Genomic DNA, 56,126 nt, shown 5'->3' with positions numbered 1-56,126 from the left:
TTCCGCTTCTTCTCCATTTAAAGCTGAGCTGACGGTGTACCCGGCATTTTCCAGATACATCGTGACCAAATCCACCATATCCTGCTCATCATCTACAACTAATAAATGCGTCATCTCATTCACCTTCTTCAACAAAAATCATAAATGGTCCTTTACCTATATTAATAGTCTTGCGTTTTTCAAGTGTTTTTTCCTCATACAAAGAAAGTGTACCGCTGTCATAGCCGGCTGAAAGAACGGTTTTTCCAAGCACGGCAATGGCGAATGGATTGGCCGGCGCGTCCGTTTGCGCCGCCAATTTTCTTTCTGGATCAAAAGCAAACAGCTTATTCGATCCATGGCTCGCGGCATACATAAACCCGCTTTTTGAAGCAAAAGCAATGGGCATGACCGGTGCATCCGCTGTTCCAGTCAATGAGCCGGTTTCAAGTGAATAGACATGAATGGTTTCACCGGCACGAGCCCCAACCCCATGGCCGCCAACCCACAGCTCGTTTTTTTCTTTATTTACAGCTAAGCCAGTCGAAGACGTTGGGATGGCGAATTCCCGGGTAATGCGGTGTGTGTGTACATCCAATTCTGATAGTACCGTATCCCGGTAATTAATAATATACAATTTCCCTTTATATTCAAGCATGGTCATCGGGTAATGCCCCGTTCGTGTTTTTTTTGTTTCCCGGCCTTCGCTATTTAAAAAATGGACCGCTCCGTCTTCTTTTACTGAAAGTGCCACTTCATTTGTTTCTTTTACATAAGCCGCACCTGTCACTCCTTTTGGCACTTCCCACTCCGCAAGCTCCTTGCCCGTCTCAACCGAGTAAAGCTTGGCATGGGTAAGTTCTGTGCCGTACAAAAGCATTTTATCGTCAAACAGAAGACTGCCTGTGTATGGTTCGTCAAACGCCCACTCAGCAAGTATGGTCCCATCGGGTGCGATAAAGGTTATGCCCGGCTCTTTAATGGTTAAAACAGCGGCAAACTTATCTGCATGAACCGGCTCAAACGCTGCGCGGCCGCAGCCGGCAAGCAGCAAAAGCATGACCAGTATAATACTTTTCACTTTTATGCGCCTCCCTGCTTTTCCTTTCATTATAGGGATTGGGTGTGAAATAAGTGTGAAGATTATTCGAAAAAGACGGATGAAGCCGTCTCATGCTGCTTCAAGCCGCCCATACTGCTTTTTGTACTGGCCGCGGAAATACAAAGCAGTTACCGTTATATTAAACAGGGCAAATCCAATTAAAACAGCGGCATTCTGCCACATAAATGTATAATCACCACTTGAAATAACAGCTCTAAACGCATTGATCGAATAAGCCATTGGCAAAAAGCTGGTCAAGTGCTGCAGTGCTTTCGGAATAAGCTCGAGCGGGAACGTTCCGCCGCTCGCTGTCAACTGGCTGATCAAAATAAGCACTGCTGCAAAACGGCCTGGATTGCCAAGGATCGTGGCCAGCATTTGAATGAGCGTCATAAAAGCAGCGCTCGCGATAAACGCCAATATAAAAAAGCGCGGTACGCTTTGCACATGCAAATGAAGTACGCCGAGCAAAAAGATTGATGCAGCTGCTGCCTGACACACACCGACAAGCAGAAAGATACCAAGCTTTCCACGAAACCAGGCAAGTCCGCTTTTCGGCTGCTCCGGCGCTTCTTTGAGCGGGAAAATAATCGTCAGCATAATCGCACCAACAAACAAGCCGAGTGACAGCATATAAGGCGCCATGCCTGTTCCGTAGTTTGGCACTTTGTGTAAGGATTCTTTTTCTACCTGCACTGGTTCTGCCATCATATTATACGTCTCATCATCAGCTTTCACATCTCCTGCTTCACCCGCTGCTTTTGACAATTCCGCCTTCAATTTTTTTGTTCCTTGTTCCAGATCAGCAGATCCTCTGGCGAGCTCCGCAGAACCGTCAGCCAGCTTCCCTACCCCGTCAGATAACTGATGGGACCCGCCGGCAAGCTCCGATAATCCGGTTGAGAGGTCACCCGCTCCTTTTGCCAGTGTATCGGCTCCTGATTTCGCTTCGGCTGTTTTTTCGGTCAGCGTATTTAATCCGGTTACGAGTGTCCCGCTGCCTGATTGAAGATTTTTCGTGCCTTCATTTAGTGCAGCGGCTCCCGACTGGAGATTCCCAAGACCCGCCTGTAGCTGCTGCTGGCCTTTTTGTATCTCTCCAAGTCCAGCCGATAATTCATCCAGCTTGCCAGGCATCGTCTGTGAAACTGATTTATTTAATTCCCGTGCTCCTGATCCAATCTGGCTGCTTCCACCTTGCAGCTCATCAACCCCCGCTGAAATGCCTTCATTCAACTTTTCCTGCTGCGCAGCCATTTTTGTTTGCATAGCAGCAATCTGTTCTTCCGTCATCACCTGTGATAACACCGGCAGCAGCTCATCCATTTGGGCTTTTTGCGCTGCACTGATTTGACTTTTCAACTTTGCTTCAAATTGATCCATGCCAGCGTTTAATTTATCTGCGCCTGAAGCAAGAGAAGCAGCTCCATCCGCCAGGACTGGAACCTGTTCGCGAAATTGGTCTACGCCGCTTTTTGCAGCAGCGGTTCCGTCTATCAGCTTCGGCATACTGTCATTTGCTGATACAAGCCCGTCTTTAAGAGAAGCCGACCCGGCAGCAAGCTGATCGATGCCCGCCTGCAGATTCTGTCCTCCGTCTGCAAGCTTTGCCTGTCCGTCTGCAAGCTGACTAAGGCCGCTGGAAAGAGAGGCCGCTCCGCTTGCGACCTGCTTCGACCCTTCCGTTGCTTTGTCTACTCCCGAAGCAAACGAAACCGAATTGTTCGCAAGGTCGGCCAGATTTTTTTTCAATTCACTCGTGCCTTTTGTTATGTTCAGCGCGCCTTCGTCAAGCTTTTCGGCCCCTTTTTCAGCTTCTGTGTAACCCTCTCCCATTTTCTTAACAGCGTCAAACATCGACTTTGCATACGTTTTTGTGACGTCCTTTTGAACAGAAGCCCGGATTTCTTTCATCGCAGACTGGCCAATTTGCGAAGAAACAAAATTGTAGCTTTCATTTGGCGTATAAATTAATTCAAGCTTTTCCGGTTTTGCATCCATTAATGTCGTAGCGTTTTGGGAGAAGTTTTCAGGTATTTCAATCATCATATAATATTTCTGCTGTTTTAAACCGTCGAGTGCTTCTTTTTTGGTGACGATGTGGAAATCAAAATCATTGCTTTTTTGGAGCTCTTTCTCGAGATCATCACCAATATGAAGGTTTTCTCCTTCGTAATCCGCTCCCTTATCGTTATTAACAACTGCAACCGGCAGCTGGTCCAAATGTCCGTATGGGTCCCAAAATGCCCATAAAAAAATACCGGAATACAAAAGCGGAATCAGCATAATGGCAATGATCGAAATGCGCAGCATTCGATTTTGGCCGATTTCTTTTATTTCTTTCCAAAACATATGATTACCTCCATGTTGACCAAATCGTTCATCCGGTCATTTTATTTCAAAAAGAAAGCCCCTTACCGGGACAGTCCTTTAAATATAAACAGCTCAAACAGTTTAGCAATTTCTTCTTTTGACAGCGTGCGGCCGCGCCGCTCCCAGTCCGCTACGAGCGTAACATAAAGCTTCAGCATCACAAAAGCTGCTATCTCCGGATCTGTCTGCTCAATTTCATTTTTCTCCATCGCTTCTTTCGCTTTAGCGGCAATATAAGCGACAATGGCATCTTCCATTTTTTTTAATGCCTCGGCTGCTGCGGGTGTACCCATTTCCTTTTCTTCCTGGAACAGCTTGATCGCAAGCTGATGCTTTGTGCGGAAAACAAGCATTTCAAACAGCGCCAGATGAACATTTTCCTGGAAGGAATGTGACGGGTCAATGACGGCTTCTGCCGCTTCTTTCATTTCTTCGATCAATGTCACCCAAATATCTTGAAATAATTCATCTTTATTTTTAAAAAAGGTATAAATAGTGCCTTTGCCGACATTGGCCAGTTTCGCCACCTGGTCCATTGTGGTGGCCTTGTAGCCAAACATTGTAAACGATTTTGTTGCGGCTTCAATAACATCTTTTTTCCGTTCCGACACCACTTCTTCACCTCTTTTTGACCAAAATAACAATTTGGTCATTTAATTCTGATGCTTATTTTATGCTCCCCTTCTTTGCTTGTCAATAAAAAATCCCGCCGAAAAACGGCGGGATAGATATTATAGTTTTCCTTCTTCTTTTAAGTGCTTCATGACTACAGCACCAAGCGCCTCAATAAATTCCGGACGGGCGTTTGGCATGGCTGGACGGTAGTATCCAGCACCGATTTCATCTGTAACAACCCGGCATTCATAATCATTATCGTACAGCACTTCAAGATGATCCGCCACAAATCCGGCCGGCACATACATAAACGCCTTATAGCCGTTTTGCTCATATAAATCACGCGTTAAATCCTGAACATCCGGGCCAATCCATGGCTCCGGCGTATTGCCGGCACTTTGCCAGCCAACAGCATACTGCTCAACGCCCGCTGCGCCGGCAATTAAGTCGGCTGTTTCTTTCAGCTGCTGTGGATACGGATCACCTGCTGCAATGATTTTTTCCGGCAGGCTGTGCGCGGATACAATCAGTACAAAGTTCTTTCTTTCTTCCTCGCTCATCGTTTGAAGCGTTGCTTCAATTTGATCTGCCCAGTATTGAATAAATTTAGGCTCCTGATACCAGCTTTCAATTGACGTAATGGAAGGTCCGTTAATATTCGCTGACGCTTCAGCCGCCCGCTCATTATATGACTTTACGCTAAACGTAGAGAAGTGCGGCGCCAATACGATTGAAACAGCTTCTTCAATGCCGTCCTGCTCCATTTGATGTACAGCATCTTCAATAAAAGGCTCGATGTGCTTTAAGCCAATATACAGCTTGAATTCGATTTCCTGCTGCATATTGTTTAAGAAATCTGTAAGCTTCTGCGCCTGCTCTTCGGTAATTTTAGCAAGCGGCGAAATACCGCCAATGGCTTCATAGCGGCCTCGCAAATCTGCCAGCGCTTCCTCTGACGGCTTGCGGCCGTGCCGGATATGCGTATAGTATCGTTCAATATCTTCTTCTTTATAAGGCGTTCCGTACGCCATCACAAGAAGGCCCATCTGTTTTTTAGTCATGCTGCTTCCACCTCGTTTGATTCATTGCTTCTTTTGCCTAGTATGACATGAGAAAAAGATTCGTTAAAACAAATGGCTTATCGTGCCGTATATTCATGAACAAATGCCGTCAGACGCTTTAACGTATCCGGATTTACTTCCGGGAATACACCGTGCCCAAGATTGAAAATATGGCCCGGTGACGCCAGCCCCTGATCTAAAATCGCCTTCGTACGCTCTTCAATGACTTCCCACGGAGCCAGTAAAATGGCAGGGTCCAGGTTCCCCTGCAATGTTTTGGTCAAGCCCATTTCTCTTGCTTCAGCGATTTGGGTGCGCCAGTCGAGTCCGACTACATCAAGCGGAAGGTCATGCCACTCTTTTGCTAAATGGCTCGCGCCTACTCCAAACATAATCAGCGGCACCCCTTCTGAACGAAGCCCGCTGAAAATCCGTTCCATCACCGGTTTAATAAACGTCCGGTAATCAGATACGTTTAGCGCACCTACCCACGAATCAAAAATCTGTATGGCTTTGGCGCCTGCTTTAACTTGGGAACGAACATATGTAATCGTCATGTCCGCGAGTTTATCCATAAGCGCGAACCATGCTTTTGGCTCCGCGTACATAAATGCTTTTGTTTTATTGTAGTTTTTGGATGGCCCGCCTTCGATCATATAACTGGCCAGCGTAAAAGGCGCACCGGCAAAACCAATTAATGGGACGTTCAACTGCTCTTCTGTCAGCAGCCGGATGGTCTCAAGCACATAAGGCACGTCGCTTTCCGGGTCGATCTCTCCAAGTTTTTCTACGTCCTGCAGCGAGCGGATCGGATTTGAAATCACCGGGCCGATCCCAGATTTTATATCTACATCCACTCCAATAGACGGAAGCGGGGACATAATATCTTTATAAAGAATCGCTGCATCAACATCGTACTGCTCAACCGGCAGGCGTGTAACATACGCACAAATTTCCGGATGGTGTGTAATTTCAAAAAGCGAATATTTTTCCTTCAGCTTCCGGTATTCCGGCTGTGAACGTCCTGCCTGGCGCATAAACCAGACGGGTGTATAGTCTGTTTTTTCTCCCCGTGCCGCTTTTAAAAATGTATCATTCAAATGCCTCATATAGATTGAGAGCCACCTTTCAACTATGACAGATTAGAATTACTATTATGTATTATAGCTTACAATATGGTACTTTTCACTAAAGAGGTGTACTGTTCGCAAATTTGCCAAAATAACGTGTGGAAATTGGAAAGAAGGGTACAAAAAAAGATATACTAGAACGTGAGGTGATTGGAGATGAATGTGTTTATTACAACCGGAACGTATGACTTTTTAAAAACCATCCAGAAAAAGCACAGTAAAGAAAATATTTTACTGATGGACGGTGCCCAGGGCGCGGCCCTTGTTCATGAAACAAGCGGCAAAACGGTTTTTTCAACCCCGCGCCGCTATGAAGTCGTGGATGCTTCTGGAGAACTGGTAAACCGCGGTTATGTTGTTTTAAACAATATCCCTGTAACGGACGAAGGCCGCCCTTTATTTGAACACCGCTTTAAAAACCGGGCAGGCGCGATTGAGAATCAGCCAGGATTTCTCTCAATTAGAGTTCTGCGCCCAATTAAATCAGATACGTACGTTATTTTTACACAATGGGAAGATCCGGCGTCGTTTGAAAATTGGAAATCCTCCCAGGCATTTAATGAAGCACACAAAAAGCGTGGTACCGAAGGCGGGCTTGATAAAAAGCCAAATATCTTTTCCGGTGAATCTTACGTAACAACCTTTACTATTCCAAACGAACAATAACAGCCAGGGGGTACCCCCTGGCTTCTTGCCGTTTTTATGCTTGAAGGCGGCGATTAAGCCGCTTGTTTAAGAAAAAAGCAATCAGCAGAAAAATCCCACCGCCCAGCAGCCAGCCAGCTGCTACATCCGTTGCATAGTGGGCATGACCCGCTACCCGGCTGGCGCCTGCTAAAAAGGCAAGCAGCAGTGCAGCCGCATAAAAAGAAATGGTTTTTTTCACATATAAGCAAAGAAAGTAGGCCACAAACAAATAAAAAATAAGCCCGATCATGGCATGGCCGCTGACAAAGCTGAACCCATCTTCTCCATGCGGAAAGGGCGGCCGCTCGCGGGCGACCCACTCTTTCAATGCTTTATTTAGTACATTTCCGAGTCCTACACCAATCAAAACGGCCGTCACACCTGCTATGTTTCGCTTCCAAAACAGGAATACAATAAGCAGAATAGCCCCTCCGCTTAAAACAGCTTGAGAGCCAAGCACGCTGAAAGGGGTAAAAAAAGAATCTCCCTCAAAAGCATCGAGCATAGCGCGGTCGATGCCTGATGCCCAGCCAGAATCAAATCCAAATAATAAAACCGCAAATAAAATTAAACAAACTAAACTAATCCGAAGCACCCTCTACACCCCTGTATGTTTTTCAACAGTGTAGCATGACCAATGAACTAGTACCATACAAAACCCTCTTTTAAAAACGATTCATTTTTTTCAACCGACCTGGTGTATATATCCAAACAAAGAAAAGCGTGAACGTAATAGACACAGACAAAACAATAGCGGCTTCCAGCCATCCGCCTGACAGGGCGGCGATGCCGAATACAACCGATTGAATCAGCAGTACACGCATCAGCAAAAGCTGAAGTGCCCTTTGCTTTCCATCTTCCCCTTCCGGATAAAGTTTCGGCCAGATCAGATAGCCGTGTTTGGCCCAAATAGGCAGTAATTGAAATCCGGTTAAGTACAAAAAGAGCAGCGCAGAAATGAGCTGAATCGGCAGCAGGCCGCTTAAGGTGATAATCAATGCAGCGATCACAGTCAGCCGGACAAACAATCCAATATATTCATTCATCCGCACAAAGGTCCGGAAAAGCAGATACGTGTACGTGCCCTTTTCTGGTCCCGGCAGCAGGCCATCCAGCCAGGCACGGCGCTTTACCGTTCCACGCAAATGCGGCACATCTGTAAACATATTCGCCAGCCGGTAAAAAGCCGCCATTCTTTTTCCTTCAAGCTCAGCCAGCAATTCCCATTTTAAAGGACGGTTTCCGAGCCGTCTTATATAAAACAGCCATAGCAGACCAAGCAGCACAGCGGCACCGGCCCATGCATATTCCGTTAAAAAAACAGCCGATAGAAAAGAGACGTTCAGCAGAAAACGAACTGCTATATCCATTGTTCGTGTTTGGCCTGTCAGTGTGTTTAACGCACGAAAACGACAAAATAAATTCCAAATCTTCGCGGCCAAAACAGCGCCTAAAAATACAAAAAAGTTTTCATATCCTGTTCCCGCGGCTTTTGCGTACATTGGCATAGCAAAAGCCAACAGCGCAATGAGCACATAGCTTTGTGCTGCAAAGCTCGTCCACACTGCTTTTTGAAAATAAGCTTTCAATTCACTTTCAAGCGGAAGCAGGTACACCGTATCAGGCGGCTTTATATAGGTGTAAACGGGGCTCCAGGCAAGCACGGCACCGAGCACAGCTGCCATAATAAAAGGGGCCGGAAATGATTCATCAATGGTGCGTATCCAGCCGCTGTAATAGTACAAAACCGCCCCAAGCGCAAAAACGAGCACAAAAGCCAGATGATCATTAAACATATAACGTGTATATTTGCGGATTTCCGCATAATATGCGGAAGCACGTTCTTTAAACAAATCGTTCGCTGAAAACTTCATAGTGCTGCTTCCTTCGTCAATTCTACATAAATATCGTCCAGTGCAGCATCCGGCATACTGAAATTACGGCGCAGCTCTTCCATTGTACCTTTCGCGCGCACGTGCCCTTCATGTAAAATCACAAACCTATCACAATACTTTTCCGCCGTCGCCAGGATGTGTGTGGACATTAAAATGCCCGCACCGCTTCTTTTCATGTTATCCATTAAATCGAGAAGCGAACGGATACCGAGCGGGTCAAGTCCTACAAATGGCTCGTCGATAATATAAAGTGCCGGTTCCGTTAAAAACGCGCCCATAATCATCACTTTCTGTTTCATTCCTTTTGAAAAGTGAGCCGGAAACCATTTCATCTTTGCATCGAGACGAAATTCTTTTAAAAGCGGACCAATGCGTTTTTCATACTCCGCTTCTGATAAGCCATAAGCAGCGGCTGTTAACCGCATATGTTCCTCAAGCGTCAGCTCATCGTAAAGCACCGGTGTTTCCGGTATAAATGAAAACTGGCGCCGGTACACGGATGGATTTTCTTCAAGAGTGCGCCCATTGATCGAAACGCTTCCTTTCGTCGGCTCCATTAAGCCAATAATATGCTTAATAGCTGTACTTTTACCGGCTCCGTTTAATCCGATCAGCCCGACAAGCTCGCCCTTGCCGACTTGAAATGAAACGTCGTGCAGTACTGGTTTCCGGGTATACCCTCCGGTAATATTTTCCACAGATAATAATGACATTCGACAACGTCCTTTCTCCTCAAATCGTTACCCGTATCATATCAAAATTATCCCTTTTGCACATAGTTCCCTGCACCTGGAATGTATGCTACACTTTTCTTAGCCAATACATAAAAGGAGTGCTGAATCATGGACAACTGCATATTTTGTAAAATTATAAAAGGAGACATTCCGTCAGCAAAAGTATACGAAGACGAAAATGTCTATGCTTTTCTCGATATCAGCCAGGTAACAAAAGGGCATACACTGGTGATCCCAAAAGCACATCACGAAAACCTTTTCGAGCTTCATCCAGAAACAGCCGGCCCTTTCTTCGAATCGGTACAGAAAGTAGCGAAGGCCATTCAAGCTGCCTTCTCTCCTAAAGGGTTAAATTTATTAAACAATAACGGTGAAACAGCCGGACAGACGGTTTTTCATTACCATATGCACTTAATTCCGCGTTACGGAACAGATGACGGCTTCCATCCTTCATTTAAAGAAAGTAATGGCCAGTACGATTTAGCACAAATTGCTTCTTTGATCCATTCTCGCCTTTAGGAAGAAGCCGCTGACCTATGTTTGTCCGATTCTTTTTTCGGGAACGATAATTCATATATGTATGAGTAGATACGAATAACATGACTAAAGAGGTGGAAAATATGAATAAGAAAGCCCTATTTGCAGGATTTGCAGCTGGACTTGCCGGCGGTGCGGCGGTAGCACTGTTGAATGCGCCGGCAAGCGGACAGGAAACACGTAAAAATTTAAAAAACAAGCAAGTGTCCGCCAAGCTGGCTTCGATGGAAATCAAGGATAATGCCGGCCAGGTAAAAGAGTCCGTTAAGCGTCTTGTTCAAACAGCGAAACAGGAAGTTCCTGAAAAAGTAAATAGTTTAAAAACAAATGCGGCTCTTTGGAAAGAAAGTATTGAGCCAAATGTTAAAACACTTCAAAAAGAAATTTCCAATATTCAACATACTGTTGAAGACCTGCAGGAAACTCTGCCGCAGCCGCCGGGCTCAGGCAAATAAAATAAACGAAAAGGGAATTCCCTTTTCGTTTATTTTATTTTTCAGCTTATTCAAAAATTTTCGTTAATTTCCTCTTTCTATTTTTTTATTTTATTGGCATAATATAAAGCAATGAAATAATAGATTTGAGGTGGACGACATTCATAAAGCAAACGATTCTGCATCGACCCATCATTATACAATGAAAGAAGCATTTATGTTCAGCCAGCGGATGGCCCAGCTTTCAAAAGCGCTATGGAAAGCAGTCGAAAAAGACTGGCAGCGCTGGATTAAACCTTATGATTTAAATATTAACGAACACCATATTTTATGGATTGCTCATCATTTACAAGGGGCTTCTATCTCCGATGTGGCTAATTTCGGTGTTATGCATGTATCTACGGCGTTTAACTTCTCTAAAAAACTAGAGGAACGCGGGCTTTTGACATTTTCTAAAAAAGAAGATGACAAACGAAATACATATATCGAAATTACGCCGGCCGGCCAAGAATTAATTTTTGATTTAATGGAGCAGTATGAGCCTGAATCCAACCTCGTCTTCTCTGGTACTGCGCCGCTGCGCGAATTATTTGGAAAGTTCCCCGATATGGTCGAACTAATGGCGATTATTAGAAATATTTACGGGGATGATTTTATGAATATTTTCGAGACCTCTATTCACAATATCGAACGGGACTTCGATGAAGAAAACGGAGAGTTAAAGCGGGCTAAACGTTCACAGGCGTCCGAGTAAGCAGACTGCTGGCCGGATGCTTTTTTATGCGGGAAAAGCGGTTCGTTCTTTTTCTCCAGAGCCGTTCAAATAAACGGTTCCCCGCTTTTCATCCTGATTGGGCCAGCCTGCCGCAGACGTCATGGCCGGCCAATCTTAACATCCTGTTCTTTTTCAAAGCTGTTTCGCTTAAAGGAATTGTTTTTGATATGACCGTGTAAAAACCGCTGCCCGCCTATGCCAGCAAGGTTCTGCTTGAATTTCTTTCTGAGAAGCTTCGTCTTCTTTCCCCTACCATGCAGTGATTAGGCATTAATGGAAGTACTGGTATCGAAATAAATGGATTCATAGAAGCATTATAAGCGGGTTCTATTTTCAATTTTTTCGACCTTTTGATATAGTTAAAGGTACAGAGCTTACAGAGGGGGCATCATATGGCGGCATTAATTATTACATTTATTCTTTTCTCCGTCTTTATTTTGTATCATATAAATCGAATGACAAACTTACTGTGTATTCAAAAGGAAATTCCGGAAGAGCGGCATGAAAAAATATTCCGGACCGTAAATATTTTGATGGTTATTTTACTTTGCTCTTCTTACATTGAAATATTATATGTATAGGCCTGTTCTTTTTCAGAAGACGGGTCTTTTCTTTTCCCAAGCCGGCAACTGTGTTATAGTTGTCTGTGGAATAGAGATTAAATGAACATTAGGGAGTTGTTTTTTGCATGAAGAAATGGGCATTGCCATTATCGCTTGCAGCAGGCGTGCTGGCGCTTTCCGGCTGTGGAAACAGTGAAGGAAACGTTATCGCTACATCAAAAGCAGGCGACGTAACGGACATGGAGCTTTACGCAGAAATGAAAGAAAAATACGGCCCGCAAATGGAACAGGCCTTGCAGGAACTAATGCAGAAAAAAGTTCTTTCCGACAAATATGAAGTGACGGATGAAGAGCTTGATAAAGAAGTGAAAACGGCAAAAGAACAGCTGGGCGACCAGTATGAAATGTTCTTGGCTCAATACGGACTTGATGAAGATGGCTTTAAAGAGTTCCTAAAGCTCGAGCTTCTTCGTGAAAAAGCAGCGCTTGCCGATATAAAAGTAACGGATAAAGAAGTCAAAGAATATTACGATTCATGGCAGCCGGAAATTCAAGTCAGCCATATTCTTGTAGAAGATGAAGCCAAAGCAAAAGAAGTAAAGCAGAAATTGGCTGATGGCGGCGACTTTGCGGAACTTGCGAAAGAATACTCAACGGATACCGGATCTGCCGAAAATGGCGGCAGCCTTGGCTGGATCGACAATGCCGGCCGCGCGCAATTTGTACCTGAATTTACAAAAGCACTGAGCACTTTGAAAGTAAATCAAGTAAGTGAGCCGGTTAAATCAGATTATGGATACCATATCATTAAAATTACGGATCAAAAAGAAAAAGCTTCATTTGAAAAAATGAAGAGCCAAATGACAGAAGAACTGAAAAAGTCTAAAGTAGACTCTGCAGCGCTTCAAGAAAAGCTGGATAAAGTGATGAAAGACGCTGATGTAGAAGTGAAAGACGAAGACTTTAAAGGCGCTTTTGACACGGAAGACGCTACAACGACAGAGGAAACTGCTCCAACTGAAGAAGGAACCACAACAGAAGACAATGCCGCTACAACGGAAGATACAACAAACAGCGATGCTGCTCAGACAGAAGAAGCAAAATAACAAAAAAGCACCCGTACGGGTGCTTTTTTCTTAATTCGAAAAGCGCGGCTTGTAAAAAGTTCGGTTATCCAGCGGAAAAATCCGTTCAGTAAACTCGCCCGGCTTCGCCCGTTCAAGTGCACGGTCGAGCATATTCATTTTAGCGTCAAGATTGTCAATATAGTGAAGCATTTCCGCTTCTTTGATCATCGGAGGCTTCGGACTCCCCCATTCCGCTTTTCCGTGATGAGACAGCACAATATGCTGAAGCACCATCACTTCTTCTCCTTCAATACCAAGCTCTTTCGCCATTTGGCCGATTTCATTAACCATAATGGAAATATGGCCGATTAAGTTCCCTTCTGCTGTGTACGTTGTTGCTACCGGCCCTGAAAGTTCAATGACCTTGCCAAGGTCATGTAAAATCACACCTGCATACAGCAAGTCGCGGTCGAGCGATGGATAAAGATCGGCAATGGATTTTGCCAGCTGCAGCATTGATACAACATGGTATGCAAGCCCTGAAACAAATTCGTGATGGTTTTTTGTTGCAGCCGGATACTCTAAAAACGGCTGATGGTATTTTTTCAACAGCGCGCGTGTAATACGCTGAATATGAGGATTTTTCATTTCAAAAATAAACTGGGTAATCGTTTCCGTCATCTCTTCCTGGCTGAGCGGTGCTGTTTCAACGAAGTCACCCGCATCCATTCCGTCCTGTGGAGAAGCTGGACGAATCTGCCGAAGCTTCAGCTGCATACGGCCCCGGTAATTTTGAATATCTCCCGCCACTTTTACGATCGTCTGCGGCGTATACATTTTGATTGTTTCTTCTTTTGCATCCCATAGCTTTGCTTCAATTTCTCCGCTTGTATCTTGAAGCATAAGCGTTAAATACGGATTTCCATTAACCGCTGTGCTTTTTACCGCTGAGCGGATCATCAGAAAGCAGTCAACACTTTCTCCTGCTTCATACTGTGTAATGCCTTTTCCCATTGCACCGTCCTCCTTATTCCCTGCATCGTTTCTTTCTATTATACCATAGATCATATGTTCTTTCTTGTTCCTGCCCCTTTTTTGTTTCATCCTTATTTTATACAATGATTGAAACAACATAAAGGAGGATTGAAGCTGAACATGTATAGGCTGACTGTCTTCGAAAAAAACGGAAAAAAGCTGTTCGATCAGTCCTTTGAAGCGGATTCAGACGAAGCAGCAAAAATACACAGCTTTGAGCTGATTCAAAAGCTCGCCGGTGAGGATAAAACATATCGTTGTACGTCTTTGGACGGGAGGTTGCTGCTTTTTCATACTGAGTAATTAGAAAGCGCATTCAATTAATGAATGCGCCCTTTGTCCGCCGGTTAAATACCGGCTTTCTTTTTTCTAAAAATGCCGCTATTCCTTCCTGATGGTCGGTGCTTCTCCGCATTTTTAACTGGCCCTGCTTTTCAAGCTCTAACGTTTTTAACAGCTGCAGCCTGTTCATATCTGCTATAATTTTCTTTGTTTTGATCATGGCTTGAATAGGCTTTTGCTGTAATTCTTTAATTAAATATTCCACTTCTTTCCCAACAGTGCCAGGCGTGACAGAACGATCTGCCAGTCCGATCTCCGCTGCTTCCGCTCCGCTGATTACTTTGCCATCCCAAATGATTTTCTTGGCTTTTGCAGCACCGAGCCGGTTCTCAAGCATAAAATGTCCGCCTCCGTCTGGTATAAGACCCATTTCAATAAAATTCACAGCAAGTCTGGAATCCGTTTCGCATAAAACAAAATCTGCTGCCAAAGCAATGCTTAATGCAAGCCCAGCAGCTGCTCCATGAATCGCTGCGATCGTCAGCTTCGGCATGGTGTAAAAATAAAGGGCGATGTCTGAGATAAGTTCCATAACGGGCTCAAATGGCATTTCATTCGCTGCTGATAGCATTTCTTTTATGTCTCCGCCTGCTGAAAATACAGGGCCTGTCCCTGATAAAATGACTATATCCACTTCATCATTCCGGCTGATTTCTTTTAAACAGCTGCGTAGCTCTTTCAGCATCTCCACGTTGAGGGCATTCAGCACATTTGGACGATTCAAACCAATATAAGCTGTTTCGTGTTCAATGGAACAAAGTATATGTCTCATTTTGCCGCCTCCCCTTTTTCACCTTTATCATACCGAAAAGGAGCCAAAATTTGAAGTATTTTGAATAAACAGACGCTCCCTTTATAAAGGGAGCACTGACATAATCAAAGCCTGCAAAATGCCGATTAAGCCGCCGAGCAGAGCTCCGAGCCATGTAATCATTTTTAATTCGCGATGAGCAATTTCAAGAACAATTCTTTCGAGCCGTTCGGTTGAAAATGCTTCAATCTGGCTGCGGACAATGCCGTCAATTTCCAGCTTTTGCATAACAGAAGGAACGCGTTTTGCTGCTCTTGCCAATCCCTCCTCCGCAAGCTTTGGGACAAAGTCGTGTATAAGCTTTTCTTCGTATGGCGCCAAATAAAGAGATACTGGCCGGTCCAATAATTCTGCTATATTAAGCTGATTTAGGATAAACACTTTCGTTTTTTGAAGCGCTTTTTCATCTGAAAAATGTTCAAGTACATGTGACCAGTTCCAGTCAATCATTCGTTCCCATTCGTTTTTCAGCATCGTATTGACCAGATCTTTTGCTCCCGGACTTATAAAGAACTTTACAATCTCGAGACGAATTTTTTCCTCAAGGGATGTATTGCCTACCACCATCCGAATCATGCTGCCGATTCGTCCCCATTCTGATAAAAGATCGTTTGTCATCCGTTTTACCCGGTGCCGGCCTTCATCACTGGAAAAATAACCAGCTCCTTTTGTTAAAAGGTATGATGAAATGTCGGGTATTCTTGCTTCTGCCCGGTCCAGCCACTCAGCCGGCAGTGATTCTTTAACAGGCTGATCTGTGTAAAAATCTTTTATGTTTGCGTACTTTTCATCCATCCATTTTTGAAGATGCGCTTCTATTTTTTTCTCTGGCCGTGAAATGTGTGCTTTTTGAAAGATCTCAGCAATCGTTATCTCCGACCGAAGCCACTTTTTCGCCTCTGTCTGTACAACCGCTCTTATTTCTTCCCGAAATTCAGGTTCTGTCATCTTTTGTTCAATACTGCTTGGAGTAAGCAGATGTTCATCCACCACTTTTCCAATCTGCCTGGCAAGCTCCGCTTTTCTTTTTGGAATCAACCCTGGTGTAAAGGGAACGCGCCATTTGCTAATGTAGTATTCCTTATATGGCCGAAACAACATACGGATCGCTATAGCATTTGTTATACCGCCGATCAGCGCTCCAATCACCCCCATAAACAATACCAGCCACAATATGCCCAACGTTTTCCCGCCTTTCTTTATAAAAAACGATGCCGTTCCAATGGGAGCCGGCATCGTTTTTTCATCTGCTTTTTACAATCATATTCACTGCTGCTTGAATGGCATCATCGGCTTTTTCGCCGTTTTCATGGGCACTACGAATACATGCTTCCAGGTTTTGCGCGACAATTAAGCCGATTGAACGGTCGACTGCGGAACGAATGGCGGAAAGCTGCGTGACAACTTCACGGCAGTCTTTGTCTTCCTCCACCATTTTCATAACTCCGCGCACTTGGCCTTCAATACGGCTCAGCCGATTTTTCACATCACGATTGTATGTTTTCATCGTCCATCTCCCCGTTCTGCTCTCCCTTTTTACTTTATAAGCCAGTTTTTTTGTATCCATAGTATAGCACAGCCCTTTCCAAAACGCTTGCCACAGGCATTTTCCTTTAGTGGAAACAACTACCTACAAATATTGCGGATAAAGAAAAGAGTTCAATCCATACTAGGATTACAATCAACAACGGGTCTTATCCGGCAGTCCGGACGATTTATCGTAGCGGTGCAACTCCGTTAGTACCCGGCCAATTAAAAAAAGGGAGATGAACAGTTATGGCAAACAACAACAGTTCTAACCAATTACTTGCACCAGGAGCACAACAAGCTATCGACCAAATGAAGTACGAAATCGCTTCTGAATTTGGTGTACAGCTAGGTGCTGACGCTACATCACGCGCTAACGGTTCAGTTGGTGGCGAAATCACAAAACGTTTGGTGCGCATGGCTGAACAGCAACTAAACGGCTTCCAAAAGTAATAGGGTAATGACCCAGCAATCCGCCTCAAATATTGAGGCGGATTGTTTTTTATTTCTTTTTCGGCAGATTTACCATTTTCGCCGGGTCAATCCACTGCTCATATTGCTCCTCGGTTACATAACCGGATGCAAGAGCGGCTTCTTTTAAAGTGGTTCCCTTTTGGTGAGCGGATTTCGCAATACTTGCCGCTTTTTCATAACCGATGTGCGGGTTTAAAGCCGTTACAAGCATCAGTGACTGCTCCATTAAAGATTGGATACGTCCCATATTCGCTTCAATACCGACTGCACATCGTTCATCAAATGAGACAATACCGTCAGCTAAAAGACGAATCGACTGCAGCGTATTATACACAATAACTGGCTTAAACACATTTAATTCAAAGTTTCCTTGGCTCGCTGCAAATCCAACCGCAGCATCATTGCCAAATACCTGAACAGCAGCCATCGTCAGCGCTTCACTTTGGGTCGGGTTTACCTTTCCAGGCATAATCGAGCTTCCCGGCTCATTCGCCGGAATCGTCAGCTCTCCAATACCGCTTCTCGGCCCGCTGGCAAGCCATCTTACATCATTAGCAATTTTCATTGCATCTGCTGCCAGCGCTTTTAATGCACCGTGAAAAAAAACAATTTCATCGTGGCTTGTCAGTGCATGAAATTTATTAGGAGATGAAATAAACGGATAGCCCGTTTGTTTTTCCAGCTGTTCGGCTGTTTTTTCACCAAATGATGGATGGGCATTAATACCGGTACCAACCGCTGTACCGCCAATTGCCAGGTGAAGCAGCTCCCGCTGGGCCAGTTTAATCATATCGATACTGCGGACGATCATGTGCCGCCAGCCGGATATTTCCTGCCCAAGGGATAAAGGTGTTGCATCCTGCAAATGGGTACGGCCGATTTTGATTATATCCATAAATGCTTTTTCTTTTTTCTTTAATGTTTTTTTAAATTGCTTTAAGGCCGGTTTTAAACGTTTTTCTGTTTCATCATACAAAGCAATATGCATGGCGGTCGGAAACGTGTCATTCGAACTCTGTGACATATTTACATCATCATTTGGGTGAATGGATCCTTCTTTCCCCGCGATTTCAGAGGCGCGCCGTGCTACAACCTCATTTACGTTCATATTCGATTGCGTGCCGCTGCCGGTCTGCCAGACGACCAGCGGGAAATGCTCGGGACCAATATCACCATTCAGAATATCGTCACAAGCTGCCGAAATTGCACTCATTTTTTCTTCGGACAGCTTTCCAAGACTTTCGTTTACGATGGCAGCCGCTTTTTTTAAGTGAGCAAAGGCGTAAATCATTTCTATTGGCATTTTTTCCGTGCCAATCGGAAAATTCTCTAAGCTCCGCTGTGTTTGTGCACCCCAGTATTTATCCGCGGGTACCTGAATTTCCCCAATCGTATCCCTTTCGATTCGAGTGTTCATTATGTATCCTCCTTTAAGTAGTATCTCGTTACACTTTTCCCGCTTTTTCCTCCATCATTCCCAAAATATTAAAAAAGCAGTTTATTTTCCCAAACCAATATACGAACGAATGCTTCTTATTCTTGAACATTTTGCTTCTCTGCGTTTAAGCTGTCACTCCTTAGGGAATCTTATGTATAACAAAATAAAGCGTGGGGTGAACGGAATGTTAAGAACAATTTTAATGATCATTGGGGCTATTGTTGTCATATCATGGATTGTATCTATGCTCTAATAAACCAAAAAAGACCTTTCTGGTAGAAAGGTCTTTTTTTATTTAGCTGTATTGTTTACCGTATACTCTTTCTTCAAACTGGCGAATGCGGTCTTCAGCTGTTAACGTAACCGAGATCTCATCCCAGCCATTCAACAACATTTTCTTCCAGTACGGATCAATGTCAAAGTGAGCTTTAAAGCCGCTGTCATCACTCACTGATTGCTCTTCAAGGTTAATATGAAGCTTAAAGCCTGGTGTAGAAGATTTTTGAAGCAGTGTTTCTACTTCCTCATCCGTCAGCTTTACCGCAAGAATTCCATTTTTAACACTATTGTTGTAGAAGATGTCCGCGTAGCTCGGTGCAATAATGACGCGGAAGCCATAATCAAGCAAAGCCCACGGAGCATGCTCACGTGAAGAGCCGCATCCAAAGTTTTCACCGGCCACTAGAATTTCAGAATCCGCAAATTGCGGGTCATTTAAAATAAAATCTCCACGTTTATTGCCCTCATCATCAAAACGCCAGTTGTAAAAAACAAATTGGCCAAAACCTTGACGCTCGATGCGCTTTAAAAACTGTTTCGGAATAATTTGATCCGTATCGATATTTGCCCGGTTAATTGGGCATACTGTTCCTGTAAATTGATTGATCGGTTCCATAACGGCTCCTCCTTCTTATTGGTTTACGCCTGCTAGTTCACGTACATCTGTAAAGCGACCCGTTACCGCCGCCGCTGCCGCCATTGAAGGGCTGACAAGATGGGTGCGGGCGCCGCTGCCTTGACGGCCTTCAAAATTACGGTTAGATGTAGAAGCACAGCGTTTGCCCGGAGGCACAATATCATCATTCATAGCAAGGCACATTGAGCAGCCTGACTCACGCCACTCAAATCCGGCATTGATAAAAATTTGATCCAGTCCTTCCGCTTCCGCCTGCTGTTTAACCGTCTGAGAACCAGGAACAACAATAGCTGTTACATGATCCTGTACCTTGCGGCCTTTTGCCACTTCTGCAGCAGCACGCAAATCGCTTAAACGAGAGTTTGTGCAGGAACCAATAAATACATAATCAACCGGAATTTCAGTTAATTTCGTACCCGATTCAAGTCCCATATACTCAAGCGCATGGCGTACAGATTCTTTGTCCGCTTCTCGTTCAAAGTTATCCGGTGACGGAACAACACCTGAAATACCGCTGCCCATTGACGGGTTCGTTCCCCATGTCATTTGCGGCTCAATTTCTGCAGTGTCGATTTCCAGCGTTTTGTCATATTCTGCACCTTCATCAGATGCAAGAGCAAGCCAAATTTTCGCTGCTTCTTCAAACTCTTCACCCTGCGGTGCATAACGGCGGCCGCGTAAATATTCAACAGTCGTCATATCCGGGCTGACAAGACCTGCACGTGCTCCAGCTTCGATGGACATATTGCAGATTGTCATGCGCTCTTCCATAGAAAGAGAGCGAATAGCTTCACCTGTGAATTCCATTACATAGCCCGTCCCGGCATTCACACCAAACTTTGCAATAATCGCTAATATAATATCTTTCGCTTGAACACCAAAACCAAGCTTGCCATTTACTTTAATTTGCAATGTTTTCGGCTTCTTTTGCCAAATCGTCTGGGTAGCAAGTACGTGTTCTACTTCACTTGTTCCGATACCGAAAGCAAGTGCACCAAACGCACCATGCGTGGATGTGTGGCTGTCGCCGCAGACGATTGTTTTGCCCGGCTGTGTAAGACCAAGCTGCGGCCCGATAACGTGCACAATCCCTTGGTCTGGGTGATCAATATCGGCTAATTCAATGCCGAACTCACGGCAGTTTTGTTTTAATGTTTCCATCTGTGTTTTGGAAATTGGGTCATTGACAATGTGGCGATTGATTGTTGGAACGTTGTGATCCATAGTGGCGTATGTTAAATCGGGCCGTCTGACACGGCGTCCGTTCATACGTAATCCTTCAAATGCCTGTGGTGATGTCACTTCGTGGACAAGATGCAAATCGATGTAGAGCAGATCCGGCTTCCCTTCTTCTCTGCTTACAACGTGATTTTCCCAAATTTTTTCGATAACCGTTTTTTTCGTCATTGTACAGCCCCCCTCTTATGTGCATTTTGATAAAAAACGAGGACCCCGCCTTCTTCTGCAAATGTTACAGAAGAAGGTTGAATCCACGTGGCGTTTCCTTTACATGTATACAACTTCGCCGGCCGATGCTGTCGTTTCTTCAGCGATGCGGCTTGTAACAAGCTCAATCATTTTATCTGTTCCTACCACTGTGCTGCCTTCCATTTGCAAGTCTGGTGTGCAGTATCCGTCATTTAAAACAGATTGCACAGCCCGCTCAATGGCTTCACCTTCAGCGCGCATATCCAGTGAATATTTCAGCATAAGAGCAGTGGACAGGATCATAGCCAGCGGATTGGCTTTGTTCTGGCCGGCAATATCTGGTGCCGAACCGTGAACCGGCTCATACAGCCCAAGGCCGCTTTCCGATAAACTTGCCGATGGCAGCATGCCAAGTGAACCTGTAATCATGGACGCTTCATCGCTTAAGATATCGCCGAATAAGTTTTCTGTTACGATAACGTCAAACTGGCCTGGACTAGAAATCAGCTTCATAGCTGCCGCATCAACGTACATATGGTCAACTGTAACCTCTGGATAATCTGCTGCTTTTTCATTAACAATTTCACGCCACATCCGGCTCGACTCCAGCACGTTGGCTTTATCAACGGATGTAAGCCGCCCATCACGTGCTTTTGCGAATTCGAATGCTTTAATAACGATGCGCTCGATTTCCGCCCGTGTATATTGAAGAGTATCCACTACGACTTCATTGTTTTCACCGCGGCGTTCGCTCGGTTTCCCGAAGTACAGGCCGCCCGTCAATTCACGCACAATGAGCATATTGACCTTTCCGGCAATTTCAGGCTTTAGCGGAGAAGATTGCACAAGCGTTTGGAATGATGGAATCGGACGCAGGTTGGCAAATAAGCCAAGCTCCTTCCGAATAGCAAGCAGGCCGCGCTCCGGGCGTTGGGCCGACGGCAGGCTGTCCCATTTGGGACCTCCTACCGCACCGAGCAAAATCGCATCACTTTCTTTGGCAAGTGCCAGCGTTGATTCTGGCAGCGGCGTCCCGTGCGAATCAATTGCAGCACCCCCAATATCAGCGTATTCTATCTCAAATTCGTGGCCAAAGCGTTTACCGACTGCTTCAAGAGCAGACGCGGCACCTGATGCGATTTCCCGGCCGATTCCATCGCCCGGCAAAATAGCAATTTTCTTCTTCACGTAAATCCCTCCGTTGCTTGAAATAACTTCTTTAAACTAGTTGAAAAGCGATTAGTTTTTCACGCTTTCCGCTTTTTGGTTTTGCTTGATGAATGGCATTAGGGCACGAAGCTCTTTTCCGACTACTTCAAGCTGGTGCTCGCTTTCACGACGAGTAATGGCTGTAAACTCAGGACGGTTCAATTGGTTTTCTTGCAGCCAGCCTTTAGCGAACTTACCTGTTTGAATATCTGTTAAAACGTCTTTCATGCGTGCTTTTGTTTCAGCTGTGATAACGCGTGGTCCTGATACGTAGTCACCCCATTGAGCTGTATCAGAGATTGAGTAGCGCATACCTGCTAGACCGCCTTCGTACATAAGGTCTACGATCAACTTCAATTCATGCAGGCACTCGAAGTAAGCAATTTCCGGCTGATATCCAGCTTCTACAAGCGTTTCAAAACCGGCTTTTACAAGCTCAGCTGTACCGCCGCAAAGAACGGCTTGCTCACCGAACAAATCTGTTTCTGTTTCTTCACGGAATGTTGTTTCCAAAATACCTGCACGGCCTGCCCCAACACCTTTAGCGTAGGCAAGAGCAATGTCTTTTGCCTGGCCTGTGTAGTCTTGATAGATTGCGAACAATGCCGGTACACCGGCACCTTGCTCATACGTACGGCGAACTAAGTGGCCAGGACCTTTTGGTGCAGCAAGGAATACGTCTACGTTTGCAGGCGGTGTGATTTGGTTAAAATGAACGTTGAAGCCATGAGCGAATGCAAGCGCGTTGCCTTCTTCTAATACTGGCTCGATTTCTTCTTTGTATACTGCTGTTTGATATTCATCTGGAAGAAGGATCATAATGATATCCGCTGCAGCACTTGCTTCGCGAACTGTTTTTACATCAAAGCCGTCAGCTGTTGCTTGATCAAATGATTTCCCTGGACGAAGACCTACTACAACATTTACGCCGCTTTCACGAAGGTTTAATGCGTGTGCATGCCCTTGTGAACCGTAACCGATGATAGCTACTGTTTTGTTTGCAAGTACCGCTTCGTTGATGTCACCATTGTAATAAACTTTTGTCATTTTTTTCATCCTCCAAGATTGTTTTTTTTGTTTTTTATTTTAATTTAAAATAGAAACCTGTTTTGAGTCTGACACAAACCGCTGGGAACCGCGTTTAATCGCTGTTTGTCCCGTACGTGCCACTTCTTTGATGCCGTAAGGACGAAGAAGTTCAATCATTGCTTCGATTTTCTCGAAGTTTCCGACAACTTGAATGGTCACACTATCCCGTGCAACATCAATAATGGTCGCCCGGAATGGTTCAATGATTACGTTGATTTCAGCCCGAGTTTGCGGAGTAGTCATCACTTTTATAAGAGCAAGCTCGCGTGTAACAATTGCCTGTTCAGTAATGTCACTGACTTTTAACACGTCAATTTGCTTATGCAGCTGTTTGACAACTTGCTCTACCATGCGGTCGTCTTCCACTTGGACAACGAACGTCATTTTTGAGACGCCTTCTGTTTCAGTCGCACCTACTGTAATGCTTTCAATATTAAATTGGCGGCGTGTAAACAGTCCGGCGATGCGGTTTAAAACACCGCTTTGGTTCAACACAGTTGCTGTTACAATTCTTCTCATTGCGGTTTCACCCCGATCATTTCATGAAGTCCTTTGCCTGGTGCGATCATCGGATAAACCATTTCTTTCGGTTTAATACGGCAATCGATCAATACAGGCTCGTTATCTGTCAGCGTTTCACGCATAACTTTTTCTGCTTCTTCCTCTGTTGTAACGACATAGCCGCGAATGCCATAAGCATCGGCCAGTTTAACAAAGTCCGGCTGAACCGGAATCAATGATTGAGAATACCGCTCTTCGTAGAATGTTTCCTGCCACTGGCGTACCATACCAAGCGCCTGGTTATTATAAATGACAATTTTAACCGGCAGCTTCAATTCTGCAACAAGTCCAAGCTCCTGCAAAGTCATTTGGAAGCCTGCGTCACCGGCTACCGCCACGACTGTTTTATCCGGCTTTGCAATTTGCGCGCCGATCGCAGATGGGAAACCAAAGCCCATTGTCCCAAGCCCGCCTGATGTTACCCATTGGTCTGGTTTTTTGAATCCGTAGTATTGCGCTGTCCACATCTGGTGCTGACCAACATCTGTTGTGACTACTGCGTCTCCATTCGTTACATTATGAATAATGCGCATTAACGATTGAGGAGAGATGCCTTCCCCGCCTTCTGTATTCCAAAGCGGATTTTCTTCCTTGTCTTTTTGAAGCTTTTGGCGCCATTCTTCTGCCTGCGGCACTTCTAGATCAAGGCTGAGAATTTTTTTCAATGCTTCTCTTGCATCCGCTACGATTGGGATATGGGTCGGCACGTTTTTGCCAATCTCTGCCGGGTCGATATCAATATGCGCGACCGTTGCATTCGGAGCAAAATGAGCCAGATTTCCAGTTAAGCGGTCATCGAAGCGAGCGCCGATATTGATCAGCAGGTCTGCCTCATAAAGAGCTGTGTTGGCCGCGTATGTTCCATGCATTCCGCCCATTCCAAGGAACAGTGGATGATCAGCTGGAAATCCGCCAAGGCCAAGCAGTGTGTTTACAACCGGAATTTGCATTTTTTCGACAAATTCAAGCAATTCTCCAGATGCTTTTGCAAAAAGAACACCTGCACCGGCTAAAATAACCGGCTTTTTCGCTTTTGCGAGCGCGCCACGAAGCTTTTTCACCTGCAAGCTGTTCGGTTTAAAGTTCGGCTGGTATCCCGGCAGGTTCAGTTCATCTACAAATTCTGCATTCCCGATTGTCGTTGCAATGTCCTTTGGAATATCGATTAGAACAGGACCCGGACGGCCGGTTGTAGCAATATGGAAAGCTTCATGGACGATTCTTGGAAGATCTTCCATTGAGCGAACCTGATAGTTGTGTTTTGTAATTGGCATTGTAATACCGATTACATCGGCTTCCTGGAATGCATCTGATCCGATGACGCCAGTGGCTACCTGTCCTGTAAAGATCACAAGCGGCAGAGAATCCATCATGGCATCCGCAATACCCGTTACAAGGTTTGTTGCTCCAGGACCAGATGTGGCCAATACAACACCTGGTTTGCCAGAAACACGGGCATATCCTTCTGCTGCATGGATAGCCGCCTGCTCATGCCGGGCAAGAATGTGGCGGATCGGATTTTTATAAAGTGCATCATATAATGGAAGAACCGCACCGCCTGGATAACCAAACATCACTTCTACGTTTTCATTTTTCAATGTTTCGACAAATAGGTCGGCACCATTCATTGGCTCTGCTCTTTTAACTGGTTCATTTTCAAATTTCAATTCCGGTGCTTTTGCATTTTGACTCATATTGATCTCCTCCAAATAATGGTTTATTGTCCGTATTGGCAAGAGGGTTCTTCTTTACAGAGGTATAAATACCCGTTTTAAAGCAAAAAGAAAAGTCCTTTCACGCCTGCGACTGCCGAAATAGCAACGCAGGGGTGAAAAGACTTCTCCTTTTCACGGTACCACCCTGATTCACGAATTTTCTTACAAAAATCCGCCTTATGAACCGATAATCGGCTCGTTTTGGTAACGGGTAGCTCAGCACCCGGCTTTTCCTACTGGATGACGTTCAGAAAAGCACTCAGAGGGGATGTCGCGATTAGGATGCACTCCCGGCTCTCAGCTATAACCGGTTCTCTGTGAAATGCAGTTCCTAACACTTTTTCCTCGTCAACGATTTATATGCAATACATATGTTAAATTTTCATAATTCCGCCGGTATTGGCAGAAGTAACAAGCTTAGAATAACGAGCAAGCCAGCCTTTTTTAATTTTCGGCTCCGGCTGTACAAAATCTGCACGGCGTGCTGCCAGCTCTTCTTCTGACAAGTCAACGTTCAGCGTACGATTTGTCAGGTCAATTTTGATTTTGTCGCCATTATGGATAAAAGCAATTGGTCCGCCTTCAGCTGCTTCTGGTGAGACGTGTCCTATTGAAATACCACGTGATGCACCAGAGAAACGGCCGTCTGTCATAAGCGCGACTTTTGTCGAAAGTCCACGGCCAGCGATCGCTGATGTTGGAGTCAGCATCTCCGGCATACCCGGTCCGCCTTTTGGCCCTTCATACCGGATTACGACAACGTGGCCTTCTCTAACGGTTCCATTATTGATGTTCTCAATAGCTTCTTCCTGCGAGTCAAATACGATCGCTTCTCCATCAAATGTTTTAATGGATGGATCAACGGCTCCTACTTTAATAACTCCGCCAAGCGGGGCAATATTTCCGTATAAAATGGAAAGGCCGCCGACTGGGCTGTATGGATCTTCTTTCGTCCGAATTACGTTTGTATTCGTAATATGGGCATCTTTAACATTTTCATAAACGGTTTTGCCCGTAATCGTCAAGCGATCGCCGTCAATGCCATTTTCAAGCTCGCACAGTTCACGGATAATCGCGCTGATGCCGCCTGCTTTATTAACATCATCCATTGTGTAATCTGATGCCGGACTTATTTTTGCCAAATATGGAATTCTATTGGCTACTTCATTTATACGATTTAAATCATACTCAATTTCTGCTTCATTTGCAATGGCTAATGTGTGAAGAACTGTATTTGTTGAACCGCCCATCGCCATATCAAGAGCAAAAGCATCATCAATCGCCCGTTCTGTTACGATGTCACGCGGTTTTAAATCATTTTCAATTGCGTTCAACAAGTATCCGACTGCTTCTTTAATTAAACGATGGCGTTCAGGACTAGTTGCCACAATCGTTGCGTTTCCAGGCGGTGTAAGCCCGAGCATTTCCATCAACGAGTTCATGGAATTAGCGGTAAACATCCCTGAACAAGACCCGCAAGTTGGACAAGCATTCGACTCGATATCGAGCAGCTCTTCCGCTGACATTTTGCCAGAAAGGTGAGCTCCGACTCCTTCAAATACAGAAGTCAGCGTTAATGGTTTCCCTGTGGAAGAAACGCCGCCTTCCATCGGTCCTCCTGACACAAACACAGCTGGTACGTTTGTCCGCACAGCGGCCATAAGCATACCTGGTGTAATTTTGTCACAGTTTGGAATGTAAAACACTCCGTCAAACCAATGTGCATTAATGACTGTTTCAGCTGAATCGGCAATCAGTTCGCGGCTTGGAAGAGAATAACGCATGCCAATATGGCCCATTGCGATACCGTCATCTACGCCGATTGTATTAAACTCGAACGGAACGCCGCCTGCTTCACGAATCTCTTTTTTTACGACTTCAGCAAATTTGTTTAAGTGAACGTGTCCTGGAATAATATCTATATAGGAATTACATACGCCGATAAATGGCTTATGTAAATCCGCCGTTTTTACACCAGCAGCGTACAACAAGCTGCGGTGCGGGGCACGTTCAACCCCTTTTTTAATCATATCACTGCGCATTGTATCTCCCCCATGATGACTTGCCTTTCAAATTGCCCAATAATCTGTAAAAATCATTTATTAAATCTGAAAATTAAGTTTATATTGTGGTCACAATAATACCGCTCTTTTCGACTTTGGTCAACACCTTTTCTGTCAAATTTTCTGACAAGACTAAATTATTTTTAAAGTTTCTTTTTTGTGAACGCTTCCTGCTATGTATATGTAAAAAGCCAGGCGAATAATCATTCAGATTAGAACGGCAGAAAAATAAAATGATTTGTTAAAGTACCTTTTTGTTTTTGCATGCTAGAAGCGCGAAATGTTTTGGGCGCACGGCCTCGCTTTTGCATGGGGGGGAGGTATTGGATTCGTATCCGGCGTTATGCGGCTAAACCGGCTTGAACTGGCCTGCTAGTCCCATAGGCGGCTGCCCCTTTTCCACAATGGAAACGTTCATAAAAAAAGACTGACGACAAAGTCGTCAGTCTTAGGCGGAATGAATAAACATCCGGCTTTCGTTTAAAACCATTCGTTCCATTTTTCTACGATTCCATCATACCAATGTTCCTCTTCGGCCTTTGCATTGTCATCAATGGCGTCTACGTCAAACGAAGTTTCTCCGATGTAAGGAAGAATCTTAGACACAACTTCACCAAATAGCGGTACAGCCCCGTCCGAACTGTTGGTTGTCATGTAATTTGTTTTACTTACTTCTTCTACGCCAACCCAGACAGCCCCTACCAGGTTTGGTGTGTATCCGACAAACCATTGGTCTTCAGTGCCGTCAATGCCTTCGATCGGTACTTGTGTAGAACCGGTTTTCCCGGCAATGTCTACTCCATCTACCTGGGCGCGTTTGCCGGATCCCCTCTCTACTACCCCGAGAAGCATGGATGTCATTTCGTCTGTTACTTCTTTTGACGTTACTTTAACTTCCTTCGGCTCCCATTTTGGCTTGATTTCTCCTTCAGGGCCGATAATTTTTTGAATGAAAAATGTTTCTTTTCGAACACCATCATTTGAAAACGCTGAATAGGCTTCAGCCATTTGAAGGGGGGACACACCAGGCGTAATGTCACCAAGGGCTAACCCCAGCTTTGGATCTTTTGCCTCAAGGCCAAAACGCTCTAAGGAATTAACGCCTTTTGAAAGGCCAATTTGGTCTAAGAGCCAGACGGCCGGCACGTTCGCTGACTTTTCAATTGCCCGGTACATTGGCATTTCTCCTTCATACGTATCACTGTAGTTAGACGGAGAATACGCACCTTCACCTTTTCCAAAAGACATTTTTTCATCCACCAGCATATCGGTCGGTTTATAGCCTTCTTCAAGAGCAGGCGTATATACAGCCAGCGGCTTGATGGTGGAGCCTGGTGACTTTTTCATCTGAGTAGCAAAGCTGAAGCCGCGGAAAACGTGTTCGCCCCGCCGGCCGACAACACCTAAAACGCCGCCGCTTTTTGGATCCATTAACACAGCCGCGCTTTGTGTATCTTCTCCGTTGACTGTTTGAGGGAAAACTGTACTGTTTTCATATACGTTTTCCAGCCCGGCCTGTACGTTTTGGTCCATCGCTGTATAAATATTGTAACCTTGCGACAGGAGATCGTCCTGCGTTAAACCGTAGCGTGAGATCGCTTCATTGATGACAGCATCGGCGTAATGAGCGTACTTTCCTTTCAGCGGATCACCGCTTGCATCCTTGAGCGTTACTTCTGTATTGGCAGCTTCGTCTGCTTCATTCTCGGTAAGATAACCGTATTTCACCATCTGATTTAACACAACCTGGCGGCGGTCGACTGCATTATCCATGCTGTCGATCGGATTGTAACGTGATGGCGCCTTTACCATTCCGGCAAGCATAGACGACTCCGCAAGAGTCAGCTCGGAAACGTCTTTTCCAAAATATCTTTTAGCTGCGTTTTGCACTCCCCAAGCTCCATTTCCGAAATAGCTTGTATTCAAGTACATTTCTAAAATCTCTTCTTTTTTGTATACTTTTTCAATCTCAATGGCGAGAAACAATTCTTCTATTTTCCGCCGGTATGTTTTTTCCGGCGACAGAAGCGCGTTTTTCGTCAGCTGCTGCGTCAGCGTGCTGGCTCCCTGTACCCTTGAACCTGCCATAAGGTTGGTAAAGGCAGCACGGAAAATGCCCTTTACGTCAAACCCGCCATGTTCGTAAAAACGATTGTCTTCCACTGCCACAATCGCTTCCTGCAGATGCTCCGGCATTTTTTCGATCGATACACTGTTCGTTCGGGTTGCAGACAGCTTACTTGCTTTGTCTCCGTCTCTATCATAAATAATGGTTGACTGTGAGAGTCCTTGCTTTAATGTTTCCACGTCGGCGGATTTCATAAAATAAAAGCCTGCACCAAGGCCTGCCAAAACAACGATTGCAGCAAGCAAAATAGCAATTTGGGTCAGGTGAAACTTTCGCCAGAGAGTTTGGATCATTCTCATAACTACTTTCATTTTGTTTGGTTCCCTTCTTTGTGATACATGCGGCCTTTTCTCATTTTAAGCACATTTCGCTAAATTGCAACGAATATGATAAAACTGGCTCTGTTTTCTAGTACGGAAGAGAGGCTCAAAAGTTACATGCCTTTTTTTGGTACATAAAGCAGCTATCTGACTGCCTCCATAAAAAAACAAGCAGTGCGCACGGCTCTGCTTGCTTATTTTGAATCTATTTTCTTTTGTTCATCTGTATCGTCGTCCATAACGTTTTTCATGCCGCGCTTAAACTCATGAAGCGTCTGGCCGGCGGCGCGGCCAAGCTGTGGCAATTTTTTTGGTCCAAATAACAACAAGGCGACAATCAAAATAATGGCAACTTCGCCAAATCCAAGGTTCATGTGTTTAGCCCCTTTTCTTTGTTGATATGCTTATTATAAAGGATAAACGGCCCTTTGAACGAAAAAAGAGAAACAGATTTGTGTCTATTTCTCTCTTTACTCGTTCCTAGGCGCGGCCAACCGATTGAAGGTTTCTATTTTTTTCTGTTTCCCCGACGTACAGAGCGCATGCTGCATCACCAGTGATATTAACAGCCGTCCGTGTCATATCAAGCAGACGGTCAATTCCGATAATTAAACCAATTCCCTCAACCGGCAGTCCGACACTGCCAAGTACCATCGCCAGCATAATAAGCCCGACACCGGGTACACCGGCTGTTCCAATACTGGCCAAAACAGCTGTTAGGACGACAGTCGCCAGTTCTCCCATTGTAAGATCAATTCCATACGCCTGGGCAATAAACATGGTAGCTACGCCCTGCATAATAGCAGTTCCATCCATATTAATGGTAGCACCAAGCGGCTGTACAAATGAACTGATTGGCTCGGGCACCTTTAGCTCCCTTTGGGCTACTCCCATGGAAACAGGCAGCGTCGCATTACTGCTTGATGTACTAAACGCGACTCCCATTGCCGGAGCAAACTTTTTAAAAAACCAAAGAGGATTTTTCTTCGCCAAGAAAGCAACGGTGCCTCCATACGTCACTGCAGCATGAATAAATAATGCCGATAATACAACAAGCATATAAGACCCCATTGCCAAAATGGCATCCCAGCCCTGCGTACCAATCGCTGTTGCGATTAATCCAAAAGTTCCATATGGAGCAAACCGCATAACAAGCCCTACTAAGTACATCATGATTTCATTTCCCTGGTTCACTAAACTGAAGATGCCTTTTGTTTTGTCGCCAAGCGCAGTCAAAGCAAAGCCGATAAAAACGGCAAATACAATTAATTGAAGCATATTCCCTTCTGCCATCGCATTGATGGGATTTTTCGGAATAATATTCATAAGTGTTTCACTGACAGGCGGTGCTTTTTCTGCGGAAAACTCAGCGCCCGCTGTATCAAATTCTCCTGCTGCTCCTGGCTGAATAACAGCGGACAATGTCAAGCCAATTATAATTGCGATACACGTGGTAACTAAAAAATACCCTACCGTCTTTGCACCAATGCGGCCTAATTTTTTCGGGTCTCCAAGACCTGCCGATCCAAGGACGATTGAAAAGAAAACAAGCGGTACAACAAGCATACTGATCAGACTCAGGAAAATCTGGCCGATAGGTACGAACAGATACGTATTCAGCACTTCAAACACATTTGGTGCAGTCAAATTTAACAGAAGACCGACAATCGCACCAAGAACAAGCGCTGCAATAATTTTAGTCGTTAAATTTCTTTTTTTCATTTATCCACCCCTTTTCAGCTGTACAAATTCTTTTTTCTTTACAGAAGAATATGTAAAAAATAATGTTCTCTCTAACAAATAACTTACCACTTCGCCCAAAAATCTAAACCTCCATTTTTGTCTGCTTGTTAATTTTATTCCGCTTCACTATATAAAACTTTAGGATAGAGCTTTAAGAATTACACTTTGTGCAACGAATTTTTACAGGAGCGCTTATCTTTATAAAAATCGGGGTATAAAGGAATATAACCACCACGTCAAAGGGGTCAACCGGTATGAAAAATAAAACCATTTTATTTCTGTCACCGTTTAATCATTTGAGCATGATGGCAGAAGGATGGGCGGCAAGATTAAATGAGCCCTCCTGGAATGTAATCAGCGCCGCTTGCTCATGTGCAGACTATGACGCCCTTCCTGTTAAGGCGATGAAAGAAGTAAACATTGACATCGAGAGTAAAACACCGCATTCGCTGAAGCCTCAGCTTGTGAATGAGGCTGACATCGTGGTTGCTATTTATGATTTTCAACGTGATAGCCTTCCTGCTCTTTTGAATGAATCCGAGCAGAAAATGTTACGATGGAATATATTCAATCCCATACATTGTGATCATCTAACAGATCGATGGGCCGCTTACCAGGAAGTATGCGATGAGCTTGCTGTAAAGATACAGGAGCTTAAAAAACAACTCATTTAAATCTTTACGCCTTTGCGATTGGGCCAGCGAGGGCATTTTTTTTTGAAACTAAATTGTTTAGCGTCCGTATAACTCATTTAGAGAGGCAGGGATTATGACTATGGAAACAAAACAAACACTGATCGAACAGCTGCAGCAAATTGGACAGTGGGAAAAGGATCAAAAAGGATTGTGGATTTGGGATCGTGCCGCCCGCCTTCCTTTTGCCATTCTTGACAAACTGACTCCTTCTTTTATTCAGCGAAAAATCGGCTCGCTGCTGGATGAAATCGGCTATTATATTCAAAGTGGCGGCAAGTATTTAACGAGGCAGGACAGCATCTTAAAAAAGCTGGAGCGTAACGCTGAAATACCTGTTCATTCGATAGAAGACGTAAAAAAACTGCCGATTTCCGTTATGGATGATACTGCTTTTTCAATTCAAAAATCGCACGCAGGTGCCGCTACCTTTCAAGGAGCTGCAACAGGCATTGGAGGCATCTTTACGCTGGCGGTTGATATCCCTGCCACATTGGCGATCTCTCTAAAAATGCTTCAAGAAATTGCTGTGGCTTATGGATACGATCCTAATGAGCGGGAAGAACGGATTTTTATTATTAAATGCCTGCAGTTTTCTTCCTCCGATATTGTTGGGAAACGGGCTATTTTAAAAGAAATTGCGAATTATGCTGATCGGGGGAGCAGCAAAGAAATGATTTCGCAAATGCAGGGCTGGCGGGAAGTGGTGCTTTCCTACAGAGAGCAATACAGCTTAAAGAAAGTGTTTCGCCTTGTACCCGTAGTCGGCATTGTTTTCGGAGCGCTGTCAAACCGCTCAATGATTGAAGAATTGTCCGATACCGCCATCATGCTTTATAAAAAACGGCGTATTTTGGAGAAACTAGCAGAAACCGAATCAGACACCCGTCCTTAATGCGGGTCGTCTGATTCGGTTTCTTTTGTAAGCTTCTCGATCACCTTTTTATTCCCGTATAAGTACAGCTTGTCGCCTGCCTGAATCGTTTCCTCGGTTAAATCCTCGCGTACATTTACTTCTCCTCTTTTAATAAATAACAAATTGGCGTCATGCCCATGCTCAAAGACATCATCCACTTTTTTTCCATCGAGCCTGGTGCCTTCTTCTACCACTACATCTGTTACAATGTCATCTTCTCGAAGAAAAAGCGCTTCTTTCACCGGAAGTTCAGAAATATCCAGGTTTTTTTTCATCTCGTGTTTAAATCGATGCTGAAGAAGCTTTTTGGTCAGCGGTGTTTTGCCCAAAATGTAAATGGCCAGCAGCATAGAACTAATAATCACCAATTCTTTCAAGCGCAGGTCATTAGCTAAAATATTGGTAATCGCCGAGATAATAACGGCCAATGAAAAAGCACCGAACAGAATGAGAAACATACTGATTCGGCGTCGTATAGGATGATCAATAATAAGCTGTGATTCATCTGTTGTAAATCCGGTGCCTGTCAGCATGGAAATCGCCTGATACCGGGCTACCTCTTTTTCCAGTCCTGTTAAGTGAAACGCAATCACAGATATTTCAATGACAAGCACTACAATTACCAAATAAAGTGAAATAAAAATAAATCCCATATCTTGCTGCCTTCTTTCCGGAACGGCTTTTCTTTCAGTGTTCCCGAAGGCATTAAGCGGTAAACATGCCGCCATACTTCCTTTTTAACCCATCTTTTCCATAAGTGAAAATAGTCGTCCGCCCATCAATAACAGTTGTTAAATGAACAGGTTTCCCCCATAACGTATAGAGATTTGGAATGGTTTGCTCCAAATATCCAACGTCCAGCTCTTTTCCTTCATACGCATGTAAAATATGCAGGTCTTCTTTTCCGTCTGTGACGTAAAGAGAAGGGAATCCTCCGTTTACTTTTGAGGAAACAAGCTGATCCTGCACCGACGTCCACTCCTTATCAGTGATCGTCCAGTGGGATCCTTTTTTCTCAAACAAATACAGATCCTCCTGCTCCACAAATTCTTTCGTCAAGTAGTTACGCAGAAAAGAAATATCGGATTCTCTGGCACGGATATCAAATAAAATTTCGCGGTTTCCATATTGTTTTTCAATATACTCATACAATTTAACCCCAAGATAATAAGGGTTGATACCCATTTTAGACGGCTGCACAACATCCGCATTCAAACGCGCATATTCAATGGCCTCAGATTCTGTTAAGGACAGCTCTCTCATAATCTTCATATGCCAGTAAGAGGCCCAGCCTTCATTCATAATTTTTGTTTCCATCTGCGGCCAGAAATAAAGCATCTCCTGCCGAATTAACATGACAATTTCACGCTGCCAATCTGTTAAAATCGGACTGTTCGCAGCGATAAAAGCAAGAAGGTCTTTTTCAAAAAATGTTTCCTCTACTTGCTTGGGAGCCGATTCTTTTTCCCAAAGATCGTCGTATTCGTAACGGTGAGTGAATGGCTCGTCGATTTGATGAGAGCCGATGTGTGCCAGGGGATCTACATGCTCCTCAATGGATAGAACAGCGTCAAGAAAAGCTTCCACCTGCTCAATTCCATGTTCATCTGTTAACTGGTTGATCCGCTCTGCTGCAGAAGCCATTGATTTTTCCATTTGGTTGTTTGTTTTTTCAAAGTGGACATTATTTTTAAAAAAGTCCGAGTGGGCTAAAACATGGGCAACAATAAGCTTGTTTTGAACGAGTGAGTTTGTATTGAGCAAAAAAGCCTGGCATGGATCTGTATTCATTACCAGCTCGTATATTTTGCTGAGCCCCATCTCATAGTGGAGCTTCATTTTATAAAATCGTTTCCCAAACCGCCAATGCGAAAAACGGGCAGGCATTCCATAAGCACCAAAAGTGTAAATAATATCTGCCGGGCAAATTTCATAACGCATTGAATAGAAATCAAGCCCGAATCCAGCAGCAATATCTGTAATTTCTTCGATTGCATATTGAAGATCAGCATGCTCCATCCGAATCCCCCCTGAATTTATGTGTATGCGTACGCCCATTAAACATGAAAAAAGAGGCGGATTTCATCCGCCTCTTTTTTATATGCTGCAGCTTAAAGAAGCTGCCAGCTCTTGATCATTATTTCAACATTTCATTTACACGCGCCATGAAATCTTCTTGAACGAGTGCGAGCTTTTCCGTTACTTCTTTGAACGAATCGGCTTTTACCCCAAAGTAAAATTTCACTTTTGGTTCTGTTCCCGATGGACGAGCGCACACCCACGTTCCATCTTCAAGGAAATATTTTAATACATTTGAAGAAGGCAGCTCGATCGGCTGTTTTTCATTCGTAGCAATCGCCGTACGTTCCCCTGTCTGATAATCTTCTACGGCTTCAACCCGGATGCCTGCAATTGATTCAGGCGCCTGCGCGCGGAAAGAAGACAGCAGCCCCGCAATTTGCTCTGCCCCGTCTTTTCCTTTTAACGTCAAAGACTGAAGGCCTTCCTTGAAGTAGCCAACACGCCCATATAAATCCATCAATGCTTCATGCAGCGTTTTCCCCTGCTTTTTATAGTACGCGCATGCTTCAACAGCCAGAAGCGCTGCCTGCACGGCATCTTTATCACGGGCAAAATCGCCAATTAAGTATCCATAGCTTTCTTCATAACCAAACAAGAATGTAAATTCGCCTGATTCGTTATACTGCTCAATTTTTTCGCCGATAAATTTAAAGCCGGTTAACACGTCTTCGCATGAAACACCATATTGAGCTGCTGCTGCACGTCCCAGCTCAGACGTTACAATGGTTTTAAAAATGCGGCCGTTTTCAGGCAGTGTGCCTTTTTCTTTTTTGCGAGCCAAAATATAATCCACCAGCACAGCGCCTGTTTCATTTCCTGTCAGCAAAACATATCCGCCGTTTCCGTCTTTTACAGCGACACCAAGACGGTCTGCATCAGGATCTGTCGCAATCAAAATGTCCGCATCCACTTTTTGTCCATCACGGATAGCCAGTTCAAACGCTGCTTTTTCCTCGGGATTTGGAGATTTTACGGTTGAAAAATTGGCATCTGGCTGCTCCTGTTCAGCTACAACAGTCACATTTTGATAGCCAAGCGCCTCAAGTGCCTGGCGTACAGGCTTATTACCAGTACCGTGAAGAGGAGAAAACACAATATTGACGCCGGATTCTTGTGCTGCTTCCGGCCACTCTGAAATAGTCACAAGATTGTCCACATATGCCTGATCGATTTCTTTCCCGATCATTTGAATTAGTCCCTGTTCTTTTAACAGTTCCTCATCTTTTACCTCGATCTGGAGTTCATCACCTGCTGCGTTCACTTTGTCGATGACACGATCAGCTGCTTCCGGAGCAAGCTGGGCACCATCCGGCCCGTACACTTTATAGCCGTTGTACTCAGGCGGGTTATGGCTTGCCGTAATCACGATACCAGCAAAAGCATTCAGCTCACGTACGGCAAAAGACAATTCCGGTGTTGGGCGAAGCTCGTCAAAAAGATATGTTTGAATACCTGCTGAAGCGAGTGTTTTCGCACTTTCAAGCGCAAACTCCGGTGATTTATGGCGAGAGTCATAGGCAATCGCTACACCGCGTTTTTTCGCTTCTTCTCCTTGTTCCGTTATGTAAGCTGCCAAACCTGCAGACGCTTTTCGAATCGTATATACATTCATCCGGTTCGTGCCGGCGCCAATTTCGCCGCGCATGCCGCCCGTACCAAATTCAAGATTTTTGTAAAAAGCATCTTCTAAACTTTTTTCATCTTCTTCGATTGAAAGAAGCAGTTCACTCATTTCTGTATCAAGTTCCGAATAGTTTTTCCATCTTGTATATTCTTCTTTCCAGGCCACAGGCATTCCCTCCAAAACTATGATTTCCTATATCATACCATCTGTTGTTCTTATTTCACAGAATTATTAACGGTAAACCTCATTCATTTCCAACCAAAAACAACCAGGATATAGGAGACGAGACACTCAGAATGTTTTACTTTTCTTCTTTATTCAGACTATAATGCTAATGTTCAGCAATTATTTTCATGATAGGCGGGGATCTCATGCAAAAAAAAGAAAACCTGCTTTTCACCGCATGGGCTGCTTCATTTACAGCCATGCTAGGCAGTCTTTATTTCTCAGAAATTGCCGGCTATGAACCTTGTGAGCTTTGCTGGTATCAGCGTATTTTGATGTACCCTCTCGTATTAATTCTTGGGATTGCGATCGCCAGAAGGGACACGAAAGCCGCTGTTTATTCGCTCGCGATGTCTGGTATTGGCGGTCTTATTTCCCTTTACCATTATGGCATTCAAAAAATCGATTTTTTATCGGATGCTGCTCCTGGCTGCGGCCGGGTGCCGTGCACAGGGATGTATATCAACTGGTTCGGGTTCGTTACCATCCCGTTTCTCGCGCTGACTGCATTTACGATTATTTTCGTGGCGAGCTTGTTGATTCTAAAAAGAAAAGGGGCGTAAATCATTGAAGAAAGTGATTATTTTTGCGGTGGTTCTCGTTGCTGTTTTTGGCGCGATTGCCATTGTAACGCAATATCAAAAAGAAGAAGCATCGAAAGGAAATCCATATGGCAAGGATGACCTTCGGACTGAAACGGTCAAGCAGCTGGATGACCCGAACTACCAAAATATTATCCTGCCTGATGATCTTGAGAAAAAATTAGAGGACGGCGAAGATGCGGTTGTTTATTTTTACAGCCCGACCTGCCCGCACTGCCAGGAAACCACGCCTGTTTTGATGCCCATTGCGGATGATGAAAATGTAGAAGTACTTCAGTATAATCTGCTTGAATTTGAACAAGGCTGGACAGACTATGGGATTGAATATACACCGACACTTGTTTATTTTGAAAACGGGGTAGAAAAAGACCGCCTTGTCGGCAGCCAGCCGGAAGCGGAATGGACTACGTTTTTAAACCAGACAAAAGAAAATAAACAATAAAAAAAACGGCCTTCCCTAGATGGGAAAGCCGTTTTTTATTTTGAAAAAGTCGTCCGCTTCTGTTCAATAAAAAAGGACAGCGGAAATGGAAAAGAAATCTGATAACTTTGTAATGTATGAATACTTTCCGTAAATAATGCTTCATATTGAGTAGAAAGAGATGAGGTTTCTAGGATGGAAATAATCGTATTGAGTGCTGTGATTACACATGAAGCATCGTGCAGCGATTCTACTTGTTCAAGTTGTTTATCATCCAGCGAAAAAAGTTTTTCTGCTTCGATCTTTTCAATAAGATCAGACTGAATGTAACGTGGAAATACCTGTTTCGACAAATAAGAGCACAATGTTTTAATTTTCTCTTCTTGTTCAATGGTTGAAGACATAAGTATGGACATGGTTTGCAGCCACCTTTAGTTGCAGTCTCCTATCAGAATACCATACAATTCTTAGAGAGAAAATAACTATTTACTAGAAAAGGATGAACTTCATGCATACAATTCGACAAAATCAGCACTGGGTAATGTATATAAATGCAGAGCTGGATGGTTCAACCATTGAAGCGATTCTCTCAGAAAAATGGCAGCTTCCGAAAAAAATGATTCATTTATGGCGAATGGACCGTTCTATTCTTTTGAATGGACAGCCTGCAAATTGGCGGCAGCCGCTTGAGCAGGGCAGCTCTTTGGCCTTTCCTTTTTTCAAACCCGGTTCATTCGGCGCTGAACCTGTGCCTCCCTCGCCTTCCATTTTATACGAAGATGATCATTTGGTGGTCGCGGATAAACCGGCCGGAATAAAGACCCATCCGAATGACCCCGATGAACGCCATACGCTGCTCAACGGTGTAAGCTATCACATGTCAGTGAAAGAAGACACTCTTCCTGTGCGGCATGTCCACCGCCTCGATGTAGGAACAAGCGGAGCTGTTTTGTTTTCAAAACATGAAGCGGCTTATGCCGTGCTCTCCCGCCTGCTTGAGCAAAAAGAAATTTTTCGCACATACTATGCAGTAGTGGACGGGCCTGTGGCAAAAAAAAGCGGCACGATAAAAAAAGCAATTGGAAAAGACCGTCATCATCCGACAAGACGGCGGATTTCCCCGAACGGTCAAGCAGCGGTTACTCATTTTGAACGGGTGGCCGTGCAAGATGGCCGCTCCTTGCTAAAGTGCCGGCTCGAAACAGGCCGCACTCACCAAATTCGTGTTCATCTGCCCTCGATCGGCCACCCGATTTCTGGAGATGTATTGTACGGCGGAAGCGGGATTTCTCCCCATCCACTGTTGCATGCAGCAAAATTAACAATTCCTCACCCATTTGTAAATGATTGCGTAACCGTCTCGGCTCCTGTGCCAGATTCAATAAAAAAGCTTTTTTTAACGACATTTTTCGAGTAAAATAGGAAAGTTGAGATTATTTTTAACTATTTCAGGAGGTTGTGAACGTGTTTAAACCGAAAAAAGATAAATTTTCAATGTTGCTTGAATCCATCGCGTTAAATTTAAAAGAAGGTGCAGACTATTTCGCTGAATATAAGCTGAAAAATGCTGGAGATTTAAAAATCTTTTCAGATGAGATGAAACGCTTCGAAACAAAAGGCGATGACCTTATGCATGAAGTGATTAAAGAATTGAACCATACTTTCATCACACCAATTGAACGTGAAGACATTCTGGCGCTGGCAATGAGCATGGATGACGTGCTGGACGGACTTGAAGCTACAGCAGCTATGTTTGAAATGTACTCTGTCATTAACGCGGACGAATACATGCTGAAATTTGTTGATGCGATCCGTTCTTGTGCAGAGGAAATTGTTTTAGCTGTTGAGCTGCTTACTGTTAAAAAGCTGCAAGTGATCCGCACACATGCTATTAAAATTAAGGAATATGAGACTGTTTGCGACGGAATTCTTCGTCAATCGATCAAACATATTTTCACAATTGAGAAAGATCCGATTCGCTTGATCAAGATGAAAGAAATTTACGAAAATCTTGAAGAAATTGCGGACTATTGCCAAGACGTCGCCAATACACTTGAAACCATTATTATGAAAAATGCATAAGGGGTCTTGACAGTTGGATACATTATTTCTTATTACTATTTTGATTGTTATCTTCGCGCTTGCGTTTGATTTTATTAACGGGTTCCACGATACGGCTAACTCGATTGCAACAGCTGTATCGACAAAAGCCCTTACGCCGCGGCGCGCTATTATACTGGCCGCCTTTATGAACTTTTTAGGCGCCATGACGTTCACTGGGGTAGCAAAAACGATCACAAAAGATATTGTGGACCCGTTTATGCTTGAAAACGGGCTGGTTGTCATCTTAGCAGCTTTAACCGCTGCCATTTTTTGGAATCTACTTACATGGTACTACGGTATTCCGAGCAGTTCATCTCATGCCCTTATCGGCTCTATTGCAGGAGCGGCGATTGCAGCTGCCGGATTCCAGGCATTAAATTACGGCGGCTTTTTCAAAATTCTTCAAGCGCTTATTATCTCGCCGCTGCTTGCTTTCGCGATCGGCTTTATCGTGTATAGCATTTTTAAAGTCGTATTTAAAAACAACAATTTGGCGAAAACAAACCGGAATTTCCGTCGGTTCCAAATTGCGACTGCTGCTCTGCAGGCTTATACACATGGTACGAATGATGCACAAAAAGCGATGGGGATCATTACAATGGCGTTAATTGCCGGTAACTACCAGCAGTCAACAGATATCCAGCTGTGGGTACAGGTTTCCTGTGCGCTGGCAATGGGGCTTGGTACGTCAGTCGGCGGATGGAAAATCATTAAAACCGTTGGCGGCAAGATTATGAAAATCCGCCCAGTCAACGGTGTAGCGGCCGATCTTTCATCTGCAATGATTATTTTTGGCGCCACGCTTATTCATTTGCCGGTCAGCACAACCCATGTGATCTCTTCTTCTATTCTTGGTGTTGGTACTGCCCACCGTGTTAAAGGAGTTAAATGGGATACTGCTCAGCGCATGCTGATCACCTGGGTCATCACACTGCCGATAACTGCTACTATCGCAGCCATCAGCTACTATATACTGAATATCTTTCTCTAAGCTGAACCAGTTTCTGGTTCAGCTTTTTTATACAAAATCCGATTTCTTGACGAATGAACATATATTGATTAAAGTGAAAAGCGAATATCACTTACGAAAAGTAATAGATGAACCATTTTTTCGCTTTTATGGCGAAAAATGACGATATAGGGGGATTTTTGTTTATGTCAGATTTTTTTGAAGTAGCCCTTGGCCGCCGTTCAGTAAAAGTATACGATCCGAATGCACGTATATCAGAGGAAGAGTTAACAGAATTGCTTCAAGTAGCAGGACGGGCACCATCTGCGTGGAATTTGCAGCAATGGCACTTCCTTGTTTTTCACGGAAAAGACGTGCAGAAAAAACTACTGCCAATCGCCTACAATCAGCAGCAAATTGTGGATGCCTCTGCTGTTATTTGCATTATGGGTGATTTGCAAGGCAATTTAAACGTGGATCCGGTTTTTGATCCACAGGTTGAAAGCGGCGAAATAACACCTGAGCTAAAAGAAATTTTAGCCGGCCAAATTAACGGAGCTTACAACCGCGCTGAGTACCCGCGCGACGGGGCCATTTTAAATTCATCGCTGGCTGCTATGCAGTTTATGCTGGCTGCACGGGCAAAAGGATATGACACATGCCCAATTGGCGGCTTCAATGCTTCCGGGCTGGCAGAAGCGTTTAACGTGCCTGCACGTTACCTGCCAACGATGCTGATTACAGTCGGTAAAGCCCTTCAGGAAGGCCGTCCTACTGACCGTCTTCCGATCAACCAACTGATTACCTACGCAGAATAATTCAAAAGCCGCCTCTCGTAGAGAGCGGCTTTTTGAATTGCCTCTTGCACCTCCTGCAGAAAACGTCTAGTATTAACAAGGGATTTTAATGCTTGTTTGTGGAGGAATGAAGAAATGTTTAAATTGAATGAACATGGCACGACCGTTAAAACGGAACTGCTTGCCGGCTTAACAACCTTCCTGACAATGGTGTATATCGTGGTGGTTAACCCGATTATTTTGTCAGATGCCGGTGTCCCATTTGAGCAGGTGTTTACGGCGACAATCATTGCAGCGGTTGTCGGAACACTTTGGATGGGCTTGTTCGCCAACTACCCAATTGCGATCGCCCCTGGTATGGGAATGAATGCGTATTTCGCTTACTCAGTTGTCGGGTCGCATGGCGGCATTACGTATGAAACAGCATTTGCGGCTGTTTTTATTTCAGGTCTTCTTTTTGTGGTTTTGTCTTTAACGCCACTTCGTGAAAAGTTGATCGAAGCAATACCCGAAAATTTAAAGCACGGTATTTCTGCCGGCATCGGCTTGTTTATTGCTTTTATTGGGCTTCGTCTGACCGGTATTATCGCGGCAGATCCCAGCAACCTTGTTAAACTCGGGGACTTAACAAGCCCCTCCGCTCTTTTAGCTCTGTTCGGTCTTGCAGTCACTATTATTTTAATGGTACGAGGCATTAATGGTGCACTGTTTATCGGTATGGTTATTACCGGACTTGTGGCCCTTTTTACTGGTCAGCTTTCTTTTAAAGAGGGCTTTATCGGCATGCCATCTATGCCAGACGGGCTTGTAGCGCTCAATCCTATTACAGCGCTTGGGGATGTAGTGAGTTATGGATTATATGCAGTTGTGTTTTCGTTTTTACTTGTGACTCTTTTTGATACAACAGGTACAATGGTTGGCGTTGCCCAGCAGGCCGGCTTGATGAAAGGAAACAAAATGCCTCGGGCGCGTCAAGCGCTTTTGGCCGATTCTGTAGCTACATCAATCGGTGCGATGGCCGGTACAAGCCCGACGAGTGCTTATATTGAATCGTCTACTGGGGTTGCAGCTGGCGGGAGAACAGGACTAACATCTGTTACAGTAGCTGTGCTGTTTATTATAGCTGCTTTTTTCGGACCGCTTGTTTCTGCTGTATCGGGCATATCTGCTATTACAGCTCCATCACTTATTATTGTTGGCTGTTTGATGATGCAAAACGCAGCAAAAATTAACTGGAATGAGCTTGACGAAGCATTTCCTGCTTTTCTTATTATTTTAACGATGCCGCTGACATCGAGTATTGCGACCGGCATCGCGCTCGGGTTTGTATCGTATCCGCTTGTGAAAATAGCCCGGGGACGCTACAAAGAGATTCATCCACTTGTATATATTTTTGCCGTACTGTTTCTCTACCAGCTTTTATTTTTACCGCACTAAAAAAATCCGCCCCGGTAACCGGGGCGGATTTTTTATAAAGAAGACAAAGCACTCGCAATCGAGACTGTCCGCTTCGCCTGATGTCTTACCGCTGCTTCCACGTTTTCTTTCATGCCATCTCTTCCTACTGACACACTTGTACCATATGGATTTCCGCCTGCTTCAAACAAGACGGGATCCGTGTATCCGGGAGCAGCGATAATAGCGCCCCAATGGTACATAGTCGTGTATAGCTGAAGAATCGTCTGTTCCTGTCCGCCATGAGCGTTTTGAGCTGAGGTCATAGCGCTGACAACTTTATTAGCCAGTTTTCCAGTTGCCCACAGGCCGCCGGTTGAATCGATAAATTGCTTGAATTGACCGGGTACATTGCCGTATCTTGTTGGAACGCTGAATACAATGGCATCTGCCCATTCTAAATCATCCAGCGTCACCTCTGGAATATCCTTTGCTTCTTCTACATGCGCCTTCCAGGCATCATTTTTTTCAATGGCCGACGCGGGTGCCGTTTCTGGAATTTTAAGAACTTTTACATTCGCTCCTGCTTCTTCTCCCGCTTCTTTCGCCCAGTTCGCCAATTGAAAATTTGTACCGGTCATGCTGTAATAAATCACCGCTAAATTTGTCATCTCTTGCTCTCCCCCTCATGCGTGGTTTCCTCCTACTGAGTTTGCCCGCTGAAGAAAAAAACGAAACCTTTTTATTTATCCGGCTGAAAAAAGTAGGAAAGTGCCGGATAGACGTCTTCTCTTTTACGAATGACGTAGGATTTAAACAGCGGGTTTTGGACTTTTCGAAAAGCAGACATTAGTGGTGTGGTCCGGTTGTACTGATTTACTTCCCCATAGCCGAACATGCGGCAGTGCGGCAGTATTTTTTCGAGCAATGCAACACACTGGGGATTGTCTGAAGCAAGATTATCGCCATCAGAAAAATGAAATGGATAAATGTTATACCGTTCCGGCGAATATTTTTTTTTCATCAGCTCCAGCACCAGCCGGTACGCAGATGAACAAATGGTTCCGCCACTTTCTCCTTTAGTGAAGAAATCATTTTCTTCCATCTGGAGCGCTTCTGTATGATGGGCAATAAATACAATATCAACCGTTGTATATTTTTTTCTTAAAAAACGAGTCATCCAGAAAAAAAAGCTGCGGGCGATATATTTCTCAAACGGCCCCATGCTTCCGCTCGTATCCATCATCGCGAAAATCACGGCTTTAGACTGAGGCTTTTTCTCTTCGGTAAAAGAACGGAAACGACGGTCTTCTGGGCGGACAGGGAAAAAAGACATCTCTCCCGCCAGTGCGTTTCGCTTAAAAGCTGCCATTAATGTTTTCTTTTTATCAATTCGTGCGGTTACACCTGTTTTACGGATGTCATTAATGGTCCAGTCCGTAATAACCGATTCCGCTTTTTCTTTTTCAGCGAGATTTGGCAAGGCCAGCTCAGAAAACAGAGCATCTTCAATTTCAGCCATGCTGACTTCTGCTTCATAAAAATCCTCCCCGCGCTGGTTTCCTGCTTTCTTGCCCTGGCCGGCCGCACTTTTTTCATCACCGCCTGCCCGGGCGATGGCGTCTCCAACTTCGCCTTTTCCTTGTCCGGTATGCTTGGATTTTTCATCGGAATAACGGATTTTATACTCCTGAAGCGAACGGATCGGCAATTTCACTGTCCGCTTGCCGTCCGACATAATTATTTGCTCTTCAGTCACCATATCAGCTAAATTTTTTTTGATCGCTTCTTTTACTTTTTGCCGATGGCGTTCCTGGTCATCATAGCCTTTTCGATGGAGTGACCAGTCTTCTTCTGATAAATGATAGGATGTGCCCATTTCATTTCCTCCCCAGGTTTTATTCCAATTAAAAAGGGTAAACTAGTATAAAAGAATAATGAGGTGACTCATGATGAATTTAAAGAAGCGTGAAGAACAGCCTATGAATTCAATGGTCACAAGCTTTGAAGACATGAAAATCCTTGGCCGTCAAATGGAGCGCCAGCGGACAAATGAAGAGCTGAAGCAGCATGAGCGACAGCCTGATCCGATTCAATTTGACGAATCAACCGATGGAAAACAATAACCCGGCTGCCTGCAACCGGGTTTTTCTTTTGTTTATCGGTTTAAAAGTCCTCCAACGTAGCGAAGCAATTCATTGGCTGAAACAGAATTGTAGCCGCATTCGTCAATTAAGCGTGCTGTGACTTCATTCATCTTTTTCAGCTGCTGTTCATCCGGCGTAACAGACGAAGTGGTAATTTTAACAATGTCTTTTAAATCGGAAAACAGCTTTTTCTGAATCGCTTCTCGAAGCCGATCATGCTCCCGGTAATCAAATTTTTTCCCTTTGCGTGCATAAGCGGAAATTCGAATCAGCATTTCTTCGCGGAATGCTTTTTTAGCGTTTTCTGATACGCCAATCTGTTCTTCGATCGACCGCATTAAACGCTCGTCCGGACTGACTTCCTCACCTGTGAGCGGATCGCTTAATTTCACCTTGTTGCAGTATGCTTCCACATTATCCAAATAGTTGTCCATTAATGCCCGGGCCGATTCTTCATACGAGTAAACAAAGGCTTTTTGAACTTCTTTTTTCGCCGTTTCATCGTACTGCTTTCTCGCTTCGGAAATAAACTGCAAGTATTTCGTGCGCATTTCCTTTGTAATGGACGGATGTGAATCCAGGCCGTCTTTTAATGAGCGCAGCACATCCAGTGCATTGATCGAATTGGTTCCTTTTTTAATAATGGCTGCAGAAATGCGGTTCATCACATACCGCGGATCGATTCCATCCATTCCTTCATCTGAATGTTCTTTTCGGAGTTCAATAGCATCAAGCGGCGTTAATCCTTCTACCACTGCTCCGTCATAAAGCTTCATCTTCATCACAAGATCAACGTTTGCCCGGCTCGATTCTTTTAAGCGCGTTAAGATGGTAAACATGGCTGCAGTACGGAACGTATGCGGTGCAAAATGAATGGAAGCCGCTTCACTTTCGTGTATCATTTTTTCATAAATTTTTTCTTCTTCGGTCACCTTGAGGTTGTATGGCACCGGCATAACAATCATACGGGAATGAAGAGCTTCATTCTTTTTATCTGCAATAAAGGAACGGTACTCTGTTTCATTGGTATGGGCAATAATCATTTCATCTGCCGAGATTAAGGCAAACCGGCCGGCCTTGAAATTACCTTCTTGGGTTAGTGAGAGCAGGTGCCACAGAAACTTCTCATCACACTTCAGCATTTCCTGGAATTCCATTAATCCCCGGTTTGCAATGTTTAATTCTCCGTCAAACCGGTAGGCACGCGGATCAGACTCCGATCCAAACTCAGCGATCGTTGAAAAATCGATGCTGCCGGTTAAATCCGCAATGTCCTGTGATTTCGGATCGGATGGACTGAACGTTCCAATGCCGCGGCGTCGGTCTTCTGAGAAGAAAATACGCTCAACCGGCACTTCTTCAATGCGGCCGCCAAATTCATGCTCAAGCCGGTAGGCATTTAGCGGTGACAATGATCCTTCAATGCGGATACCATACTCTTCATAAAAGTCATCCCGAAGATCCCTTGGAATTAAATGAAGCGGATCTTCTGCCATCTGGCAGCCTTTAATCGCATATACGGCGCCGGCATCTGTGCGGGTGTATTGCTCCAGTCCCCGCTTAAGCATTGATACAATTGTGGACTTCCCTCCGCCAACTGGCCCCATCAGCAGCAAAATCCGTTTGCGTACATCCAGCTTTTTCGCCGCCGGATGAAAATACTCTTCTACAAGACGCTGGATCGGTTCTTCAAGACCAAAAAGCTCGCGGTTGAAAAAGTCATAATTTCCATCTGTCATACCGAATGAGCGAATCATATTGTATATACGCGCATGCGCAGGCATTGCAATATGCGGCTTTTCTCTAAGAAGCTCCAAATACTCCCGGAATGTTCCTTCCCAGCGCAGCTTTTCTTCTTCGGCACGGCTTGATTGAATTTTATCGAGTATCGTCATAATTAGCTCCCTCCGCTCCGCACTCTAATGGGCGTATTTATCGGATTTTATGCGCCGGCGAAACCATTTATGAGAAAAAGAAACGTTCACATTCAATATTGCATCCGGTATAATAGGGAAAAATGAATGCGTTTACGCTACAGAAAGGGGCTTCTTTCCATGAGATTATTAGGTGTTCTTTTCGTATGTATTGCTTTTTTATCAGCGATTTTCACAGCGGGCTACAACGACAAACCGGGCGCGAAATAAAAAAAGCTGTACCGATTTTTTCGGTACAGCTTTTTTTTAAAAAGATATGTGATTATAACCATCATTCAACTTAGAGCGTCTTGCACTTTTTGCTCCAGACGGCCAGCTCCTCGATCATAAGCTGCCGGTCCTGAATGGCCGACTTGCGCTTTTCTGTATTAATACAGGTCCGGGAAGCCTTGCTGGCGAAGTGCCTCGTATATAAGAATGGCTGCCGTGTTGGACAAGTTAAGCGAGCGGACATGCTCATTCATTGGAATGCGCAGACAGCGGTCCATATTGGCCGCGATCAAATCTTTTGGAAGACCCGTTGTTTCTTTGCCAAACATAAAATAATGATCCTGTTCTGTATCGCTGTAGTCAAACTTAGCGTGATCCTGCTTACCGAACTTTGAAAGATAATACATATTTCCATCTGGATTTTTTTCAAAAAACTCTTCAAGAGAATCATAATACGTAATATCAACAAATTCCCAATAATCCAGCCCGGCACGCTTAAGCATTTTATCGTCGGTTGAAAATCCAAGCGGGCGGATTAAATGAAGCGGTGTACCGGTCGCCGCACACGTCCGCGCAATATTTCCGGTATTGGCCGGGATTTCCGGCTGGTATAGCACTACATGAACTGCCACAAAACTTCACTCCTTTTCAACTCATCATTATAACACGGAACCAATCTGTCCGAGTGCTTTTTTAATTTCATCCACCACTGTCTCATCTTCTTCGCGCTCTAGTGCTTTGAACAGCTGGGACTCTGCTTCTAAGCCGCCAATCTGCCCAATAGCATAAGCTGCTGTACCACGAAGAACTGGACGTGGATCGTTATGAAGCAGAGCAGCAAGGGACGGCAGCGAAGACGGCTCCCTGAAATGAGCCAATGCAATGACTGCATTTCGCTGAATCGGCTTTTTGCCGCGCCATGAACCAGACATCGCGCCAAACCGCTCCTTAAATTCCTTATTGCTCATCGATACAAGCGGCTCTAACAGCGGCTTTACTTCTTCCAGTGCCGGTGTCATTTCTTCATGGTTTAATGTGTGTTTCCCTTTATTGGCCGGGCAGACGGTCTGGCACGTATCACAGCCGTACAGCCGGTTTCCGAGATGTTTACGGAATTCCTCCGGCAAAAAGTCTTTTGTCTGCGTTAAATAAGCGATACACCGCTGAGAATTAAGCTGTCCTCCTTGAACGAGTGCACTTGTTGGGCAGGCGTCAATACATTTCGTACACGTGCCGCACTGGCTTTCCATCGGCGTGTCCGGTTCAAAAGGAATATTGGTCAGCATTTCACCTAAATACACGTATGAACCAAACTCCGGTGTAATAATCGCACAGTTTTTTGCACTCCAGCCGATGCCTGCCCGCTCCGCCACAGCACGGTCAGACAGCTCACCTGTATCAACCATTGATTTCGTTTGGACATCTGGCATTTTTTCTCTTAAAAATACTTCCAGCTGTTCCAGCTTTCTGCGCAGAACGAGGTGATAATCTTCTCCCCAGGACGCTCGGCAAAACAAGCCGCGCCGCTCTCCCTTTTTCCCTTTCGGAGCTCCTTCCAGCTTCGATGGATACGCAAGCGCGATGGCAATAATCGAACGCGGACTATCCATCAAGAGTGCTGGGTTTGTCCGCTTCTCAATATCTTTTTCCTCAAAACCGGATGCGTATCCCAGTTCTTGCTGCTGTACCAGTTTTTGCTTTAATTCAAGAAACGGATCGGCCGCAGCGAATCCGATTTTATCGATGCCAATTTCTTTGCTGTAGTCAATCAGTTCCTGCTTTAACTGCCGGTGCATTTCTTCTCCTCCGTTCCATAGAAAACAGGCAAACGGGAATCCCGTCTGCCTGTTTGTCGTTTTTCTTATTATTTCATAAAAAGGCGATAAAGTCGAGCATGTCAGCTGTAAATATGGCTTCCTGTTTCTACAAATTCCTTCGACTTTTCTTTCATGCCTTCTTCGGCTGCCTGCTTACGCAAATCATGAGAAATACGCATCGAGCAGAATTTCGGTCCGCACATCGAACAGAAATGAGCCGTTTTTGCTCCTTCTGCCGGCAGGGTTTCATCATGGTATTCGCGCGCCCGGTCCGGGTCAAGCGATAAATTAAACTGATCATGCCACCTGAATTCAAAGCGCGCTTTTGATAAAGCATCATCTCTTTTCTGAGCTCCCGGATGGCCTTTGGCAAGATCCGCTGCATGAGCAGCAATTTTGTAGGCAATTACCCCTTCACGAACGTCATTTTTATCCGGCAGGCCAAGATGCTCCTTCGGTGTCACATAACAAAGCATCGCCGTGCCATGCATAGCAATCATCGCTGCACCGATCGCAGAAGTGATATGGTCATATCCAGGTGCAATATCCGTTGTCAGCGGACCAAGTGTGTAAAACGGTGCGCCTTGGCAAATATCAATTTCTTTATCAATATTTTCTTTGATTTTATGAAGTGGTACATGTCCTGGTCCTTCGATCATTACCTGCACATCATGTTTCCAGGCAATTTTCGTCAGTTCGCCAAGCGTTTCAAGTTCCGCAAATTGAGCTTCGTCATTTGCATCGGCAATCGATCCCGGACGAAGGCCGTCTCCCAAAGAAACCGAGATATCATACGCTTTTAAAATTTTACAAATTTCTTCAAAATGTGTGTATAAGAAATTTTCCTGGTGATGAGCCAGGCACCATTGCGCCATAATCGAACCACCGCGTGAAACAATACCGGTTGTCCGCTTAATTGTCATTGGAATATATCGAAGCAGTACGCCGGCGTGAATCGTAAAATAATCGACTCCCTGCTCGGCCTGCTCAATGAGTGTATCCCGATATACTTCCCACGTTAAATCTTCTGCTATGCCTTTTACTTTTTCAAGAGCCTGGTAAATCGGCACAGTGCCAACCGGTACCGGCGAATTGCGGATAATAAATTCCCTTGTCGCATGAATATTTTTTCCTGTAGAGAGATCCATAATCGTGTCCGCACCCCAATGCGTTGCCCACGTCATTTTTTCTACTTCTTCTTCAATAGATGAACTTACTGCCGAGTTACCAATATTTGCATTGACTTTTACATGAAAACGGCTGCCAATAATCATCGGCTCATTTTCAGGGTGGTTAATATTGACCGGAATAATCGCACGGCCGGAAGCAACCTCCTCCCGAATCGTTTCTGCGTCCATGTTCTCACGAATCGCTACATATTCCATTTCCGGTGTGATTATGCCTTTTTTCGCATAATGCATTTGAGTTACGTTCTGGCCAGGAAGCGCCCGTCTTGGTTTATGTGCAAAATCCGCTTGAAACATCGATTCCGCTTCCTTGACCCCATTGTCTTCCGGCTTTACTTTTCTTCCTTCATAAAGCTCTGTGTCTTCTCTGGCTGCCACCCACTGCTCTCTTAAGCGTGGCAGCCCTTTATGTACGTCTGCAATAAAACCGGGTTCTGAATAAGGACCGCTTGTGTCATAAACGGTGATCGGTTCGTTTGAATGGGTTCCTGCATCTGTTTTCGTGTCGCTTAATTTAATTTGCCGGAATGGAACCCGGATGTCCGTTTTACTTCCTTCCACATAAACTTTTTCACTTGCTGGAAATTGTGCCTGCAGATCGATTTTTTCACTTTTCAAACGATTCATCTTATTTTCCTCCCTGGACTGCTGAAACCGATCTGGACACAGACACGTAAAAAATAAAAACGGGTTCTTTTAAAATAAAAGAACCCGTGAAATAGTTTAATGAACGGCTTAAAAACCGTGTCCCTACTTCCCTACGCTGGTACTGGCCAGATCAGGTTCGAAGGGTTAAAGAGCCTTAAAGCGCGCTCTTCTCTCAGTCCGGCTAACGGACACCCCTAGCAGTTGTAAATTATGAAGCTGTGTATAAACTGTAACACGATAAAAATCATCTGTAAAGCATTTTTTCCATGTAATGCTATTTATTTGCCCCAAAACCCTTCAAATGCTACGCTTATAACTAGTTTTTTATCAGGCGAACGGAGGCAATGCAGACTATTTCTTTAGCAGAAGCGGTGAAGTTAAAAAGTGTTTTAACTAAAAAAGTGCGTGAATTGGAGGAAGAATTACACCGCGTTGCTTACACAACGATTGAAAAAGGTGATTCTATTTCAACTCCTGTGCGGACCGTAAGCGCTGTAGAAGCAGAACTTCAAGAAGTTCGAAAAGACGCGCGCACACTGGACCGGCTCATGTACAAAGCCAATAGCGAAAACACCATTTCCTTTAAAAACGAAACCGTTCCCCTTGTAGAAGCGATTGAATGGGCGACGCAGCTTCGTGCAGAAGCACGGCTTTGCAAGGAAATGGGCGCTTCTTCAAAGGAGGAAATCCAATACGGTTATGCGGAGAACACCACTGTTTATAAAGTAGCTCTGTTCGAGCCTGAGGACTATCGGCAAAAAGCGATTCAGCTTGAACGGGAAGCTCATAAGCTTTCTAACTTAATTAATGCAAAAAATTACACCGTTACCATTGCCTTTAATGACGAAAAATATTTTTAACCTTGAAAAAGTGAGACTCTTTTTCAAGGCGCAGGATTGGGAACCTCACTTTATGAATAGAAAAGCAAACCAATCCCCGCTTTCCATTCACCTTGTGACCGATAATCAATCACCATCTAATGAGATGGCAATCCGCCCTTTAGATGTTTTTAAACGGTTTCTCCCTGCGAAACAGCCTCTTCTCTTCGAAGAGGCTGTTTATTTAAAGAGAAGCATTCTGAATGACAGACAGCATATTTTGATTCGGATAATTCACTTCTTTGTATTGGCTCATCACTTTGTCCGCATCAAATTCCACCCGTTCAATGGAAGTGCTGATCCGGTGTCCATCTGTTTCTACAATAGCGTATGAAGCTTTTTTAATGCCGTCAAACGGGAGGCCGACGCTGCCGATATTTATAACGACCTTTCCTTTTATATACCGAATATAAGGCTTATGGATATGAGCATAGATATATACGTCATTACTTTCAGAAAGCATTAATTTCGTTTCTAACACCTCGTCAGGCTCAGAAGAAGAAACAACGGTGAATAAGCTGTCTGGCGCTGCATGGAAAGCATGAACCGCCACACCGTCCAGATCGAGATGAAGCTCTGTTGGAAGAGCGTTTAGGTAATCGATATCCGCTTCTTCTAACTGCGATACAGTCCAGTCACGCTCTTGATTCATCAGCTCCAGCGCTGCCTCTGCTACTTCTCCTTTGTGAACACCTCGCACAACCCATTCATCCGCATTCCCTTTAATCACTTCTGTTTGAAGCCCTTGAATCAGCTCCAGCGACCGCTTCGGTTCCGGCCCGCGGTAACAAAGGTCGCCCAGTACATAAATTTTATCTACCTGCTTCGTTTTAAGATCATTTAGCACAGCTTGAAGTGCCACTGCATTCCCATGGACATCAGAGATAAAAGCTGCTTTCATTTTCAACATCCTTTTCTTTATAATTTTAAAGCAGAGAACCGATATGTATAAAAAATTATGACAAGCAGGCTTTTTACTGTAAAGAAATAAGCTCACCAATAAAGGTGAGCTTTAGGTTTTACTGAAGGTTATTTTTTTCTTTTTGCGGAGCGGAAGAATCAGACCCCTCGGCTTCTTCAAGCGCTTTTAATTCGGCGTTTGTCTGCGGAAATCCGTTTGCCTGCCATTCGTCGCGGTATTGGGCATCTAGTCCCGTCAGCCCTTCATATTCTTCTGCTTTTTCTGAATCAACACTCTCCACTTCGTCTTTTTTAAGTTCAGTGGACTTGTCATCAATAAATTTTGTTTTTTCAACGACCATGGTTTGCTCGTTTTTCTTAGAAGCAATACCATTTTTAATGCCTTTTACCACTTTTGTCGTTCCTGCTTTTAAACCATTACCGATTTTACCCACTGTACCAGAGCCCGTATCTCCTGATTCTTGTTTTTGTTGATATGCATTTAAAGCTAAAACGATTCCAGTAGTGAGTAATGCTGTAGAACCAACTACTACACCCATCGTCATTTCTTTTTTCTGAAGAGAGGAGTTCATCCGATCGAGCATCTCTTTTTCTTTCTCCATCATTTTCTGCTGTGCTTCAATTCCAGTCTTTACTCCCTGGATGGTTTTATTAATACCGCCCTTGATCATCTCTTCTTCGGTTTCAACGCCTGTTTTAATAAGGTCTGCTGTTTTTCCAGTACCAGCTTTTACCCCATTTTTAATTCCTTTTTTCACTTCTTTTACTGCACTAAATTTTTGATTCCGGTTTTCAACCATTTGCTTCTTATTGCTATACCCTTTTGTCATCTTTACAGCCCCTGCTGATGCCAAAGCTGAAGAACCGATAATGATACCCATAGTAGATGTTTTCATACATACCCCTCCAGTTTAAGTTTTAAGTTAATAAGGATATTACCGATTTGAAGGGATTTTAAACAATATCCATCACAGTTGATACTATTTATCTAGATGAATAACCGTAAACGTGTCATTAGAAGCGATGTAATCACAAACGAAATTTTTATTTGGTTAAGAACGCAGCGGTTTTAAATACGAAAAAACGAAAAAACCCTTCAACAGATGTTGAAGGGTTACGCCGTTTAATACCGGCGGCCGGGGTCGAACCGGCACTCCCGTGAAGGAACTGGATTTTGAGTCCAGCGCGTCTGCCAATTCCGCCACGCCGGCAAATACATAATGGAGGCGGCAACCGGACTCGAACCGGTGGTAAAGGTTTTGCAGACCTTGGCCTTACCGCTTGGCTATGCCGCCTTTATAAAAATGTTGGAGCGGAAGACGGGATTCGAACCCGCGACCCCCACCTTGGCAAGGTGATGTTCTACCACTGAACTACTTCCGCAAAAAATGGCTGGGCTAGAAGGATTCGAACCTTCGCGTGACGGAGTCAAAGTCCGTTGCCTTACCGCTTGGCTATAGCCCATTTATATGGGGCGATCGAGGGGAATCGAACCCCCGAATGTCGGAGCCACAATCCGATGCGTTAACCACTTCGCCACGACCGCCATAGTAAAACTTTATAAAATTGATCGAATTGGCAGGGGCAGTAGGAATCGAACCCACACCGGAGGTTTTGGAGACCTCTGTTCTACCGTTAAACTATGCCCCTGTATAAACTGGTGGAGGGGGGCAGATTCGAACTGCCGAACCCGAAGGAGCGGATTTACAGTCCGCCGCGTTTAGCCACTTCGCTACCCCTCCATCATGCATAAGCAAAATGGTGCCGGCAAGAGGACTTGAACCCCCAACCTACTGATTACAAGTCAGTTGCTCTACCAATTGAGCTACACCGGCAGCATAATGGCTCAGGACGGAATCGAACCGCCGACACAAGGATTTTCAGTCCTTTGCTCTACCAACTGAGCTACTGAGCCTTTCTTACAATGTTTCTATGTATAATGGCGGTCCGGACGGGACTCGAACCCGCGACCTCCTGCGTGACAGGCAGGCATTCTAACCAACTGAACTACCGGACCAAACAATTGCGGGGGCAGGATTTGAACCTGCGACCTTCGGGTTATGAGCCCGACGAGCTACCGAGCTGCTCCACCCCGCGATAACAATATGGTGGAGGATGACGGGATCGAACCGCCGACCCTCTGCTTGTAAGGCAGATGCTCTCCCAGCTGAGCTAATCCTCCAAATGGTGACCCCTACGGGATTCGAACCCGTGTTACCGCCGTGAAAGGGCGGTGTCTTAACCGCTTGACCAAGGGGCCAATATGTATGTTTGATAGAGTATACTGGCGGAGAGCAAGGGATTCGAACCCTTGAGACAGCGGTAACCGTCTACACGATTTCCAATCGTGCTCCTTCGACCTCTCGGACAGCTCTCCATAAGTGGCTCCGCAGGCAAGACTCGAACTTGCGACCGATCGGTTAACAGCCGATTGCTCTACCACTGAGCTACTGCGGAATAATCATATAAAAATTTTCCGCCAGGCGGCGTCCTGCTCTCACAGGGGGGAAACCCCCAACTACCATCGGCGCTGAAGAGCTTAACGGCCGTGTTCGGGATGGGAACGGGTGTGACCTCTTCGCTATTGCCACCTGACTTATTTTCGACATTTATTATTATAGCACAATAAATGAAATTTGCAAGAACTTTTTTGTTCTTTCAAAACTGGATAGAAGCGTCATTGTATGGGCAAAAACCTTTTGGTTACACGCCAAGTGTACATTGATTAAGTCCTCGATCGATTAGTATTCGTCAGCTCCATGCGTCGCCGCACTTCCACCTCGAACCTATCTACCTCGTCATCTTCAAGGGATCTTACTTACTTGCG

The 56,126-nt window shown here is 44.6% G+C and carries 55 protein-coding genes, 15 tRNA genes, 2 rRNA genes and 1 riboswitch (1 of these 73 running past the window's edge); of the genes, 19 read left to right on the top strand and 53 right to left on the bottom strand.

The window, feature by feature from the left end; all coding sequences use genetic code 11:
* The 6 genes from RIN81_RS00360 to hemE all read right to left on the bottom strand — a co-directional run.
* Positions 1–114, bottom strand: partial view of a response regulator transcription factor gene (locus RIN81_RS00360; protein ID WP_309086802.1) — the start only. The gene continues 564 nt to the left of window position 1, outside the view; 114 of the gene's 678 nt are visible here — the first part of the coding sequence; the start codon lies at positions 112–114; its stop codon lies off the left edge, out of view.
* Between the two features lies 1 nt (position 115).
* Entirely contained in the window at positions 116–1,060 is a 945-nt protein-coding gene (locus tag RIN81_RS00355; protein WP_309086801.1) for a hypothetical protein, read from the bottom strand.
* Positions 1,061–1,150: 90 nt separating this feature from the next.
* On the bottom strand, positions 1,151–3,433 hold the full coding sequence (locus RIN81_RS00350; protein ID WP_309086800.1) for a YhgE/Pip family protein: 2,283 nt from the start codon (positions 3,431–3,433) through the stop codon (positions 1,151–1,153).
* Between the two features lie 62 nt (positions 3,434–3,495).
* Positions 3,496–4,107: a TetR/AcrR family transcriptional regulator gene (locus tag RIN81_RS00345; RefSeq protein WP_375164471.1), complete on the bottom strand. Its 612-nt coding sequence runs from the start codon at positions 4,105–4,107 to the stop codon at positions 3,496–3,498.
* A 78-nt stretch (positions 4,108–4,185) separates the two neighbouring features.
* The gene (hemH, locus tag RIN81_RS00340; protein ID WP_309086799.1) at positions 4,186–5,130 is read right to left on the bottom strand and encodes a ferrochelatase; all 945 of its coding nucleotides are present in this window, start codon (positions 5,128–5,130) and stop codon (positions 4,186–4,188) included.
* A 77-nt stretch (positions 5,131–5,207) separates the two neighbouring features.
* Entirely contained in the window at positions 5,208–6,239 is a 1,032-nt protein-coding gene (gene hemE, locus RIN81_RS00335; protein ID WP_309086798.1) for a uroporphyrinogen decarboxylase, read from the bottom strand.
* A gap of 177 nt (positions 6,240–6,416) precedes the next feature.
* On the opposite strand from hemE, the gene RIN81_RS00330 reads away from it, so the two are divergent.
* Positions 6,417–6,926 carry an antibiotic biosynthesis monooxygenase family protein gene (locus tag RIN81_RS00330; protein WP_309086797.1) on the top strand — a complete coding sequence of 170 codons (510 nt, stop codon included), beginning with the start codon at positions 6,417–6,419 and terminating at the stop codon, positions 6,924–6,926.
* Between the two features lie 34 nt (positions 6,927–6,960).
* Here RIN81_RS00330 and RIN81_RS00325 read toward each other — a convergent pair whose 3' ends face one another.
* The 3 genes from RIN81_RS00325 to RIN81_RS00315 form a co-directional block, all read right to left on the bottom strand.
* Positions 6,961–7,542, bottom strand: a complete 582-nt coding sequence (locus RIN81_RS00325) for a phosphatase PAP2 family protein (RefSeq protein ID WP_309086796.1) — start codon at positions 7,540–7,542, stop codon at positions 6,961–6,963.
* Positions 7,543–7,612: 70 nt separating this feature from the next.
* Complete coding sequence (locus RIN81_RS00320; RefSeq protein WP_309086795.1) at positions 7,613–8,821, bottom strand: ABC transporter permease; 1,209 nt, start codon at positions 8,819–8,821, stop codon at positions 7,613–7,615.
* Entirely contained in the window at positions 8,818–9,555 is a 738-nt protein-coding gene (locus tag RIN81_RS00315) for an ABC transporter ATP-binding protein (protein ID WP_309086794.1), read from the bottom strand. The genes RIN81_RS00320 and RIN81_RS00315 overlap by 4 nt, the downstream gene beginning before the upstream one ends.
* 129 nt (positions 9,556–9,684) lie before the next feature.
* On the opposite strand from RIN81_RS00315, the gene RIN81_RS00310 reads away from it, so the two are divergent.
* From RIN81_RS00310 to RIN81_RS00290, 5 genes are all read left to right on the top strand, one after another.
* Entirely contained in the window at positions 9,685–10,095 is a 411-nt protein-coding gene (locus RIN81_RS00310) for an HIT family protein (protein ID WP_309086793.1), read from the top strand.
* 101 nt (positions 10,096–10,196) lie between these two features.
* Complete coding sequence (locus tag RIN81_RS00305) at positions 10,197–10,568, top strand: YtxH domain-containing protein (protein WP_309086792.1); 372 nt, start codon at positions 10,197–10,199, stop codon at positions 10,566–10,568.
* A gap of 139 nt (positions 10,569–10,707) precedes the next feature.
* Positions 10,708–11,301: an HTH-type transcriptional regulator Hpr gene (locus tag RIN81_RS00300; protein ID WP_375164481.1), complete on the top strand. Its 594-nt coding sequence runs from the start codon at positions 10,708–10,710 to the stop codon at positions 11,299–11,301.
* Positions 11,302–11,714: 413 nt separating this feature from the next.
* Positions 11,715–11,903: a hypothetical protein gene (locus tag RIN81_RS00295; RefSeq protein ID WP_242232413.1), complete on the top strand. Its 189-nt coding sequence runs from the start codon at positions 11,715–11,717 to the stop codon at positions 11,901–11,903.
* A 107-nt stretch (positions 11,904–12,010) separates the two neighbouring features.
* The gene (locus RIN81_RS00290; RefSeq protein ID WP_309086791.1) at positions 12,011–12,991 is read left to right on the top strand and encodes a peptidylprolyl isomerase; all 981 of its coding nucleotides are present in this window, start codon (positions 12,011–12,013) and stop codon (positions 12,989–12,991) included.
* 30 nt (positions 12,992–13,021) lie between these two features.
* Here the strand turns inward: RIN81_RS00290 and yhaM are convergent, their stop codons facing one another.
* On the bottom strand, positions 13,022–13,966 hold the full coding sequence (gene yhaM, locus RIN81_RS00285; RefSeq protein ID WP_309086790.1) for a 3'-5' exoribonuclease YhaM: 945 nt from the start codon (positions 13,964–13,966) through the stop codon (positions 13,022–13,024).
* 141 nt (positions 13,967–14,107) lie between these two features.
* Here yhaM and RIN81_RS00280 point away from each other — a divergent pair, with 141 nt between their 5' ends.
* Positions 14,108–14,290, top strand: coding sequence for a YhzD family protein (locus RIN81_RS00280; RefSeq protein ID WP_309087478.1), 183 nt, complete (start codon positions 14,108–14,110; stop codon positions 14,288–14,290).
* Between the two features lie 13 nt (positions 14,291–14,303).
* Here RIN81_RS00280 and RIN81_RS00275 read toward each other — a convergent pair whose 3' ends face one another.
* From RIN81_RS00275 to RIN81_RS00265, 3 genes are all read right to left on the bottom strand, one after another.
* Positions 14,304–15,101, bottom strand: a complete 798-nt coding sequence (locus RIN81_RS00275; RefSeq protein WP_309086789.1) for an enoyl-CoA hydratase — start codon at positions 15,099–15,101, stop codon at positions 14,304–14,306.
* An 81-nt stretch (positions 15,102–15,182) separates the two neighbouring features.
* Entirely contained in the window at positions 15,183–16,322 is a 1,140-nt protein-coding gene (locus tag RIN81_RS00270) for a DUF445 domain-containing protein (protein ID WP_309086788.1), read from the bottom strand.
* A gap of 61 nt (positions 16,323–16,383) precedes the next feature.
* Positions 16,384–16,647 carry a metal-sensitive transcriptional regulator gene (locus RIN81_RS00265; protein WP_242232419.1) on the bottom strand — a complete coding sequence of 88 codons (264 nt, stop codon included), beginning with the start codon at positions 16,645–16,647 and terminating at the stop codon, positions 16,384–16,386.
* A gap of 269 nt (positions 16,648–16,916) precedes the next feature.
* Between RIN81_RS00265 and RIN81_RS00260 the strand changes: the two genes are divergently transcribed.
* The gene (locus RIN81_RS00260) at positions 16,917–17,120 is read left to right on the top strand and encodes an alpha/beta-type small acid-soluble spore protein (protein ID WP_242232420.1); all 204 of its coding nucleotides are present in this window, start codon (positions 16,917–16,919) and stop codon (positions 17,118–17,120) included.
* A gap of 49 nt (positions 17,121–17,169) precedes the next feature.
* Here the strand turns inward: RIN81_RS00260 and fumC are convergent, their stop codons facing one another.
* The 11 genes from fumC to RIN81_RS00205 form a co-directional block, all read right to left on the bottom strand.
* Complete coding sequence (gene fumC, locus RIN81_RS00255; protein ID WP_309086787.1) at positions 17,170–18,558, bottom strand: class II fumarate hydratase; 1,389 nt, start codon at positions 18,556–18,558, stop codon at positions 17,170–17,172.
* Positions 18,559–18,874: 316 nt separating this feature from the next.
* Entirely contained in the window at positions 18,875–19,474 is a 600-nt protein-coding gene (gene leuD, locus RIN81_RS00250) for a 3-isopropylmalate dehydratase small subunit (protein WP_309086786.1), read from the bottom strand.
* 15 nt (positions 19,475–19,489) lie between these two features.
* Complete coding sequence (gene leuC, locus RIN81_RS00245; protein ID WP_309086785.1) at positions 19,490–20,902, bottom strand: 3-isopropylmalate dehydratase large subunit; 1,413 nt, start codon at positions 20,900–20,902, stop codon at positions 19,490–19,492.
* 99 nt (positions 20,903–21,001) lie between these two features.
* Complete coding sequence (gene leuB, locus RIN81_RS00240; RefSeq protein ID WP_251270587.1) at positions 21,002–22,111, bottom strand: 3-isopropylmalate dehydrogenase; 1,110 nt, start codon at positions 22,109–22,111, stop codon at positions 21,002–21,004.
* 51 nt (positions 22,112–22,162) lie between these two features.
* Positions 22,163–23,179, bottom strand: a complete 1,017-nt coding sequence (gene ilvC, locus RIN81_RS00235; RefSeq protein ID WP_251270588.1) for a ketol-acid reductoisomerase — start codon at positions 23,177–23,179, stop codon at positions 22,163–22,165.
* A 39-nt stretch (positions 23,180–23,218) separates the two neighbouring features.
* The gene (gene ilvN / locus RIN81_RS00230; protein WP_242232426.1) at positions 23,219–23,740 is read right to left on the bottom strand and encodes an acetolactate synthase small subunit; all 522 of its coding nucleotides are present in this window, start codon (positions 23,738–23,740) and stop codon (positions 23,219–23,221) included.
* A complete protein-coding gene (gene ilvB, locus RIN81_RS00225) occupies positions 23,737–25,476 on the bottom strand; it encodes an acetolactate synthase large subunit (protein ID WP_309086784.1) in 1,740 nt (579 codons plus the stop codon). Before ilvB ends, ilvN begins: the two co-directional genes overlap by 4 nt.
* Before the next feature lie 395 nt (positions 25,477–25,871).
* Complete coding sequence (ilvD, locus tag RIN81_RS00220) at positions 25,872–27,539, bottom strand: dihydroxy-acid dehydratase (RefSeq protein ID WP_309086783.1); 1,668 nt, start codon at positions 27,537–27,539, stop codon at positions 25,872–25,874.
* A 501-nt stretch (positions 27,540–28,040) separates the two neighbouring features.
* A complete protein-coding gene (locus RIN81_RS00215; protein WP_309086782.1) occupies positions 28,041–29,999 on the bottom strand; it encodes a transglycosylase domain-containing protein in 1,959 nt (652 codons plus the stop codon).
* A 203-nt stretch (positions 30,000–30,202) separates the two neighbouring features.
* The gene (locus RIN81_RS00210; protein ID WP_309086781.1) at positions 30,203–30,382 is read right to left on the bottom strand and encodes a twin-arginine translocase TatA/TatE family subunit; all 180 of its coding nucleotides are present in this window, start codon (positions 30,380–30,382) and stop codon (positions 30,203–30,205) included.
* 106 nt (positions 30,383–30,488) lie between these two features.
* Positions 30,489–31,730, bottom strand: coding sequence for a dicarboxylate/amino acid:cation symporter (locus RIN81_RS00205; protein WP_309086780.1), 1,242 nt, complete (start codon positions 31,728–31,730; stop codon positions 30,489–30,491).
* Between the two features lie 275 nt (positions 31,731–32,005).
* Here RIN81_RS00205 and RIN81_RS00200 point away from each other — a divergent pair, with 275 nt between their 5' ends.
* Positions 32,006–32,425, top strand: coding sequence for a low molecular weight phosphatase family protein (locus RIN81_RS00200; RefSeq protein WP_309086779.1), 420 nt, complete (start codon positions 32,006–32,008; stop codon positions 32,423–32,425).
* 94 nt (positions 32,426–32,519) lie between these two features.
* On the top strand, positions 32,520–33,338 hold the full coding sequence (locus tag RIN81_RS00195; RefSeq protein ID WP_309086778.1) for an EcsC family protein: 819 nt from the start codon (positions 32,520–32,522) through the stop codon (positions 33,336–33,338).
* Here the strand turns inward: RIN81_RS00195 and RIN81_RS00190 are convergent.
* The 3 genes from RIN81_RS00190 to RIN81_RS00180 form a co-directional block, all read right to left on the bottom strand.
* Positions 33,335–34,012: a TrkA C-terminal domain-containing protein gene (locus tag RIN81_RS00190; protein ID WP_309086777.1), complete on the bottom strand. Its 678-nt coding sequence runs from the start codon at positions 34,010–34,012 to the stop codon at positions 33,335–33,337. The genes RIN81_RS00195 and RIN81_RS00190 overlap by 4 nt on opposite strands.
* A gap of 52 nt (positions 34,013–34,064) precedes the next feature.
* Positions 34,065–35,378 carry a SpoVR family protein gene (locus tag RIN81_RS00185; RefSeq protein WP_309086776.1) on the bottom strand — a complete coding sequence of 438 codons (1,314 nt, stop codon included), beginning with the start codon at positions 35,376–35,378 and terminating at the stop codon, positions 34,065–34,067.
* A gap of 118 nt (positions 35,379–35,496) precedes the next feature.
* The gene (locus tag RIN81_RS00180) at positions 35,497–37,230 is read right to left on the bottom strand and encodes a phospho-sugar mutase (RefSeq protein ID WP_309086775.1); all 1,734 of its coding nucleotides are present in this window, start codon (positions 37,228–37,230) and stop codon (positions 35,497–35,499) included.
* A 206-nt stretch (positions 37,231–37,436) separates the two neighbouring features.
* On the opposite strand from RIN81_RS00180, the gene RIN81_RS00175 reads away from it, so the two are divergent.
* On the top strand, positions 37,437–37,853 hold the full coding sequence (locus RIN81_RS00175; RefSeq protein ID WP_309086774.1) for a disulfide formation protein C: 417 nt from the start codon (positions 37,437–37,439) through the stop codon (positions 37,851–37,853).
* Positions 37,854–37,857: 4 nt separating this feature from the next.
* The gene (locus RIN81_RS00170) at positions 37,858–38,334 is read left to right on the top strand and encodes a thioredoxin family protein (RefSeq protein ID WP_309086773.1); all 477 of its coding nucleotides are present in this window, start codon (positions 37,858–37,860) and stop codon (positions 38,332–38,334) included.
* 35 nt (positions 38,335–38,369) lie between these two features.
* Here the strand turns inward: RIN81_RS00170 and RIN81_RS00165 are convergent, their stop codons facing one another.
* A complete protein-coding gene (locus RIN81_RS00165; RefSeq protein WP_251270596.1) occupies positions 38,370–38,729 on the bottom strand; it encodes a DUF5365 family protein in 360 nt (119 codons plus the stop codon).
* Positions 38,730–38,821: 92 nt separating this feature from the next.
* Here RIN81_RS00165 and RIN81_RS00160 point away from each other — a divergent pair, with 92 nt between their 5' ends.
* From RIN81_RS00160 to RIN81_RS00140, 5 genes are all read left to right on the top strand, one after another.
* On the top strand, positions 38,822–39,730 hold the full coding sequence (locus tag RIN81_RS00160; protein ID WP_309086772.1) for an RluA family pseudouridine synthase: 909 nt from the start codon (positions 38,822–38,824) through the stop codon (positions 39,728–39,730).
* A gap of 77 nt (positions 39,731–39,807) precedes the next feature.
* Positions 39,808–40,395: a DUF47 domain-containing protein gene (locus RIN81_RS00155; RefSeq protein WP_309087476.1), complete on the top strand. Its 588-nt coding sequence runs from the start codon at positions 39,808–39,810 to the stop codon at positions 40,393–40,395.
* Positions 40,396–40,408: 13 nt separating this feature from the next.
* Complete coding sequence (locus RIN81_RS00150; RefSeq protein ID WP_309086771.1) at positions 40,409–41,407, top strand: inorganic phosphate transporter; 999 nt, start codon at positions 40,409–40,411, stop codon at positions 41,405–41,407.
* Positions 41,408–41,571: 164 nt separating this feature from the next.
* Positions 41,572–42,183, top strand: coding sequence for a nitroreductase family protein (locus tag RIN81_RS00145; RefSeq protein ID WP_309086770.1), 612 nt, complete (start codon positions 41,572–41,574; stop codon positions 42,181–42,183).
* A gap of 114 nt (positions 42,184–42,297) precedes the next feature.
* Entirely contained in the window at positions 42,298–43,599 is a 1,302-nt protein-coding gene (locus RIN81_RS00140; protein ID WP_309086769.1) for an NCS2 family permease, read from the top strand.
* 32 nt (positions 43,600–43,631) lie between these two features.
* On the opposite strand, the gene wrbA is transcribed toward RIN81_RS00140, so the two are convergent.
* On the bottom strand, positions 43,632–44,228 hold the full coding sequence (gene wrbA, locus RIN81_RS00135) for an NAD(P)H:quinone oxidoreductase (protein ID WP_309086768.1): 597 nt from the start codon (positions 44,226–44,228) through the stop codon (positions 43,632–43,634).
* A 71-nt stretch (positions 44,229–44,299) separates the two neighbouring features.
* A complete protein-coding gene (gene yhbH, locus RIN81_RS00130) occupies positions 44,300–45,436 on the bottom strand; it encodes a sporulation protein YhbH (RefSeq protein ID WP_309086767.1) in 1,137 nt (378 codons plus the stop codon).
* Between the two features lie 70 nt (positions 45,437–45,506).
* Between yhbH and RIN81_RS00125 the strand changes: the two genes are divergently transcribed.
* Positions 45,507–45,683, top strand: a complete 177-nt coding sequence (locus RIN81_RS00125) for a multidrug ABC transporter ATPase (RefSeq protein ID WP_309086766.1) — start codon at positions 45,507–45,509, stop codon at positions 45,681–45,683.
* 32 nt (positions 45,684–45,715) lie between these two features.
* Here the strand turns inward: RIN81_RS00125 and RIN81_RS00120 are convergent, their stop codons facing one another.
* From RIN81_RS00120 to thiC, 4 genes are all read right to left on the bottom strand, one after another.
* Positions 45,716–47,599 (bottom strand): PrkA family serine protein kinase, encoded by a 1,884-nt coding sequence (locus RIN81_RS00120; protein ID WP_309086765.1) that lies wholly within the window; start codon positions 47,597–47,599, stop codon positions 45,716–45,718.
* Positions 47,600–48,006: 407 nt separating this feature from the next.
* Positions 48,007–48,480, bottom strand: coding sequence for a tRNA (uridine(34)/cytosine(34)/5-carboxymethylaminomethyluridine(34)-2'-O)-methyltransferase TrmL (gene trmL / locus RIN81_RS00115; RefSeq protein ID WP_251270604.1), 474 nt, complete (start codon positions 48,478–48,480; stop codon positions 48,007–48,009).
* Between the two features lie 27 nt (positions 48,481–48,507).
* Positions 48,508–49,644, bottom strand: a complete 1,137-nt coding sequence (queG, locus tag RIN81_RS00110) for a tRNA epoxyqueuosine(34) reductase QueG (RefSeq protein ID WP_309086764.1) — start codon at positions 49,642–49,644, stop codon at positions 48,508–48,510.
* A gap of 101 nt (positions 49,645–49,745) precedes the next feature.
* Entirely contained in the window at positions 49,746–51,479 is a 1,734-nt protein-coding gene (gene thiC, locus RIN81_RS00105; protein WP_309086763.1) for a phosphomethylpyrimidine synthase ThiC, read from the bottom strand.
* Positions 51,480–51,590: 111 nt separating this feature from the next.
* A riboswitch (TPP riboswitch) is annotated at positions 51,591–51,706 on the bottom strand.
* Positions 51,707–51,844: 138 nt separating this feature from the next.
* Here thiC and RIN81_RS00100 point away from each other — a divergent pair.
* Positions 51,845–52,360, top strand: a complete 516-nt coding sequence (locus tag RIN81_RS00100; protein WP_309086762.1) for a hypothetical protein — start codon at positions 51,845–51,847, stop codon at positions 52,358–52,360.
* Positions 52,361–52,562: 202 nt separating this feature from the next.
* On the opposite strand, the gene RIN81_RS00095 is transcribed toward RIN81_RS00100, so the two are convergent.
* The 19 genes from RIN81_RS00095 to RIN81_RS00005 form a co-directional block, all read right to left on the bottom strand.
* Positions 52,563–53,279 carry a metallophosphoesterase family protein gene (locus RIN81_RS00095; protein WP_309086761.1) on the bottom strand — a complete coding sequence of 239 codons (717 nt, stop codon included), beginning with the start codon at positions 53,277–53,279 and terminating at the stop codon, positions 52,563–52,565.
* A gap of 118 nt (positions 53,280–53,397) precedes the next feature.
* Positions 53,398–54,195: a hypothetical protein gene (locus tag RIN81_RS00090; RefSeq protein WP_309086760.1), complete on the bottom strand. Its 798-nt coding sequence runs from the start codon at positions 54,193–54,195 to the stop codon at positions 53,398–53,400.
* Positions 54,196–54,426: 231 nt separating this feature from the next.
* A tRNA-Leu gene (locus tag RIN81_RS00085) sits at positions 54,427–54,510 on the bottom strand.
* A gap of 10 nt (positions 54,511–54,520) precedes the next feature.
* A tRNA-Cys gene (locus RIN81_RS00080) sits at positions 54,521–54,594 on the bottom strand.
* Between the two features lie 13 nt (positions 54,595–54,607).
* A tRNA-Gly gene (locus tag RIN81_RS00075) sits at positions 54,608–54,682 on the bottom strand.
* Positions 54,683–54,688: 6 nt separating this feature from the next.
* Positions 54,689–54,763: transfer RNA gene (locus RIN81_RS00070), tRNA-Gln, on the bottom strand.
* A gap of 6 nt (positions 54,764–54,769) precedes the next feature.
* Positions 54,770–54,845, bottom strand: a tRNA-His gene (locus RIN81_RS00065).
* A 30-nt stretch (positions 54,846–54,875) separates the two neighbouring features.
* Positions 54,876–54,949, bottom strand: a tRNA-Trp gene (locus tag RIN81_RS00060).
* Between the two features lie 8 nt (positions 54,950–54,957).
* Positions 54,958–55,041 (bottom strand) — tRNA-Tyr (locus RIN81_RS00055).
* Between the two features lie 17 nt (positions 55,042–55,058).
* Positions 55,059–55,134, bottom strand: a tRNA-Thr gene (locus RIN81_RS00050).
* A 7-nt stretch (positions 55,135–55,141) separates the two neighbouring features.
* Positions 55,142–55,214: transfer RNA gene (locus tag RIN81_RS00045), tRNA-Phe, on the bottom strand.
* Between the two features lie 25 nt (positions 55,215–55,239).
* Positions 55,240–55,316, bottom strand: a tRNA-Asp gene (locus tag RIN81_RS00040).
* 6 nt (positions 55,317–55,322) lie between these two features.
* Positions 55,323–55,396, bottom strand: a tRNA-Met gene (locus RIN81_RS00035).
* Positions 55,397–55,405: 9 nt separating this feature from the next.
* A tRNA-Val gene (locus tag RIN81_RS00030) sits at positions 55,406–55,481 on the bottom strand.
* Between the two features lie 3 nt (positions 55,482–55,484).
* Positions 55,485–55,559: transfer RNA gene (locus RIN81_RS00025), tRNA-Glu, on the bottom strand.
* Between the two features lie 25 nt (positions 55,560–55,584).
* Positions 55,585–55,676 (bottom strand) — tRNA-Ser (locus RIN81_RS00020).
* Between the two features lie 5 nt (positions 55,677–55,681).
* A tRNA-Asn gene (locus tag RIN81_RS00015) sits at positions 55,682–55,756 on the bottom strand.
* Between the two features lie 21 nt (positions 55,757–55,777).
* A 5S ribosomal RNA gene (gene rrf, locus RIN81_RS00010) occupies positions 55,778–55,894 on the bottom strand.
* A gap of 126 nt (positions 55,895–56,020) precedes the next feature.
* Positions 56,021–56,126: ribosomal RNA gene (locus RIN81_RS00005) — 23S ribosomal RNA — on the bottom strand; the annotation flags it as partial.

The sequence above is a fragment of the Domibacillus sp. genome (genome assembly GCF_031181085.1).
Taxonomy (GTDB): domain Bacteria; phylum Bacillota; class Bacilli; order Bacillales; family Domibacillaceae; genus Domibacillus.
Note: the sequence above shows the minus strand (reverse complement) of the source record. Positions and strands in the feature narration are given on the sequence as shown.

What these genes read in the sequence shown, in the direction of transcription:
- thiC (WP_309086763.1), bottom strand. Translation starts at nt 51,479, where the DNA reads ATGAATCGTTTGAAAAGTGAAAAAATCGATCTGCAGGCACAATTTCCA.
- RIN81_RS00260 (WP_242232420.1), top strand. Translation starts at nt 16,917, where the DNA reads ATGGCAAACAACAACAGTTCTAACCAATTACTTGCACCAGGAGCACAA.
- ilvB (WP_309086784.1), bottom strand. Translation starts at nt 25,476, where the DNA reads ATGAGTCAAAATGCAAAAGCACCGGAATTGAAATTTGAAAATGAACCA.
- RIN81_RS00210 (WP_309086781.1), bottom strand. Translation starts at nt 30,382, where the DNA reads ATGAACCTTGGATTTGGCGAAGTTGCCATTATTTTGATTGTCGCCTTG.
- hemH (WP_309086799.1), bottom strand. Translation starts at nt 5,130, where the DNA reads ATGACTAAAAAACAGATGGGCCTTCTTGTGATGGCGTACGGAACGCCT.
- RIN81_RS00215 (WP_309086782.1), bottom strand. Translation starts at nt 29,999, where the DNA reads ATGAAAGTAGTTATGAGAATGATCCAAACTCTCTGGCGAAAGTTTCAC.
- RIN81_RS00165 (WP_251270596.1), bottom strand. Translation starts at nt 38,729, where the DNA reads ATGTCCATACTTATGTCTTCAACCATTGAACAAGAAGAGAAAATTAAA.
- hemE (WP_309086798.1), bottom strand. Translation starts at nt 6,239, where the DNA reads ATGAGGCATTTGAATGATACATTTTTAAAAGCGGCACGGGGAGAAAAA.
- RIN81_RS00330 (WP_309086797.1), top strand. Translation starts at nt 6,417, where the DNA reads ATGAATGTGTTTATTACAACCGGAACGTATGACTTTTTAAAAACCATC.
- ilvD (WP_309086783.1), bottom strand. Translation starts at nt 27,539, where the DNA reads ATGCGCAGTGATATGATTAAAAAAGGGGTTGAACGTGCCCCGCACCGC.
- RIN81_RS00320 (WP_309086795.1), bottom strand. Translation starts at nt 8,821, where the DNA reads ATGAAGTTTTCAGCGAACGATTTGTTTAAAGAACGTGCTTCCGCATAT.
- RIN81_RS00265 (WP_242232419.1), bottom strand. Translation starts at nt 16,647, where the DNA reads ATGAAAACATACAATCGTGATGTGAAAAATCGGCTGAGCCGTATTGAA.
- RIN81_RS00145 (WP_309086770.1), top strand. Translation starts at nt 41,572, where the DNA reads ATGTCAGATTTTTTTGAAGTAGCCCTTGGCCGCCGTTCAGTAAAAGTA.
- RIN81_RS00140 (WP_309086769.1), top strand. Translation starts at nt 42,298, where the DNA reads ATGTTTAAATTGAATGAACATGGCACGACCGTTAAAACGGAACTGCTT.
- RIN81_RS00350 (WP_309086800.1), bottom strand. Translation starts at nt 3,433, where the DNA reads ATGTTTTGGAAAGAAATAAAAGAAATCGGCCAAAATCGAATGCTGCGC.
- RIN81_RS00175 (WP_309086774.1), top strand. Translation starts at nt 37,437, where the DNA reads ATGCAAAAAAAAGAAAACCTGCTTTTCACCGCATGGGCTGCTTCATTT.
- RIN81_RS00155 (WP_309087476.1), top strand. Translation starts at nt 39,808, where the DNA reads ATGTTGCTTGAATCCATCGCGTTAAATTTAAAAGAAGGTGCAGACTAT.
- RIN81_RS00185 (WP_309086776.1), bottom strand. Translation starts at nt 35,378, where the DNA reads ATGGAGCATGCTGATCTTCAATATGCAATCGAAGAAATTACAGATATT.
- RIN81_RS00205 (WP_309086780.1), bottom strand. Translation starts at nt 31,730, where the DNA reads ATGAAAAAAAGAAATTTAACGACTAAAATTATTGCAGCGCTTGTTCTT.
- RIN81_RS00100 (WP_309086762.1), top strand. Translation starts at nt 51,845, where the DNA reads ATGCAGACTATTTCTTTAGCAGAAGCGGTGAAGTTAAAAAGTGTTTTA.
- queG (WP_309086764.1), bottom strand. Translation starts at nt 49,644, where the DNA reads ATGCACCGGCAGTTAAAGCAGGAACTGATTGACTACAGCAAAGAAATT.
- RIN81_RS00305 (WP_309086792.1), top strand. Translation starts at nt 10,197, where the DNA reads ATGAATAAGAAAGCCCTATTTGCAGGATTTGCAGCTGGACTTGCCGGC.
- RIN81_RS00295 (WP_242232413.1), top strand. Translation starts at nt 11,715, where the DNA reads ATGGCGGCATTAATTATTACATTTATTCTTTTCTCCGTCTTTATTTTG.
- ilvN (WP_242232426.1), bottom strand. Translation starts at nt 23,740, where the DNA reads ATGAGAAGAATTGTAACAGCAACTGTGTTGAACCAAAGCGGTGTTTTA.
- RIN81_RS00195 (WP_309086778.1), top strand. Translation starts at nt 32,520, where the DNA reads ATGACTATGGAAACAAAACAAACACTGATCGAACAGCTGCAGCAAATT.
- leuD (WP_309086786.1), bottom strand. Translation starts at nt 19,474, where the DNA reads ATGGAACCGATCAATCAATTTACAGGAACAGTATGCCCAATTAACCGG.
- RIN81_RS00095 (WP_309086761.1), bottom strand. Translation starts at nt 53,279, where the DNA reads ATGAAAGCAGCTTTTATCTCTGATGTCCATGGGAATGCAGTGGCACTT.
- RIN81_RS00125 (WP_309086766.1), top strand. Translation starts at nt 45,507, where the DNA reads ATGATGAATTTAAAGAAGCGTGAAGAACAGCCTATGAATTCAATGGTC.
- wrbA (WP_309086768.1), bottom strand. Translation starts at nt 44,228, where the DNA reads ATGACAAATTTAGCGGTGATTTATTACAGCATGACCGGTACAAATTTT.
- yhaM (WP_309086790.1), bottom strand. Translation starts at nt 13,966, where the DNA reads ATGGGAAAAGGCATTACACAGTATGAAGCAGGAGAAAGTGTTGACTGC.
- RIN81_RS00120 (WP_309086765.1), bottom strand. Translation starts at nt 47,599, where the DNA reads ATGACGATACTCGATAAAATTCAATCAAGCCGTGCCGAAGAAGAAAAG.
- RIN81_RS00090 (WP_309086760.1), bottom strand. Translation starts at nt 54,195, where the DNA reads ATGAAAACATCTACTATGGGTATCATTATCGGTTCTTCAGCTTTGGCA.
- ilvC (WP_251270588.1), bottom strand. Translation starts at nt 23,179, where the DNA reads ATGACAAAAGTTTATTACAATGGTGACATCAACGAAGCGGTACTTGCA.
- RIN81_RS00310 (WP_309086793.1), top strand. Translation starts at nt 9,685, where the DNA reads ATGGACAACTGCATATTTTGTAAAATTATAAAAGGAGACATTCCGTCA.
- yhbH (WP_309086767.1), bottom strand. Translation starts at nt 45,436, where the DNA reads ATGGGCACATCCTATCATTTATCAGAAGAAGACTGGTCACTCCATCGA.
- RIN81_RS00345 (WP_375164471.1), bottom strand. Translation starts at nt 4,107, where the DNA reads ATGACCAAATTGTTATTTTGGTCAAAAAGAGGTGAAGAAGTGGTGTCG.
- fumC (WP_309086787.1), bottom strand. Translation starts at nt 18,558, where the DNA reads ATGAACACTCGAATCGAAAGGGATACGATTGGGGAAATTCAGGTACCC.
- RIN81_RS00290 (WP_309086791.1), top strand. Translation starts at nt 12,011, where the DNA reads ATGAAGAAATGGGCATTGCCATTATCGCTTGCAGCAGGCGTGCTGGCG.
- RIN81_RS00315 (WP_309086794.1), bottom strand. Translation starts at nt 9,555, where the DNA reads ATGTCATTATTATCTGTGGAAAATATTACCGGAGGGTATACCCGGAAA.
- RIN81_RS00160 (WP_309086772.1), top strand. Translation starts at nt 38,822, where the DNA reads ATGCATACAATTCGACAAAATCAGCACTGGGTAATGTATATAAATGCA.
- RIN81_RS00200 (WP_309086779.1), top strand. Translation starts at nt 32,006, where the DNA reads ATGAAAAATAAAACCATTTTATTTCTGTCACCGTTTAATCATTTGAGC.
- RIN81_RS00275 (WP_309086789.1), bottom strand. Translation starts at nt 15,101, where the DNA reads ATGAGACATATACTTTGTTCCATTGAACACGAAACAGCTTATATTGGT.
- RIN81_RS00190 (WP_309086777.1), bottom strand. Translation starts at nt 34,012, where the DNA reads ATGGGATTTATTTTTATTTCACTTTATTTGGTAATTGTAGTGCTTGTC.
- RIN81_RS00280 (WP_309087478.1), top strand. Translation starts at nt 14,108, where the DNA reads ATGTATAGGCTGACTGTCTTCGAAAAAAACGGAAAAAAGCTGTTCGAT.
- leuC (WP_309086785.1), bottom strand. Translation starts at nt 20,902, where the DNA reads ATGACGAAAAAAACGGTTATCGAAAAAATTTGGGAAAATCACGTTGTA.